This window comes from Pseudomonas sp. DC1.2 (genome assembly GCF_034351645.1).
GTDB lineage: Bacteria > Pseudomonadota > Gammaproteobacteria > Pseudomonadales > Pseudomonadaceae > Aquipseudomonas.
On the sequence record NZ_CP133782.1, the window covers coordinates 3,277,787 to 3,335,457 of the forward strand.

Consider the following 57,671-nt stretch of genomic DNA (forward strand, 5'->3'; position numbering starts at 1 on the left):
CTCCTGGTCCACGCCTCAGTCGTTAATCAACTTACCCACCCGAATCGGCTCGCTCCCCGCCACTTTCGCCTGCCATGTACCGGGTTGGGTGTACCGCCCACGGTCGATGGCGAACAACACCCCACTGGTCCCTGCCCGCACGGTGGTGACTCGGTCACTCAATGGATCAACCACTTCAAACAGCGCATCGCCCTGCTTTACCGACTCGCCAGCGTTGCGCAGAAAGCTGACCACGCCATGGTGCGGGGCAAACAGGTACTCGGTGCCTTCGAACGGCACGCCCTCGCAGCACTCGCTCGGCGCCGCGGGCCACGCGCCTTTAATGAATCCCTGTTCGGCAAGGAAGCCCAGAATAGCCTCGCAATTGGCCTGGGCCTGATCGACACGGGTGTCGCCCATGCTGCCCAGCTCCAGAGTCGTAGCGAGGTTAGCCGGTGGGATCGCCGCCTCGGGAAAGGCGCGCGCCAAGCGCAACCACGGTGAAGAGCAGGACTCGTCGAAAGAGCTGCCGCCGGAGTCTTCGCACAACAGTGCAACACCCGCTTTCAGACGCGCCGCCAGGGACTGCCACTGCGGCCAATGCTGCGGCAAGGCATACAGATGAATCGCCGCGTCGAAATCACAATGCAAGTCCAGTGTGATATCCGCATCACAGGCATGGCGCAGCAATAATCGGTGCATGGCTTCCAACTGCGACGCCGGTGCCGGCAGACCGTCGAGCACTTGGCCCATGGTTTGGCGAATCAGGGCGATGTTGGCCACGGCATCCTCGCCCAACTGATCGCCGATCAACGCGGCCACCGGCGCGCTCAGTTCAACGAACGAGCGGTTGAAGTTCTTGCCACTGCCCAGTTCAAAACGCCCCATGTGGCTGCCTTGCAAGTGCTGGTCGAGGCCGATCGGATTAGCCACCGGCACCAATTCGATAACGCCTTGCAGTTGGCCCTGGGTATCAAGTTCAGCCAAGCGCTTCTTCAGTTCCCACGCCGTGCGCATGCCCGGCAGCTCGTCAGCGTGCAGGCTGGCCTGGATGTAGACCTTACGAGTGCCCGCGCCGTAACGAAAGACGCTCAAGGTGCGCTCGGTTCCAAGATGACTCCAGGGCAATGAATGGTCGATGCGGTGCATGAGAACTCCTGATTACCTGAGCGACAAGCTCATAGGCGTCATTCCAATTACAAGCCCATAAAAAAAGTGGCGCCCGCGTCAACGGTGGCCACTTTTTTAAACGACTCGATTACTGGCTGTAAACGTCAAAGTTGAAGTATTTGTCCTGCACTTGCTTGTACTTGCCGTTGGCACGAATTTCAGTGATCGCGTTGCTGAACTTGTCCGCCAGCTCTTTATCACCCTTGCGCACCGCGATACCGGCACCGCCGCCGAAGTACTTGGCGTCTTCGTAGGTCGGGCCTACAAAAGCGAACCCTTTACCGGCGTCAGTTTTCAGGAAACCGTCGTCCAGGGTGACCGAGTCGGCCAGCATCGCGTCGAGGCGACCAGCGACCATGTCCAGGTTGGCTTCCTGCTGGGACCCATAACGCACCAGGTTGATGCCGGCGGGCACCAACACTTCGGTGGCGAAGCGGTCATGCGTACTGGCGCGCAGCACACCGACTTTTTTGCCCTTGAGTTCGGTTAGCGGGTCTTTGACGTCGGTGCCAGCCTTCATCACGAAACGCGCCGGCGTGTGGTAATACTTGATGGTGAAATCGACGTTTTTCTTACGATCATCAGTGATGGTCATGGACGACAAAATGGCGTCGATCTTCTTGACCTTCAGGGCGGGGATCAAGCCATCGAACTCTTGCTCGACCCATACACACTTCACTTTCATCTGATCACACAACGCGTCGCCGATGTCCACGTCAAAACCGGTGAGCTTGCCGTCAGGGGTTTTCATCGAAAACGGCGGGTAGCCCGCTTCAATACCGAGGCGGATCGGCTTAGCGTCTTCGGCTACGGCGGTCAGGGACAACATCGACAGTGCCAGGGCACCGAACATCACTAGCTTGTTCATTTATAACTCCTGCGTGCGGAGACTTTTATTGGCAGCGTTGGAATGACGACTTGCGGTCTGTGAAAACCGAAGTGGCCGGCAGTCTAGAGTGGCTTGGAGCCGGCCAATTATGTTTAAGCGACGAATACTTATAGAAACGTGATAGCCGTATCAGGCGATTGAACAGCGTGCGCCAACGCGGTGCAACGGCGGTGGGGCACGCCCCGTTTTCAGACGAAACCTACAGGGCTTGGGGCTGGATCCGACGGAATAATCGCGCTAGACAACGGACGCCGAGGGCGCTGGTGATCAACGTCGTTTTGCGGCACATTGGGCGCGGCCTCCTCCTCTGAGAATCGACATGCCCAACCCCGCCAACACCTTGAACCTGATTCAGCACCACCCTGCCGAGGGCCCAGGCGCCATTACCGACTGGGCCAGGCGTCGAGGCGTCGCGCTGAAGGTTTTTCGTGCCGATCTCGGGCAGTTGCCGACAGTGAGTTCAGAGCCGGCAATCGTGCTGGGTGGGCCTTACGAAGCCAACGCCGGGCCGGCGTGGCTGGAAACCGAACGCCAGTGGCTGGCGGCGAGTGTGCAGCAGGGTGCGCCGGTGTTTGCGATTTGCCTGGGCGCGCAGTTGTTGGCCTTGAGCCTGGGCGGCAAGGTGCGACGCATGGCCCATCCCGAAACCGGCTGGACCTCGGTCATCTTCGCTGATGGCACGCTGTTGAGCGTGCTGGAATGGCATGAAGACGCCATCGACTTACCGCCAGCGGCACAGTTACTGGCCAGCAGTGAGGGATGTGAACAGCAAATGTATCGAGTCAGCCCCCACCGCGTGGGCGTGCAGTTTCACCCGGAATGGAATGCCGAATCCGTCACCCTACTCAATCAACACTTCGCCGATGAATCACCGTTGCTGCGGGACCAGGACGACAGCGCCGCCCACGCCGCCGTGTTTGACTGGTTGCGCGGGACACTGGATGAGTGGTGGACCGTTTCAACAGAAACGGCCTGAAACCTAAGCAGAAGTACCTCGCCAATGTTGGCGATCAACAGTCACAGGCCATCGGCTGCGTTATGCCACGCGGCACCACCACGTTCAACTCGAACCCTTCATCCAGCCAGCCCGTCACCCCGCCGATCATCTCCTTGACGGGGCGCCCCAGCGCTGCCAGTTTCGCGGCGGCCTTGTTGGCGCCGTTACAGTGGGGGCCGGCGCAATACACCACCCAAAGCGTTGTTTGCGGATAGGCCGCCAGGCTTTCAGCCGTCATCAAACGCCCCGGAAGATTGACGGCTCCGGGCACATGGCCGCGCTGATAGGCCAAGGCGCCCCGCACATCGACCAATACAAAGTCCACCTCATCGGCCTGCAGGCTGTCGTGGACGTCGGAACAATCGGTTTCAAAGGTCAGGCGATTGCTGAAGTGCATCAGTGCAACGTCGGACGGGGCGGCAGGAATCTCGCTAACCAGGCTGGTCATGGGTCGTACTCCAAAGTCTCGATAGGTGTCGGCAGACTTTATCCAGCGCCGACTTACCGATACAGTGGCGCACAAGACACTTACCGGGAATTTTCCGCCAAATGCAGCCCTCCCCTGGTTTAGTCGCGATTCTGGCCTACGACGGTCTGTGTACATTCGAATTCGGCATTGCCGTAGAGATTTTTGGCCTAGCCCGACCGGAGTTCGATTTCCCGTGGTACGAACACCGCATCGTCGCCGTGGATGAGGGGCCAATGCGGGCCACGGGCGGGATTCAGGTATTGGCTAACGGCGGCATGGAGCTGCTCGAAAGTGCCCGCACCATTCTTGTCCCCGGTTGGCGTAGCCGCGACCAACCGGTTCCCGAAGCGTTACTCGTTGCACTGCGTCAGGCCCATGCACGGGGGGCGCGCCTGTTGTCGATCTGCTCGGGAGTGTTCGTGCTGGCGGCCAGCGGTCTGCTGGACGGTCACCGAGCCACCACCCATTGGCGCTACACCGCGGAGCTGGCCAAGCGTTTCCCGGCCATTGAGGTGGACCCGGACGTACTCTATGTCGATGCGGGCCAGTTGATCACCTCGGCCGGGAGCGCCGCCGGTATCGATGCGTGCCTGCACTTGGTGGCCAGGGATTTCGGCACGCAGGTGGCCAATGCGGTGGCACGGCGGCTGGTGATGTCGCCGCAACGCACGGGCGGGCAGGCGCAATTTATTCCTGCTCCCATCAGCCCGACGCCGCGCAGCGATTTATCCCGCGTCATGCAGTGGGCACGGGAGCGCCTGCACCAGCCGCTGGAAGTCCGCGACTTGGCCAGCGAGGCGGCCATGAGCGAACGCACTTTCCTGCGCCGCTTCACCGAAGCCAGCGGTTTGTCACCCAAGACCTGGTTGCAACATCAACGACTGGCCAGGGCTCGGGAGCTGCTGGAAGGTACTCGCCAGAACACCGAGCACATTGCCCAGCAGTGTGGTTATCGTTCGGTCGAAAGCTTCAGAGTGGCGTTTCGCAGCGTGGTCGGTGTACCGCCATCGGTCTACCGGGAGCGGTTCGGACGTGAGGTCAAAGCGATTTCTCTAGCGACCCATCAGGACACTGACCCTCAAGGCCGGCGCAATAAATAGGTGTCCATGATCCACCCATGCACCGCACGAGCGGCTTTGCGCGTGCGCTCAATCTCATCCGCCACCTCCTTGAGCTTGCCGCTGATCAGAATTTCATCCGGCGTCCCGAGGTAGGCCCCCCAGTAAATCTCTGTCTCTTTATCCGCGACGTGGTGGTAGGAGTCTTCGGCATCAAGCATCACCACCACGCTGTCAGCATCGCTCACCTGCCCCGCAGCCAATCGCCGGCCGGTGGTGATTTCAATCGAACGCCCAATGCGGTTCAGCGGGACTTTATGCTGCGCCGCCAACGCCTGCACACTGGTGATGCCAGGAATCACGTCGAATTCGAAGACGCAACGGCCCGCCGCCAGGATCGCCCGCAAAATACGCACCGTGCTGTCGTATAACGCCGGATCGCCCCACACCAGGAAACCGGCGCATTCGCCGTCAGCCATGTGCTCGTTGATCAAGCGTTCGAAGGTCTGCTGCTTAGCCAGGTTCAGATCTTCGACGCTGGCCTTGTAGTCCACTTCACCACGCTCACGTTCTGGGCTGTGGGCTTCGACAAAACGATAGGTGTGACCGCTGATGTAGCGCTCACAGATGTCCCGCCGCAGGTCGATCAGCTTGTTTTTGCTGTCGCCCTTGTCCATCAGGAAAAAAACATCGGCGCGGTTCAGCGCCTTCACCGCCTGCATCGTGATGTAGTCCGGATTCCCGGCACCGATACCAATGACCAGCAACGTTTTCATCAGGGCGCTCCTTCAGCGTTTATGCCCGACAAGCGCAGGCGCCAGCGACCGGAGAACCATACATCCGTGGCCGACAACGGTTCGACATCAATCAGGTTGAACGCGTCGCTGTTCAGCACATGAGTCAGCGCGGCACGTATGACAAACGGGTGAGTGATGGCGACGACATGTCCCGGCGTGGTCTCCAGCGTCTTCAACCACGCCACCACCCGCTGCCTGAGCTGCGCCACCGACTCGCCGCCGTGGGGCGCTGAATAGGGGTCTTGAAGCCAGGTTGCCAAGTGGTCGGGCTCAGATGTTTGCAGATCGTCAATCCGCAGGCCTTGCCAGCGACCCAAGTCGCAATCGGCCAATGCCGCGCACACCTCGCTGTCGTCACCGAACAATTGCGCGGTCTGCCAAGCTCGCCGCTCCGGAGCGCAGATCAGGCGCGGCGTGCCCTTGAACTGAGCGCAACGTGAACCCTTTGCCGATTGCCACTCCATTTCCAACGACTCATCGATAGGAAAACGCGCCATTTTCTGTGCGACGGTTCGAGCGTGGCAAATCAGGGTTAAACGCGTCGCCTTCATGAAGCAATACTCGATCAATGGGCATAAACAACAGGACAACATCATCAACAATCGGGCAATTGTGCCGTAAGAAGGGCGCTCGGGGGACTTTCGTTTTTAGCAGCGACTCAATCCGTAGAGCTATTTCTCGCGTTAAAAACGCCTATATCTGACACCGCCATGGGCGATGGCCTACAACATCAGTCGACATAGGTGTAGCCCCCGGCAGCCGGGGGTTTCGCCCTGCTTCAGGGCATTTTAATGGCCGCTAAAAATTCACTAGACATGTAGTAGGAATTACATAAATACTGTTTTAGCGAATTATGAAATAAAACCTACATATTCATCCAGCAGGGAGACCGGATGCCACCTCTACGAGACCTGATCACCGATCCCGGCCTGGACCTCACGCCGTCAGAGCGCAAAGTCATCCGCGCCTTGCTCGACCAGTACCCGCGTAATGGCCTCGGCCCGATGTCACGCTTGGCTGAACATGCCGGCGTCAGCGACCCGACCATTGTGCGCTTGGTCAAAAAACTCGGTTTTGGCGGTTATGCCGAATTTCAGGATGCCTTGCTCAGCGACATGGATCACCGCCTGCGCTCACCCAGCACACTCCTGCAACCGCGCGCCCACCTGCAAAAAGACGATCCCTGGAGCCATTATCTGGCGCAAAGCCATCGAACGCTGGTCGAGACGCAGGCCCTGACCCAACCGGAAGATGTGCGAATCCTGGTGGAATGGCTGCTCGACACCCGGCATCAGGTCCACTGCTACGGCGGGCGCTTCAGCAGTTTTCTCGCCCACTATCTGCTCAACCATTTACGCCTGCTGCGTCCCGGTTGTTTCGCCCTGGAAGGCAACGCGCAATTGCCGGACCGACTGTTTGACGTGCAGCGCCAGGACTTAGTGCTGCTCTTTGATTACCGCCGCTACCAGTCCCAGGCCTTGCGCGTCGCCCATGCCGCCAAAAGCCGTTATGCCCGGGTGGTGCTGTTCACCGACATTTACGCCTCGCCACTGCGGGAAATGGCGGACCTGATCATCAGTGCGCCAGTGGAATCGGTCTCGGCGTTCGACACCATGGTCCCGGCGCTGGCCCAGGTCGAGGCACTGATCGCTTGCCTGACCCTACGCAGCCCCGAGCTGGCTGATCGCCTGGAAGGCATCGATGCACTGCGCACTGACTTCGACACCCACCTGCTGGAGGAAAAATAAGGATGTTTGCGCTCCCCCATCGTTCACCCCGAGATCTGCCGTTCGTCACCGATCACACCGCGCTATTGCTGGTCGACATGCAGCGTGCCTGGCTCGAGCCGCAGTTCGACCCGCACCTCAATCACCCGCACGCCGAATACTTCCTGACCCGAACCCACAGGCAAGTGGTGCCCAATCAGCGCCGGCTCCTGAGTGCCTTTCGCACTGCCCGGCAAAACGTGTTGCACACGCTTATCGAAAGCCTCACCGCCGATGGCCGTGACCGCTCCCTGGACCACAAACTGTCGGACATGCACCTGCCCAAGGGTAGCCCGCAGGCGCAGATCATCGACGACCTGGCGCCCACGGAAAACGAAATCGTCTTGCCTAAGACATCTTCGGGGGTCTTCAACTCCACCAACATCGACTACGTCCTGCGCAACCTGGAAACGCGGCACCTGATCATTGCTGGCATCGTCACCGACCAGTGCGTGGACATGGCCGTGCGGGATGCCGCCGACCGGGGATATCTGGTGACCGTGGTAGAAGACGCCTGCGCCACCTACACCCCGGATCGGCATCAGGCCTGCCTCAATGCGATCAAAGGCTACTGCTGGATCAGCGATACCCAAACCGTGCTCGCCAGGTTGCAGGAGATGACGCCATGAGTGAACGCCTGTGGCCGCTGCCCATGACCACGATCGTCACCACCGACCTGATCGGTGTGACCCGTGGTCGCTCGTTCCCGACCGACGAACTGGACCACTATCAAACGGCAGGCTGCGGCTGGGTGCCGGCCAACAGCGCACTGACGCCGCAAGACGTCATCGCCACTGGCAACCCGTGGGGCGCCTACGGAGATTTGCGGCTGATTCCGGACCTGAGCAGCCGGGTTAAGGTCAACAATGGCCCGGACGCGAAGGCTCCCGCCCTGGACTTTATTCACGGCGACCTGTGCGAAACCGACGGCCTCCCGTGGGCCACGTGCCCACGCACCCTGCTGCGCAACGAGGTGAAACGCTATCGCTCGCAGTTGAACCTGCAAATCAACGCGGCCTTCGAACATGAGTTCAACCTGGGCTGCGGGGCCGCCGATCAGTTGGCGTTTACCCTCGAGGCACAGCGCCAAGGGGCCGAATTCGGCGGTTGGCTGCTCAGTGCTCTGCGCGCCGCAGGCGTGGAGCCCGAGATGTTTCTGCCGGAATACGGCAAGCATCAATACGAAATCACTTGCCGCCCGACCCTCGGGGTCGCGGCGGCGGACCGTGCGGTGAATGTGCGCGAGATCACCCGGGAAATCGCCCGGCAAATGGCATTGGACGTCAGTTTTTCGCCCAAGACCGCCGAGCACGCGGTGTGCAACGGTGTACACCTGCACCTCAGCCTGCTGGATCTGTTCGGTGAACCAGTGCTCTACGACGCAAGTATCACCAATGGCCTGTCTGCCCTCGGCCAACACTGGGCCGCTGGCGTTCTGCATTACTTGCCGGCGCTGTGTGCGTTTACCGCGCCGACACCGGTGTCCTATGAGCGGTTGCAACCCCATCACTGGAGTGCGTCCTACGCGTGCCTGGGGCAACGCAACCGCGAAGCAGCGCTGCGGATCTGTCCGACCGTGAGCCTGGGCGGTAAATCTGTGGCGGCGCAGTACAACCTGGAATTTCGCGCCATGGACGCCACCGCCTCGCCGCACCTGGCGCTGGCCGCGCTGCTGATCGCCGGCCGGTTAGGCATCGAACAGCGTCTGGCACTGAACGCGATCACCGATGAAATACCCGATGCCCTTAATGAAGAACAACGCCAGACCAGGGGCATCGTCGCCCTGCCCGCGTCGCTCGCTCAGGCGCTGGATTGCCTGCGCAACAGTGATGCGCTGCTCGACGCCTTGCCTCGTGCCTTGCTGGACACTTATTTCGCCCTGAAAACCGAGGAACTGACGCTGACGGAACAGCTCTCGCCCGCCGATCTTTGTGAGCACTATGCGCGCCTGTACTGAATCCGTTGAACTCGGCCTCTACACCGAGCCGCCTTATACATTGAGTCGGGAAGCCTCCGAGCACCCGCTGATCTTGGTGTGCGAGCACGCCAGCCGTTTTATCCCGCCCTCGCTCAATAATCTGGGCCTGAGCCCCGAGGCCGCTGGCGAACACATTGCCTGGGACATTGGCGCCCTGTCGTTGGCCGAGCAGCTGTCAGAGGCTCTCGGCGCAACGCTGCTGGCAGCCAATTATTCACGGCTGTTAATCGACCTCAACCGTCCACGCCACGCGCTGGACAGCATTCCGTTGCAAAGCGAGATTTATCAGGTGCCGGGCAACCGCGACCTCGACGAAGCGACTCGCGAGTATCGCCGCCAGTGTCTGTTCAAACCGTTTCACACCCGGCTGCAAAGCCTGATCGACGAACGCGTCGCACATGGGCGACCGGTGCGCGTGGTGGGAATTCACAGCTTCACGCCAGTGTTCTACGGTCAGCCACGGTTGCTGGAGGCCGGCGTGTTATACGGCCAGGCCAGTCATTATGCGCAACGGTTGATTGATGGCCTCAGCCAACACCCGCTGAAAGTGGCCGGCAATCAGCCCTACAAAATTGATCCTCTGGGGGACATGACCGTACCGGTGCATGGCGATGCCAGAGGGCTGGAAGCGTTGTTGATCGAGGTGCGCAACGATTTGCTGCGCACGCCCGAGGACGTCGCTCGCTGGAGCAATTACCTGGTACCGCTGCTGTAGGAAATCGCTGCCTCAAGGAACCGTTACCGCAGTGTGTTGCACCGAAAAAAACTAAAAATTCACCCAACAAGCTAGCAAGGAGAGTGGCTTCATGGACATTCAAGCGTTCGGCTACAAGCAGGAATTGAAACGGAGTCTGTCGCTGACGGATCTGGTGGTGTACGGGATGATCTTCATGATCCCCATCGCTCCGTTCGGGGTCTATGGCTATGTCAACGCCGAGGCACCGGGGATGGTGCCGCTGGCGTACATCATCGGCATGGTTGCAATGCTGTTCACCGCGCTGAGTTACGGCTGCATGGCACGAGCCTTTCCCATCGCAGGATCGGTGTATTCCTACGCCCAACGGGGTTTAAATCAACACGTCGGTTTTATCGCCGGCTGGCTGATGCTGCTCGACTACCTGCTGATCCCGCCGCTGCTCTACGTCTATGCGGCCATGGCGCTGAACCATTTGTACCCGGACATCCCAAAAGTCGGCTTCATCGTGGCCTTCCTGGTCAGCGCGACCTTCGTCAACCTGCGGGGCATCACCTTTACCGCGCGGATGAACATCATCTTTCTGCTGGCACAACTGGTGGTGTTGGGGATTTTCCTGTTTTACGCCTGGAACGCCCTGCACAGTGGCGGCGGTAACGGGCAACTGACCCTGGCGCCGTTGTACAACGCCGACACGTTCAACTTCGCCCTGCTGATGCAAGCAGTGTCGATTGCGGTACTGTCCTTCCTGGGTTTCGACGCCATTTCCACCCTTGCCGAAGAGGTCAAGGGCGACCCGGGTCGCAGCGTCGGCAAGGCAGCGCTGATTACGCTGGTGGTGATGGGCGTGATATTCGTGGTGCAGACCTGGATCGCCACTGACCTGGCGGCGGGCATGGGCTTCAAGTCCGCCGACACCGCGTTCTATGAAATTGCCGAAATCGCCGCCGGCAGTTGGCTGGCCACGCTGACCGGCGTGGCCACGGCCCTGGCCTGGGGCGTGGCGGTGGCGATCACGTCTCAAGCCGCCGTGTCGCGCCTGTTGTTCGGCATGGCGCGGGACGGAAAACTACCGAAAATACTGGCCAAGATACACCCGACACACAACACCCCTTACGTGAGCATTTACTTGGTTGCGGCGCTGTCGCTGGTGATTTGCTACCTGTTTATCAATTCGGTGGACACCCTCACCTCCCTGGTCAACTTCGGCGCCTTGAGCGGCTTCATGCTGCTGCACCTGACCGTGATCAATTACTACTGGCGCAGGCAAAAATCCGGCCAGGTAATCCGTCACCTTGTCTGTCCGGTGATCGGCTTCATTATCGTTGCCGCGATCATGTACAACATGGGCGTAGACGCACAAAAACTCGGCTTGATCTGGATTGCTCTAGGCCTGGTTTACCTGTTTTTCCTGAACAAACTGGGCGCCAGTACGGCGCTGCCTGACCCAAGCAACGTCTGACAAAAAAAAGGGCGGCGTCTGACAAACATTCAGGCGACCGCTGATTTCACGCGTGGAAACCGACAGTGATAGTCAGGTTCGGCAGCGAGCCGCCGAACCCTTTGATACAGGAGTGCATCCATGCTGGTCTTACGCCCAGTCGAGTTATCCGACCTGCCCCAGTTACAGCAACTGGCGCACGACAGTCTAGTGGGTGTGACATCCCTGCCGGACGACACCGAACGCCTGCGGGGGAAGATTCTCGACTCCTGCGCCTCGTTCGACAAAGACGCTAAGGGCGGTGGCCCGGAGAACTATTTCTTTGTCCTCGAAGACCTCGCCCGCCAAAAGCTGGCAGGGTGCTCGGAAATCCTCGCCACCGCAGGTTTCAGCGAACCTTTCTACAGCCTGCGCAACCGGCACTTCACCAGCGCCTCACGGGAACTGAACATCGAGCACGGCGTGCCAGCGCTTTCGTTGTGCCATGACCTCAGTGGCCATACGCTGCTGCGAGGGTTTCATATTGACGCTGCCTTGGTGCGAACGCCGTTTTCCGAATTGCTGTCACGCGCACGACTGTTGTTTATCGCCGCCCATCCAGGGCGTTTTGCTGAAGCCGTGATTACCGAAATCGTCGGCTACAGTGATGAACAGGGCCAATCGCCGTTCTGGAACGCGCTGGGCAAACACTTTTTCGACCTACCCTACGCCGAGGCCGAGCGCCTGTGCGGCCTGGAGAGCCGGAGCTTTCTCGCCGAACTGATGCCGCAATACCCCATCTACGTGCCGATGCTGGCGCAAGCGGCCCAAGACTGCATTGGGCGAATCCATCCGGATGGCCAAGAAGCCTTCGATATCCTGGCGCGCGAAGGTTTCGAAACCAATAGCTACATCGACCTGTTCGACGGCGGCCCGACCCTGTATGCCCGAACGGCCCAGGTTCGCTCCATCGCCCAAAGCCAGACCCTGACGGCGCAGCCGGTGGCGTCCGTCCACGACGCGCGAGGCAGCTATCTGGTGAGCAATGAAGCGCTAAAGGATTATCGGGCCATCGTCGCAGAACTGGAGGTCAACGCCGGACAACCGGTGGCCCTGAGCGCACAGATGTGCGCCGAGCTGAACGTGACGAATGGCAGCCCGATCAGGCTGATCGCCCTATGAGCCCCCTCAGGCACTGGGCCCAACGACAGCGCCCGAGCAGGCGCGCAGAAGGAGCTGCATCATGATTGTTCGTCCGGTTCACGTCACCGACCTGTCCGCCTTGCTGGCGCTGGTGCAGCAGGCCGGCCCCGGCTTTACCACCCTGCCGGCCAGCGAGGAGCATTTGGTACACCGTGTGCGCTGGGCCCAACGCACTTTCGCCGAGCAGGTTGAGCGAGCCGACGCCGACTACCTGTTCGTACTTGAAGACGACGATCAACGCGTGGTGGGTGTCAGCGCCCTGGCGGGAGCCGTCGGCCTGCGCGAGCCCTGGTACAACTACCGGGTGGGGCTCACGGTCAGTTCGGCGCCAGGCCTGGGTATCCAGCGGCAGATCCCGACCTTGTTCCTGAACAACGAAATGACCGGGCAATCAGAACTGTGCTCGCTGTTCCTGCGGCCCGATCAACGCAAGGGCAGCAATGGGCGACTGCTGTCGCTCGGGCGCTTGCTGTTCGTCGCCGAGTTCCCGCACTTGTTCGGCGACAAGCTCATCGCCGAACTGCGTGGTCACGCCGACGAACAAGGCTGTTCACCGTTCTGGGACAGCTTGGGCCGACATTTTTTCAAGATGGATTTCAGCCATGCCGATCACTTGTCAGGGCTGGGCAACAAATCGTTCATTGCCGAACTGATGCCACGGCAACCGCTCTATACCTGCCTGTTGACCGAACAGGCCCAGGCCGCCATAGGCAAGGCTCACCCGAACACGGAACCGGCGCTGAAGATCCTCAACGCCGAGGGTTTTGCCCATAAGAACTACATCGACATCTTCGACGGCGGCCCGGTGATCGAAGCCCAGGTTTCGAAAATCCGCACGGTGCGCGACAGCCAACCGCTGATGCTGGGCATCGGCACGCCCGATGAACATGCCCCGACCTGGATGATCCACAACCGGCGCCTGGAAAACTGCCGCATCACTACCGCCAAGGGCCGAAGGGTAGGCAACAGTTTGATCGTTGATCGTCTCACTGCCAAACGCCTGCAACTGCAACCGGGCAACTCCGTGCGCGCGGTGCTGCTGCCTTATCAAGAGCAGCATGCCGTAGCGGCATGATCCAGCTCTAAACTGTCCGATACGCTTGTGACGGGGGAGCGTGCTCCCGCCGAGCGGCGAAGCGGCCGCAAAACCAAGCAGTGCATTCTTCAGACTACCGAGCCTTATCGATTGGCGAAGGCTGCACATCAAGCTCGCGCGCGAAAAAGATCGGCGTCGTGCGCACCGCCTGCAAATTCGTCATCCTCCTTGCCCCGCCCGCGTGATAGCCTTTTGTTCCTTCGGCGTTGACACTTTTGCTCAAGCCTTTCCATTCCAATTGCAGTGGTGGAACTCATATGTCCAGGCTTTCCCATCAAGATTTGCGCCGTAACTTTCGCCAATTGCTCGCGTCAGACACCTGCTATCACACCGCGTCGGTCTTCGACCCCATGTCGGCACGCATTGCCGCGGACCTGGGTTTTGAAGTGGGGATCCTCGGCGGTTCGGTCGCTTCGCTGCAAGTGCTGGGCGCTCCTGACTTTGCCTTGATCACCCTCAGCGAGTTCGCAGAACAGGCCACGCGCATTGGCCGTGTGGCGCAACTGCCGGTGATCGCCGACGCCGACCACGGCTATGGCAACGCACTCAACGTCATGCGCACCATCGTCGAACTTGAGCGCGCTGGCGTGGCCGCCCTAACCATCGAAGACACCTTGCTGCCGGCTCAGTTCGGCCGCAAATCCACCGACTTGATCGGCGTTGCCGAAGGGGTCGGCAAGATTCGTGCGGCGCTGGAAGCCCGTGTTGATAAGGAAATGGCAATCATTGCCCGCACCAACGCGGGGATCGTGCCGATTCAGGAAATCATCAGCCGTACTCGGCAGTATCAAGCCGCCGGGGCGGATGGGATCTGTATGGTGGGCGTGCAGGATTTCGACCAGCTCGAACAAATCGCTGAACACTTGAGCGTGCCACTGATGCTGGTGACCTACGGCAACCCGGCGCTACGCGATGATAAACGCCTGGCAGAGTTGGGCGTGCGGGTCACCATCGACGGCCATGGTGCTTACTTTGCGGCGATCAAGGCCACCTACGACAGCTTGCGTGAGCAGCGGCAGATCTTTACACAGGCCTCGGATTTGAGCGCTACCGAGCTGACGCATACCTACACACAACCGGAGGATTACATTCTCTGGGCGAAAGAGTTTATGAGCGTTAAAGAGTGACGCTGATGCGTTTTCCGTCCCGCAAACTGTAAGCAGCGATGCCGAAATGCAGCAACGGGGCATGTTGTAGGAAAAGTCTTGGAAAGCCGTGCGCTACCCAATGATCGTGCCCACTCGCGTGGGAACGATCAATCACGGTGCGGCTTACTGCTTGGCCAACTCCATGATCATCCGCGATAGCAGATAAATCCGTGGCGCCACGCTCTCCACTTCTGCGTATTCCTGCGGCGTATGAATATTGCCGCCGACAATCCCGAACCCATCCAGAGTCGGCGTCCCAACGCTCGCCGACAAACTCGCGTCCGCCGCACCACCGCTGCCCTCCTCGGTCAGCGTGCGGCCAATTTCGCCGTAAATCCCCTGAGCCATGGCCATCAACCGGTCCGATTCCGCCGTCTGCGGCATCGGCGGCAAGCCGCGCTGAAGGGTGGTGGTGACCACGGTGTCCGCTATCAATTGGTTTTTTGATACCCGCGCCAAATCCTGTTCGATTCGGTCAAACTCCTCAGGCACCGCGGCCCGCACGTCGGCCTTGGCGCTGGCTTGATCAGGGATCACGTTGGTGCGGTCGCCAGCCTGGAGGACCGTGAAGTTAATGGTGGTTTTCTTCGCTTCGTCGCCCAGTTTTCCCAGTTGCAAAATCTGGTGTGCGACTTCCATCGCCGCATTGCGCCCCAGTTCCGGGGCTACGCCGGCATGGGCGGCCTTGCCTTTGACTTCGACCACCGCCGTGGCGCTGCCTTTGCGCCACACCACCAGACCATCCGCCGGGCGACCCGGTTCAAGGTTGAGGGTCACGTCGTGGGCCTTGGCGGTTTTCTTGATCAGGTCGGTGGCGACGTCTGAACCGGTTTCTTCGCTGGCGTCGAGCAAGAAGGTGATTTGCGCATAGTCCTTGAAGTCGAGATTTTTCAGGACTTTGAGTGCGTAGATGCCGGCAACAATGCCGCCCTTGTCATCCATCACGCCCGGACCATACGCACGGCCCTCCTTGATGTGGAACGGGCGCTCGGCAGCGGAGCCTTCCTTGAACACCGTGTCCATGTGCGCCATTAGCAATATTTTTGCCTTGCCGGTGCCTTTGAGCGTGGCGATTACATGAGTGCTTTTGTCCGGGGTATTGGGCACGAGTTCGACGCTGGCGCCGAGTTTTTTCAGTTCGTCGATGGCGATGTCGCGCACCTGCGTCAGGCCCGGTTCATAGCCGGACCCGGAGTCAATGTTCACTAGACGTTCGAGCAGCTTAAGGGCGTCAGCCTTGTACTGTTCGGCATCGGCGAGCACTTGTTTGTGGGGTTCGGCGAAGGCTGTGCAAGTGCCCAGGGCGAAGGTCAGCGCGAGGCTGGTCGCCAGAGCGGTACGTTTGAGCGTCATGAAGCGGTCCTTGTTTCGTGTCGGGGGACTCAAACCCTACCTGACTGCGCTGCAAGGCTCTATACCCGATGCGACACCTGTTTAACTGTCTGAGCGTCATGGCAACTGCGTTGGCAGGGCCTGCTCTGGATCAAGGTCCAGCGAGCGCTCAGACCGAGTCGAGCAACGGGTGATACGGTTTGTCGTCGACGCGACAAATAACGCGGTTACGGCCGGTGGCTTTGGCCTGATAGAGCGCCTGATCAGCGTCGTCGAGCCATACGGTCGCGTCGGTATGCGCCGGAGTGAACGCGGCAAGACCGATGCTCAGGCTTACTTTCAGCGTCGGGTTTTGTTCGTAGCCCAGTTTGGAGAAGCGGTCGCGCAACGCGTCCATCAGCGCAGCGGCGCTGGTCAGCGGCAAGTCCGGCAGGATCACACAGAATTCATCGCCGCCGTAGCGTCCGGCAACGTCGGTGGCGCGCAGGTTTTGCTTGAGCATTTTGCTCAGTTGGCGCAGGACGATGTCCCCGGCAACGTGACCGTAAGTGTCATTGATCGATTTGAAATGATCGATGTCGATCAATGCAATCGCCCCGCCATGATTCTGTCGCTGACAGCGCTGAAATTCGATCTCTAACTGATCTTTCCAGGCGCCGTGGTTCAACAAGCCGGTGAGGCTGTCGGTACGGCTCAGGGCCAGCAGCTCTCGCTTGTGCCGACCCAGGGTGTGGGCCTGACGAAAGCAAATCCAGCCCAACGCCAACGGGTACAGGGTTAACAACGGTAAACAGGCATACAGTTGCAACGGACTGGTTTGTGGGATGAACAGGGGGCTGAAGACCAGAAGCCCTGCGCCGATACCGAGGATCTGCGCCACGGTGCCGGCCAGCAGAAAACGTAAGCCACCAATGGCCACGTTGTTCATTGCCATCATCGAAATCGTGGTCGCGCTGGGCAGTGGATTGAACTGCATGGCCGCGACCCAGAAGCCGCCCAGAAAAGCGTCCATCAGCAGATTGCGGTGTTCGGCGTGATAAGGGATTTTCGCGCGGCGCGCCCATTGGTAGGCCACGTGCGGCCACACCACACCGTTGAGTAGCATCAACCACCAGACCCACGGCGCCGGGTTTAGCGGGTACATCGCCGCAATCACGCACAACAGCCCCAAGGTCAAACCCAGGGTTCGCGATGTATAGAGCCTCCTTGCCAGTGAAATCCCTTTCCCTCCCGTTTTTTCCATAAGAGGCCTCTACCGCTTAACGGAATCTGATCACACCGGGGTGCGGGCGTGCTGGAAGTCTATCAGGGCAACGTTAAATAGCCATCACCGGCGAGCAGCCTGAATACCCTGCTATCGCCATCAGACGAGTGCTGAATGTTTGGCTATACATGAAGGGAGGGTTTGATAAACCACCGTAAACAGAGGAGAGGCATGCAGACTTATCACGTATTGATCATCGGCAGCGGTTTTGGCGGTCAGTGTGCGGCGGTCAATTTACTCAAGGCTGGCATCAGCGACTTTCGCCTGCTTGAACGGCGAGATTTTTTCGGTGGTACCTGGTGCCAGAACACTTACCCCGGCGCGGCGGTCGATGTGCCCTCGCCGCTCTATTCGCTTTCTTTTGCGCCCTACCGCTGGACGCAGATGTTCGCCGAACAGGCAGAGCTGCAACGCTACACCGAGCATGTGGTGGAGCAATTTGGCCTGCGGGATAAGGTTGAGCTGCACACCAATGTCGAGCGTATCGAATGGGACGACACCCATAAACGTTGGGCCGTGCATACCGAGGCCCAAGGTACGTTTTACGCACAGTTTCTGATCAATGCCACGGGGCCGCTGAGCCAACCAGTCATCCCACACTTTGAAGGGCAGGAACGTTTTCAGGGCAAAACTTTTCATACAAACCACTGGGATCATTCCTACGACTACCGCAACAAAAGGGTCGCCATCGTTGGCAGCGGCGCCAGTGCCGCGCAAGTCATCCCGGCGATTGCCCCGCACGTCGAACACTTGCACGTATTTCAACGCACGCCGCACTGGGTTTTGCCTCGGGCCGACCGTACTTTCGGCCGCTTCCAGCGCTGGCTTCTGGGGCTCAAACCAGCCTACACGCTGCTGCGCTGGATGATCTACTGGCAGTTCGAAACCCGGGTGATCGCTTTTAAATACTCGAAACCGGCGATCCGCATGGTGCAGCGTCACGCCCTGCGCTTTCTGAAGCGCCAGGTGCCCGATCCCGAGCTGCGACGCAAACTGACACCGGACTTCACCATCGGCTGCAAACGGGTGATTGTCTCAAGCACGCTGTATCCGGCACTCGGGCGCAATAACGTGACCCTGCACAGCCGCGAGCACGGCATCGCGGCCCTCGACGAAAGCGGTATCACGACCCAGGACGGCCAGCATATCGACCTCGACCTGATTGTCTGGTCAACCGGATACGACGCCACCGACGGGGTGATTTCCTATTCGGTGACCGGCAAGCATGGCACGCAACTGCGCAATGTCTGGGCCCAGTATCCACGTGCCTACTTGGGCACCAGCGTGCCGGCATTCCCCAACCTGTTTATCGTCACAGGCCCCAACACGGGCATTGGCCATACATCGGCGCTGTTCATCATCGAATCGCAGATGAACTACATCCTTGACTGTATTCGGACGGTAAAAGAGCAAGGTTTGCGCAGCATCGAGGTACGCCCCGAAGCGGAACGTACCTACACTGAGATGATTCACCGGGAGATGGAACGCACCGTGTGGAAATCCGGTGGCTGCCACAGTTGGTATCAAAGCCGCAGCGGTCATGTGATTGCCATGTTTCCAGGGTTCAGCTTCAGCTACCACCGTTTGACCCGGGCGCTGAAAACCGGCGACCACATTTTGTCCTGAACACGTAAAAGGAGAACGCCTGATGCTTGTTTTGGTTGTCGCAATCGCGGTTTTCGTGGCCTGGAGCTGGTTAAGCTACCCGACCATCGGCCAATGGTTGTATGACGTGAGCATGGCCACCGAAGCCAAGCTTTACCGACTGCACAAGATCGTCGTACCGATCAGCGAGATGACGGTCTCGACTTGGCAAGGCGGGCCTTATGAGGCGGCCAGCAGCGTGCTGATGCTCCACGGTTACAGTGCCGACAAGAACATTTGGCTGCGTTTTGCCCGGCACTTTGTCAGCGATTATCGCGTGATCATTCCCGACCTCGCCGGTCATGGCGAAACCGGCTTCAAGGCCGGCGGCGGCTATGACATCGCGCTACAGTCGAAGCGGATGATCCAGTTGCTCGACGTCTGCGGCGTCGAGAAGGTCCATGTGATCGGTAACTCGATGGGAGGCTACATTGCGGCGTGGCTGGCGGCCACTTACCCGGACCGCGTAGCGTCGGTAACGCTGATCGATCCGGCGGGTGTGACAGCCCCGGAGCTCAGCGACTTGGCGCAGCAATTGAACAAGGGACATAACCCTTTCCTGATTCATTCAAAGGAGGAGTTCCGACACTTCTACGCCATGACCATGGCCAACCCGCCGTGGGTGCCCGGCGTGGTCCTGGATGCCGTCGCGCAACGCTATGAGCAGCGGCGCGAGGCCCTGGCGGAAATTTTCACGGACTTTCACGCCAGCCCGCCGATGGAGCCGAAACTCGCCGACATCCGCTGCCCGGCGCTGTTGCTCTGGGGGCGAAAGGATCGTTTGATCGATGTCAGCAGCGTGTCGGTATGGAGCAAGGGCATCGCCGATTTGCGAGTGGAGATCTGGGACCACATTGGGCACATGCCGATGGTCGAGCAACCGGTCAGGGCGGCGCGGCTGTGTCAGGCGTTTCTGGGCAAGAAGCACTGATGAGTGCGCTGAAAGGTCTCACCAGTCCTTCACAGAATGAAGTCCGTCAGAAACTTCGTTTGTCGGCGCCGCTGAAGGCTGCGATCTTTTGCTTTATCCGTATTAGCGCCAGGAATTTTTTCATGAGCCAGCCCCGCTTCGTCAGCCCCGACCTGATCCGCCAGCGCTTCTCCAAAGCGATGTCCGACATGTACCGCGAAGAAGTGCCGCTTTACGGCGCGCTGCTGGAACTGGTGGAGCACACCAACCGGCATGTGTTGGAAAACGATCCGCAGATCGCCCGACAGCTCAACAGCACGGGAGAAATTCAGCGCCTGGACCTGGAACGCCACGGTGCGATCCGCGTCGGCAGCGCTGCGGAACTGGCGACCCTGGCAAGGTTGTTCGCGGTAATGGGTATGCAGCCGGTGGGGTATTACGACCTGACACCGGCCGGAGTGCCGGTACATTCCACAGCATTTCGCGCGGTGCATGAAGCGGCGTTGCAGGTCAGCCCGTTTCGGGTATTCACCTCGCTGCTGCGCCTGGAACTGATTGAAGACCCCAAGCTGCGCGACTTCGCCCAGTCAGTACTCGACCAGCGCTCGATCTTCACGCCGTGGGTGCTGACGCTCATAGAGCACGCCGAAACACTGGGTGGCCTCAATGAACAGGAAGCCGAGGACTTCGTCGAACAGGCCCTGGAAACGTTCCGCTGGCACCACAGCGCCACCGTCACCGCTGCGCAATACCAGCAACTCAGCGCCGAGCATCGGTTGATCGCCGACGTAGTCGCCTTCAAAGGCCCGCACATCAACCACCTGACACCGCGCACGCTGGACATCGACATCGTCCAGGCACAGATGCCGGCCCATGGGATCACCCCGAAAGCCGTGATCGAAGGCCCTCCTCGTCGCCAATGCCCCATCCTGCTGCGCCAAACCAGCTTCAAGGCGCTGGACGAGCCGATTGCCTTCACCGATCAAGCCCAGGCGCTGGGCAGCCACAGCGCCCGTTTCGGCGAAATCGAGCAGCGCGGCGCGGCGCTCACGCCCAAAGGCCGGGCGCTGTACGACCGATTACTGAATGCCGCACGCGACGAACTTAACGCGTTCCCCAATGAAACCAACGCGGCGCGTTACAACGAGTTGATGGCGCAACACTTCCGCGAATTCCCTGACAGCGTGGAAGGCATGCGCCAACAGGAGCTGGCGTACTTTCGCTACGTGGTCACGGCAGAAGGCCTGGCGGCGGAAGAACTGAACACGCCATCGCTGGAAGAGTTGCTGAGTGCTGGGTATGTGCGGGCGGAGCCGCTGGTGTACGAGGATTTTTTGCCGGTCAGTGCCGCGGGGATATTCCAGTCGAACCTGGGGGACGCAGCGCAAAGCCATTACGGCGAGCATTCGAACCAGCAAGCATTCGAAAAAGCGCTGGGACGGCCGACGATTGACGAGCTGGGGCTGTATGCCGATACGCAGCAACGCTCGATTCAAGCCTGCGGCGAGGCAATGGGATTACCCTTGATTCGCAGTAAACGCTGAAGCAGACGCAGGTGGCGAGCGTACTCGCTCGCCACCTGAACGTTTTCAGACCCTGTAGTTTTCAGACCCTGTAGTTTTCAGACCCTGTATTAGCTGTCCTGCGCTTAGCGCAGTGCGGCCAACAATGCCTCAGCTGTTGCTTCGGAAGAACCTGGATTCTGCCCTGTCAGCAGCAACCCGTCGGTGATTACATAGCTCGCCCAATCATCGGCCTTGGAGTAAATACCGCCATGGGCCTTGAGCATGTCTTCCACCAAAAACGGCACAACATCCGTCAACTGCACCGCGGCTTCCTCAGTGTTACTAAAACCGGTCACTCGTTTGCCTTTGACCAACGGCTCTCCGTCCGCACCTTTGACATGACGCAACACGCCCGGTGCGTGGCAGACGCTGGCGACCGGTTTACCCGACGTGTAAAACGCCTCGATCAAAGCGATCGAATGCGTGTCTTCGGCCAAGTCCCAAAGTGGACCGTGACCGCCTGGGTAAAAAACCGCATCGAAATCTTCAGCTTTTACGCTGTCCAGCACGACCGTAGAGGCCAGTGCGGACTGGGCCGCCGAGTCTTTGCGAAAACGCTCGGTGGCAGCGGTTTGCGCGTCTGGCTCGTCGCTTTTCGGGTCCAGGGGTGGCTGGCCACCCTTAGGCGAGGCCAAGGTCAACTGCGAGCCAGCGTCCTTGAACGTGTAATACGGTGCGGCGAACTCTTCCAGCCAGAAGCCGGTTTTCTTGCCGGTGTCACCCAACTGATCGTGGGACGTTAGAACCATCAGGATTTTCATATCGTTCTCACTTGATTTCAGAAATGTTCAGACGCTCAACGGCGTGCGGGTACTGAGTCATGGACCACCCGACAGCGCGGTTCGTTTCACTCATCACCCAGCTGTTTCACCCGTGCTCTGATGCGGTGGGGTCGAATAATACGGAATCTTTTCAAATTTAGATATTGATATATCGCAATATCGTGATACTCCTATAAAGGCATTCATAGCGACCCTCCTCGGCTACTGGCTGACGGCGCACGACCGCACTCACGAATTCCGCTATACAGGACTTACCGATGACCGGCTCCACCCTCTTCACGCCCATCCGTCTAGGCCCGTTCACCCTGCAAAACCGCTTGGTTTTGCCGCCACTGACGCGTTCGCGCAGCACCCAGCCCGGCAACATCCCCAATGCGCTAATGGCCGAGTATTACCGCCAGCGCAGCACCGCAGGATTGCTCATAACCGAAGGTATCCAGATCGAACCGCGCGGCCAAGGTTACGCCTGGACGCCGGGCATTCACAGCCAGGAACAGATCGAAGGCTGGAAACAAGTGACCGCCGCCGTACACCTTGAGGGCAAGCCGATTTTTGCCCAGCTGTGGCATGTTGGTAGGGTTTCGCACACCTCGCTACAACCCCATGGCGCAGCACCCGTCGCGCCTTCGGCGATACCGGCAACCGCTGTGAGCGTGTTCATCGAGACAGGGCCGGGCACCGGGGCACTGGCTGAACCGTCAATGCCACAAGCGCTGAGTACCGAGCAGGTCAAAGAACTTGTCCAACTCTACGCCCAGGCGGCACGCAACGCCGTGGAAGCTGGTTTCGATGGGGTGGAGTTGCATTGTGCCAATGGCTATCTGGTCAACCAGTTCATCTCCGAACACAGCAACCAACGTACCGATGAGTATGGTGGCTCGCTGAGCAATCGCCTGCGCTTCTTACGCGAGATCACCGAAGCAGTCGTCGCCGTTGTGGGCAAAGACCGGGTTGGCGTGCGTTTTGCGCCGCTGTTCGCTAGCACCGACGAAGCGCGGGTTTACCTCGGTCTTGTGGAGGAGAACCCGCATGAAACCTACCTGCACGCCGTCAAATTGATGGAACAGATCGGCATTGCCTACGTATCGCTGGCCGAAGCCGATTGGGACAACGCCCCGCAATTGCCCGTCACCTTCCGTCAGGCCGTGCGTGAAGCCTTCAGCGGATTGCTGATGTATGCCGGTAAATACTCGTGCGAGCGCGCAGACAACGTGCTGAATGCCGATTGGGGTGACCTGATCGGTTTCGGGCGCTGGTTCATCGCCAACCCGGACCTGCCAGCTCGCCTGCAAAACCAGTGGCCGCTCAATGAACTGGATGCGTCCAGCCTGTATGGCGGAACCGCCGTTGGTTACAGCGATTACCCGCGCTACCAGCCGACGCTGTAAACTGCCCGGCAGATCCGGCCTATGACTAACAGCGCCGATCTGCCGGCCTTATGGTTCCGGCTTATTTCGACACCGCGAACAGGCCCTAAGGCTGTGCCATGACCCTTGATCTGAACGACATTATCAAAGCCCTTTCCAACCCGACACGCCTGCAAATCATGCTGTGGTTGAAAGATCCGCGTGTTCACTTCCCGACCCAGGAACGCGACCCGGAAGAAATCGGCGTGTGCGTCAGCATCATTCAGGACAAGGTCGGCCTGTCGCAGTCCACCGTGTCGCTGTACCTCAGCGCATTGCAACGAGCGAACCTGGTGACCTCGCAACGGATCGGGCCTTGGACCTACTACCGCCGTAACGACGCGATCATCACGCAGTTCGTCGAGCACATCGGCGCTCTTCTCTAGCAGTGGCTCATTGCCTTGATGCGCAACAAGTTGCGCACTGCTTCCTGCAAAAAAACTTTCATTTCCCGCTGAACGCCTGCCCTGCCAGGCTCTGCGGCCAAGTGCGCAAGAAGTTGCGCAGTAGTGCGCAACTTCTTGCGCACTTTTCTGGTAAATCACCGAACAGATTCGCCAACGGCAGTAAAAAATAATATTAACTATATGATTTATATAGTTTTTTAATTATATGGCACGGACCTTGATAACAGTCAGGCACCCACCGGGCGATACCGCCTCCCGGGCACCCTCACTTATTTAGCAAGGAGCACCTCCATGGCTACACCAGCGTACATGTCCGTCACCGGCGAAAAACAAGGCCTGATCACTGCCGGCGCGTTCACTGCTGACTCCGTTGGCAACACCTACCAGGAAGGTCATGAAGACCAAGTCATGGTTCAGGCGTTCGTCAGCAACATCATCATTCCGCGTGACCCACAATCCGGCCAGCCTACCGGTCAGCGTGTACACAAGCCTGTCATGATCACCAAGGTCTTCGACAAAGCTTCCCCACTGCTGCTGGCTGCTCTGACTTCGGGCGAGCGCATGACCACTATCGAAATCAAGTGGTATCGCACCTCGGCTCAAGGCACCCAAGAGCACTACTACACCACCAAACTTGAAGACGCTATCATCGTCGACATCAAGGATTACATGCACAACTGCCAGGACCCGGCGAACTCGCACTTCACCCACCTGGAAGACGTGTACTTCACCTACCGTAAAATCACCTGGACCCACGAAGTATCTGGTACTTCGGGTTCCGATGACTGGCGTTCCCCGGTCGCTGGCTAAGTCTGGCCGACCGTTTCAAGCATCGGCCAGCTCTGCTGGTCGATGTTGTTTGCGCCCTTCAAGAATTTTAGCGTCCGCAAGCCCCCTGCACGGGTGCCGCGAGCGCCGCAGCACTGCACGAGGAACAAGGGATGTTCGCGCCGGCCAATCAGACTCACTTTGCCCTGACTATCGAAGGCCTGGATAACGATTTCCAGGTGCTTGCCCTGCACGGTCGGGAAGCCATCAGCCAGCCTTTTGTCTTTGAGGTCGATCTGGTCAGTGAGCAGCCGTCCCTGGACCTCGAAACGCTGTTGCACAAACCGGCTTTTTTGCAGCTCTCGCCTGACGGCAGCGGCATTCATGGCCAGATCTATCGCGCCGCCCAGGGTGATTCCGGCAAACGCCTGACCCGCTACGCGGTGACCCTGCGCCCGCAACTATCCTACCTGGCGCACCGCATCAACCAACGCATCTTCCAGAACCTTAGTGTGCCGAAAATCGTCGGCACGGTCCTCGAAGAGCACGGCATTCAAAGCAACGCCTATGAATTTAAAGTCGGCTCGATTTATCCCGAGCGCATTTACTGCGTTCAGTACGATGAATCCGACCTGCAATTCGTCCAGCGCCTGTGCGAAGAAGAAGGTATTCATTACCACTTCGAACACAGCGCCACGGCCCACAGGCTGGTGTTCGGCGATGATCAGACGGTGTTCCCGAAACTCGCGCCCGTTGCCTACCAGCAGGATTCCGGCATGGTTGCCAGCGACCCGGTGATCAAGCGCTTCGACCTGCGTGTGGAAACCCGCACCAGCCGTACCACCCGCCGCGACTACGACTTCGAAAAACCGCGCATCACCCTTGAAAGCGAAAACCGTGGCGACGCCCTGCCCGACCTCGAAGACTACGATTATCCCGGTCGCTTCATCGACCGCGAGCGTGGTAAACACCTGGCCAAACGCGCCCTTGAACGTCACCGCAGCGACTTCCAATTGGCCGAAGGCAAAAGCGATCAGCCACGGCTGATCAGCGGCCATTTCCTGGCCCTGACGCAACACCCGAAAGCCAAATGGAACGACTTGTGGCTGCTGACCGAAATCCTCCACGAAGGCAAGCAGCCACAAGTGCTTGAGGAGTCGGTCACCAGCGACACCACGGCATTGAAGGACGACTTCCATCAAGGCTATCGCAACCGTTTCCAGGCAACACCGTGGGACGTGCCGAACCGCCCGCCCCTGACGCAAAAGAAGCCGCGCATTCTCGGCAGCCAAAGCGCCGTGGTCAGCGGCCCCAAAGGTGAAGAAATCCACTGCGATCAATACGGTCGCGTCAAAGTGCAATTTCACTGGGACCGTGAAGGCCAGGCCGACGACAAGACCAGCTGCTGGCTGCGCGTTTCCTCCGCCTGGGCCGGCGCCCACTACGGTGGCATCGCCATCCCGCGCATCGGCATGGAAGTGCTGGTGTCGTTCCTTGAAGGCGACCCCGACCAACCGCTGATCAGCGGCTGTCTGTACCACAAGGAAAACGTCGTCCCTTACGAGCTGCCGGCGAACAAAACACGCAGCACCTTCAAAAGCCTCAGTTCACCGGGTGGCGGCGGTTACAACGAACTGCGCATCGAAGACAAAAAGGGTCAGGAACAAATTTTCCTGCACGCCCAGCGCGACTGGGACGAGAACGTCGAGCACGACCAGAAAATCCGCGTCGGTAACGAACGCTACGACACCGTCGAGCAAAACAGCTACAGCGAATTCAAAGCAGAGGAACACCACACCGTCTACGCCGACCGCAAAGTCGAAACCCGCGCCAACGACCACCTCACCGTGGGTGTGAACCAGCACATCAAAATCGGCACCGGCCAATTCATCGAAGCCGGGCAGGAAATCCATCTCAGCAGCGGCCTGAAAGTCGTACTCGAAGCCGGCAGCGAACTGACCCTGAAGGGCGGCGGCAGCTTCATCAAGATCGACAGCAGCGGTGTCACGCTGAGCGGGCCGGTGATCAACATGAACTCCGGCGGCAGTCCGGGGAGTGGCACAGGCGCAGCACCTTTGTTGCCGGGGGCGTTGAAGCAGGCGGATGCGGACAAGGCTGGCGCCGTACTGACCCCGGCGCAGATCAATACGCTGAAACGCAATGCGCCGTTCTGTGAAGAGTGCGAGAAATGCAAGGCAGGTGCTTGTGCGATCTGATCTTTTGACTCCGCAGGCGTGGTTGGCTGAGCGACCGTTGCAGGTGGGTGAACGGCTTTATTTGATTGTTAGTGCTGCCAGTGATGCCGAGCCACTCAAAGCTTTCTACCAGCAAGACATGGCTCCAGAGCTGATCCCCATCTGGACCGGCACGCCTTACGCCGATTGGCAGCCCGTCATGCCCTACCTCGCTGAGCTGAAACCCACCGCCGGTTTTCTTCAGTGGATTGCCGAAACCGATGCCCAGGATTGGGGCTGGTTGGCGGTCTCCACCAGCACCCCGGACGTGGTGTTTGAGCACCTTCGCAGTTTGACTCAGGTGTTCATGCCCGACCGGACCGAGGTGTTTTTTCGGTTTTGGGATGGGCGGCATATCTTTCCGATACTTGAAGGACTTGGTAACGGGGCTGGCGAGGTTTTGCCAGTGTTCGATCGCTATCTGATCAATGGCCAAAAACTGGATGTTGGACCGAGGGGCGTGCCACCGGTGAAGTCTTGGCCGTGGTGGGAGGTGCCGAAGGGGTTAGTCGACACGCTGGCAGAGAAAGACCACACCACCGTCGTCGACAACTTGATGCAGTGGTTAGGAGAGGATTGCCCAGAACTCTTCTTTGCCTTCCCCGAAAGTAACCTGCGTCACAAGGTCGAGCGCTTCGTGCGCCAACAATCCAATACAGAAGATATGGCAGAGCGTCTTGCTGCTGAGCTGACAAAGGAAGTCACGTCATGATTGATCCCATCGGCAATTTGGTTATTCGAGTTCTCGACGCCAAGACCCCAGACGTGAACGTCATTCTCAAGGACTTCAATAACTGCCTCAGCGACTACAAAGCTTGGGCCGATAGTTTCTGGACCGGCTGGGCATTGGATGTAAACCAGACGTTCAAGGTGGGCAACGAAGTCAGCGTCAGTGAGCGCAAGACCAAGACCGGCGCGGTTGAAACATTCGCCACCTGCCCTTTGCTGGGTGATTTCACGCTGATCCATATGTTTGAGGCCGCGCGGTTCGTGCCCATTGGCAACACCCCGGTCAAACTCGAACCGGTCAAGAAAGCGATGATCGGGTACGACGTGGTCGGTCCTGTAGTCACTGCAACGATCGGCGCCAGTGGTATTGAAATCATCAAGGGCTGCAAACGGGGTCAGCTGTACCGTATAACTTTTTTCCCAAACGTCTCCAAAAGCAACGTCAAAGCACTGTATGCCTCCTACCAGGGCGTCATCGGCAATCTGGATGGCTGGCTTAAAAGTGAATGGTCGGGCAAGTTCCAGACGCAATGGGCCAGCTATTCGGCAACTGACCGAATGGGCCGGTCTGCAATTCTTGTAAAGTCAGCGCTCGACAGCCTGGAAAAAGCACTGCTGGGCCTCTGGGATGACGTCAAAAATCTGTTTGAACTGTTGGCGAACCCTATCAAGTCTGCGAAAAAACTCGCCCAGTACCTGACTAAGGAGGAGTTGGACAAACTCTACTCCGCCTCCAAGGAAGCCATTGCCACCGGCCTGCTGATTCTCAGCGATGAACCGCTGATGTTCATCTACGTGTCGGCGATCATCGCTTGGGTCGGCATGCTGTCGCCACAGCTCTGTGTCGAAGTGATCACCGCTATCAGCAGCTCATTTTTGATCAACGTTTTACTGGGCATATGCCTCACTGGTGGCGTCGGCCTGGCAGTACGCGTCGGCACACAAACCCTGGCCAAGGTCAAATCCGGTACAGCGGTCAAAATGCTGGAGGAACTCGCCGAAAAATTGCTTAACGTCAGTAAGGCTCATGCTCTCAAAGCGCACGGCGAGACGGTGAAACCGCTCGTTGCCAGCGCGCAAGGCGTGCCGATGAGCGCGTCCAAAACCGCTGCGTTAAAGATCGAAGAAGCGACGGCGAAAACTGCTAAAGGCCCAGTGCCAAAGACCAGCGATACCCCTACACAACTGGAGAAAAACGCCTCCGCTTTTTCCCGAAACAAAACAGAAAAGAAAACCACCCTGGAGAAGAAGGAAAAAGTCGACGACGCGTCCACACAGTCGAAAAACCCCGACGAGAAAAGCGCCACCTGCGCCAAGAAAACCTGCACCAACAACTGCCCCGTCTCCATGGTCACCGGTGAAGAACTGCTGACACTGACCGATGGCGAACTCGGTGGTCTGCTGCCCTTCAACTGGACACGCCTGTACCGCACCAGCGCCGCAGAAATCGATTGCGGACTCGGCTACGGCTGGAGTCACGCGCTGGCGCAACGGGTCGATATCGCGGGCGACGAGGTGGTCTGGACCGACCACGAAAACCGCATCACCACGTTCCCATTGCCGAGCGTACAACGACCGGCGATCACCAACAGCCTGTCGGAAGCAGCGATTTTCCTCGGCGACGCTCCCTCAGAACTGATCCTCACTCAGGCCGGCGAACGTACCCAGTTCTACCACTTCCGCTACAACAGCAAGGGCGCGACACTGATCGCCATCAGCGATGATTACGACAATCGCCTGCACATCGCCCGCGACATTCACGGGCGCATCAAACGCGTCGATAACGGCGCCGGTCGTGCCCTTCTCCTGCGTTACGACCGTAAGCACATCATCGCCGTCGACTATCAGCAGTTTAGCCCGGCGGACAACCTGGAAGATGCCTGGAGCACGGTCCAGACACTGGTCACTTATGGCTACGACGCCCAGCGCCGCCTGATCGAGGCGAAGAACGCAGCCGGCGAAGCCGAGCGCTACGCCTATAACGATCAGAACGTGATTCTTGAGCGACAACTGGCCGGTGGCGCGAGTTTTTTTTGGGAATGGGAAAAGGAAGGCAAGTCAGCGCGCTGTATCCATCACTGGGCGAGCTTCTCGCAGATGGATGCGCACTACGTCTGGAATGACAAGGGCAGCGTCACCGTTACCAACGCTGACGGCAGTGAAGAGGTCTACACCCACGACGATCAAGCGCGACTGATCGCCCAGGTTGATCCGGATGGCGCCGAACACCTCAAAGCCTACGACGAAAAAGGTCGTTTGATTGCAGAGAAAGATCCACTCGGCGCGGTGACCGAATACCAGTACAACCAAGCTGGCCGACTGGTCGCGGTAATCCCGCCGGAAGACGCACCGACCACTTACGAGTACTACAACGGTTTCGTGCGCGTGGTAAACCGGGGTCAGGCGACCTGGAAATACTGGCGCAACGACCAAGGCGACATCACCGAACAGATCGACCCGGACGGCAACTCCACCCACTACAGCTACGACCGTCAGGGCCGTTTGCTGGAAATCCGCCACCCGGACGGCAGTCGCCACCAACTGGGCTGGAACAACCTCGGCCAACTGCTCGAAGAACGCCTACCCGACGGCGGCCAGCGCAAATACCGCTACGACGCACTGGGTCGGCAGATCACCCGTCAGGAAGAAAGCGGCGCCATCACCCAATACCAATGGGACAACGCCAACCGCCTCGCGCAGATCACCCTGCCCGGCGGCGCCACCCGTGCTTTCAGCTACAACCCTTATGGCCGCGTCACCGCCGAACGCGATGAACTGGGCCGCTTCACCCGCTACGAATACGCCGATGGCCTGCATCTGGTCAGCCGCCGCATCAACCCGGACGGCAGCCAACTGCGTTATCGCTACGACAACTCGCGCCTACTGCTCAGTGAGATCGAAAACGAACGTGGCGAGCACTACCACCTCGATTACTACCCGAACGGACTCATCAAACAGGAAACCGGCTTCGACGGGCGTCGTACCGCGTATGAATACGACCTCAACGGCCAGTTGCTGAAAAAAACTGAATTCGGCGATGACGGCAACGAACTGGTAACCGAGTACCAACGCGACGCCGCTGGCCGCTTGATAGTGAAAACCCTGGCTGATGGCGAGGAAATTCACTACAGCTACGATGCCCTTGGTCGCCTGGTAAACGTGGACGACGGTCACTGGCCGCTCGCCTACGAATACGACCTGCAAGACCGCTTGATCACCGAGCACCAAGGTTGGGGAACCCTGCGTTACGAGTACGACCAACTCGGCCAACTGAGCCACTGTCGCTTGCCCGACGGCAGCAAACTCGACTATCGCCACCAATCCGGCGGTCGCCTGAGCAGCATCGACCTCAATGGCTCGCGCTTGACCACACACCAGTTCAGCGCCGGTCGTGAACAGCAGCGCCAGCAAGGCTTGTTGCTCAGTCAATATCAGTACGATGAACAAGGCCGCTTGCAAGCTCATAGCGTCAGCCAGCAGGACCGCAACCTGTTCCAGCGCCGCTACGCCTACGACGCCAACGGCAACCTCGCCGGCATCGATGACAGCCGCAAGGGCAATCGTAGTTATCACTACGACCCGCTCGACCGTTTGATCAACGTTCGAGGCGCCACCCCGGAAAGTTTTGCCCACGACCCTGCGGGCAATCTTCTAGGTCAAGGTGACCAACCCACCGCGAACGTGGCCAACGTCAAAGGCAACCGCCTGCTGATGCAGGGCGATCGCCATTACGACTACGACGCCTTTGGCAATTTGAGCCGTGAGCGCCGCGGAACAGGACAAAAGCTCGTCACCGAATACAGTTACGACTGCCAGCATCGATTGGTCGGCGTTAGCCTTCCTGACGGCAGCGTTGCAAGCTACAAATACGATGCCTTCGGCCGCCGTATCGCTAAAACCGTCGATGGCCATACCACCGAGTTCCTGTGGCAAGGAGAACGGCTGATCGCCGAAAGCGCCAACAACCGCTACCGCAGCTACATCTACGAGCCCGGCACCTTCCGCCCATTGGCCATGCTCAACGGAGAAGGCCCGCTCAAGGCCGAACCGTTCTACTACCAACTCGACCACCTCGGCACCCCGCAAGAACTCACCGACTACAGCGGCGAGATCATGTGGTCCGCCAAGTATCGCGCCTACGGCAACCTCGCCACGCTGGACGTCGCCGAAATCGACAACCCGCTGCGCTTTCAGGGTCAGTACTTCGACGCCGAGACGGGCTTACATTACAACCGCCATCGCTACTACAATCCGGGCACTGGACGGTTTTTGACCCCGGATCCGATCAAGCTCGCGGGTGGGTTGAACAACTACCAGTACGTGCCTAACCCTACGGGTTGGGTGGATCCGTTGGGGTTGGACAACTGCCCTGGAGGCCCCAACTGCAAGCCCACAAGTGTGGTGGAGGATCCGGCTACTACAGCCAAAGTAGATGAAGGGAAGCCAGAGGTACCAGGTAAATATACGGTAGGTCCTTATAACGAAATTAAGGGTACCGTACCGGGACTTGATGCTCACCACGTCGGGCAGAAAGCGCTGATGAAAGATATGATTTCTGGATATGATCCAGCAACGGCACCGTCAATTCTTGTTCCTAAGGTTGGCCATACAATCAAAGGGCCAAATGGTATCGTCTCCCGAAGCACAGCAGGACTATCGAATCCACGACAGGTTCTTGCACGTGACATTTTTGAACTTCGGCGAGTTTATAAAGATGTACCAAACGAACAACTAAAAAAACTAATAAAAATGAACAAAGATTCTTATCCTGAAGCTTTTTCCAAGGGAGCAACTACCAAATGAATCCGAAAGATTTTGTGACTGGACTCAAAACCACTGTCATAGACGAAAACATTTCCATTTACAAAGATCTATTTTTCAACACACCCATTGAGAGTGCAACCGATGAGTACTGGAAGCGAGCATTAGCCCTATTCAATTCGTTGCCTAGCGAACAGCAAAAAGTTTTTTTTGAAATAGTTAAGCAGGCAATGGTTGACACCACATCGAACATCCTGGGAATTATCGACGGGGTTAGTACAATTGATGGCGCAAATGATGAATTCTCACTTACTTACGGCGAGGACCACAAGACACTAGCTGGTGACTTGCAGAGTTTATTTTTGGCCGAAGAAGAGAAAACAGCGTAAAAGTTCTCCATGACTACTACGGCAACCCCGCATTTACTGCTAGCAACTTTTATGATTTTGTTAGCTTGTGGGGAGAGCAAGGATAGACGGCTAATTTTTTGTATTTTTCAACTACCCCAACGATTCAGCACAGATCCTGGAGAGTGGTTGATGTCCTCCATACAGGCCAAAAAAGGCGGGATTGAAATTTGGGGTGACTGTCGAAATAAATGATGAACCAAATGAAAAATAGAAAATTTTCCGATGTTCTTTCTGATGCTGAAAACCTAGATTGGGAATATGCACTCTATTTACCCAAAGACACAAAAAAATGGGGATTGAACTGCGAAGCAATTATCGAAACCCCAGACAATTTCGAAGATTACGATACTGACGACAACCCTGTAGAAATGTCGAAAATCAACTACAAATATGTATTACTTTGCGACGACCTGTCATCCATTATAAAAAATCTACAAGAGCAGGACCGCTCCTTCGATTTAGACATGGCATACAAAGCCTTTATTCATTACTTTGAAAATGACGACTTTTTTAAATTGAAGCCTTAGAAGGCACATGAAACTAGGTAGGTTTACTTTCTAGTAAAAATATGAGGGGCATCTAACCGACCGCCTTTTGGCACGTGAAAGACCAACAAAAAAGCATGGAAGCAGCTGAGTCTAGTAAAATCCCAAAAAAAACCAACTCAAGGCTTCCATGAAACTCCTCAATACCTACGACGATCGAGACGACGCCTAGGAAGCAGCCGAGAAGCTGACCGGCAACAAGCGCCTGGCCAGTGAACGTGACGCTACCATAGTGATTTACAATCTGTTTGGCATCGCCAGCTGGGGCAACTTCCATCGACTGGGAATGCACAACCTGGGAGAGTTGAAAACCTTGCTGGATCGCCGTCCTACCTGGCAACCCGCTGATACAGCTCGACACGCCGAGATATTAGCTACCCTCAAAAGGGTAGCCAAAAACTACGCTCTGGAGCTTCCGAGACACTGGCTATAGCTAGGCTAGATGAACGTTTGCGACGGGGACACCTAACCGCTTCATCGCCTCCAGAACTGGAGCTGGTCGCCTTGGGTCTGTAGTAAAGTAGACTTAAGCACGCTAAGCATATTCGCAATCAAGGCTCCGTCGTGTGCTATCACGCCTCTCCGCCGAAGTCGTGGAGCTCTGTTGGCGTAAGAGACGCTGCCGATGGAATAGAGGTAAGAGAGATAATTCGACGCTTAAAATCCTCATACTCGTCACCCTGCCTAAGCACCAATGCATGGAGAGAATAGAATATATTTGTCGTTGGCGATTCGTATTTTGCTTTTTTCAGATCAAACTTACTGACATTGAGTACAGTCCAGCACTCATTGAAACCTCGCCTCTTAGCTTTCTGATGACTTTTCTCTGCTTCACCTATGCGGTTATGAATATTTGATATATCCGTGCCACTTTTAACTTCAATGGCGACGATATTTCTATCATGCTGAGCCGTCATTTCTTCTCGAACAATGATGTCTGGATCTGCTGCAAACTCAATAGAACACGGTCGACCTGTCGCGTTATTAATTTTTATAGCCGTATCACTAACCTCAGCAGCATGAGCCACGATTTCACGAATGATCTCAAACACCAAAATGATGCCTGCTATACCGCGTTGATTATTGGCCCCTCCACGTAACTGAGGTCCGACGGTCAGTAAAGCGAGGTCATCTAGCAGCTCCCGGCTAATCTTTAGAGGCCCAACTCCAGCCAACAGGAAAGAAGCGGAGCTACAGAAGGCTGAACATAATGCAGTTAGATCGGGCCCACAAGGCAACTATTATTCTCTGAACCCTGCTACAAGCCCATCAAAGCTCGGCATTGGTCCGCTCGGAGATAATCGCGCAGCAGGCACGGTGGAACTAAAGCTGCAAGGCATTTATCGAACGACCGAAAAAACGCCTGTATTGAAATCGACAGCCAAACCGATTGATGATACGTGGTCTGTAAAAGGGATGACGCAACCGTCATCAGGTGGGGGCACTCAAGTCTTTAGCAGCGCTAAAGGCAACTTTGAAAAAACCCAATAATTTATCAAAATCTAAGAGGCCACGAATGAAGCAAACTGATTTATATAACATGGCAAGTCGTTGCGGCTTTACGGTAACGGTGTTTTCGGACCATCCAGACTTCTTTTCATCTTGGTCATTAAACATCAGAAAAGAGGATAAAAAATACATGATAGAGCACGACGGTAGAGACGGCTGGCTAATGTTCTACCAAGAAAACGAACCAAATAAGTTCAAAGAAATTGATAAGAAAATATCTCATGCCATGGACGACAATGAAAAAATAAACCAGTGCGAGTCTTGGCTGTTAAGCGTTTAAAAAGTAAAGTCCAGCGAGAGACCAACAAAAAGGGGACAGATTTATTTTCTGTTTGTTCGAAAATAAATCTGTCCCCTTTTCTCTATGCAAAGCCTTGATCAGAAACACTGACGAGCACTTCAAGTGCTATTGATGTTAAACCGGAGACTTCGACTCGCATACCAGGGAATAGACGAAAATGAAGATTGATAAGAGCCTCGAACTAGAAATAATTGACCTTGTTGGCGCACTAGTTAATGGCGATTTTGATAAAATTTCCGCAGAAAGCTGGTATGGCAGACTCAACAAACATGATATTGAGGGCAGACTCTCCGAGTACGGCAATACATTGGTATTACCTCCAGTTTCTTTCGTATGAGTATAATGATGGCTCCGGCTTAGCTCTTGATGTACCTCTGTGGACAGAGGAAGAAGGAATGAGCGACCTGACTCTTACCCTTGAGTTGATATATGACGAAACAAAAGCGAAGCTTCAAATGACTGACCTACGTGTTCTATGAAAAACTGTATGGGGTGAACAACAGCTTCAATTACACCACTCAAGGCAAAATAGAAAATGGACTGCTTTTTGAGCTAAGGAAGGTCTGAAGTAGGCAGGCGTTTTTAACGGCCCTTTTGCTTGAGGCTCAAAAAATGTCGACTCAAGCGAAAATCAGTCCTTTCTCTTTCTCAGCTTCTCTTTTTTCTGCGAACAAGCGCTTTTCAGAGCTAATTCTCCGCATTACAGACGCACCTCTCCTGCATTCAGCAATCGTTTTCGCATCATCCACAGGTTCGACAGAGCAAACAGCGTGGTCTGTTGCGCAGTGTTTTTCAGCTGGCCCCGGAAGCGTACTTTCGTATAACCAAACTGGCGCTTGATTACTCGAAACGGATGCTCAACCTTGGCCCGCACCTGCGCTTTCGCGTATTCGATTTTGCGACGCATGCGCCCAATCAGGCTCTTCTTTGCATGCTGTTTATAACGGCTGGGCCGAGCGGCAATCGACCAGATCATCTTGCGATCCTGATGCTCGGGACGCTTTTCGACGCCGGTGTAACCGGCATCGCCACAGACGTAAGTTTCTTCTCCGTGCAGTAACTTATCGACTTGGGTTACGTCCGCCACATTCGCTGCCGTGCCCACCACGCTATTTACCAAACCGGATTCGGCATCGACACCGATGTGCGCTTTCATCCCGAAAAAATATTGATTTCCCTTCTTCGTCTGGTGCATCTCAGGGTCACGTTTTCCGTCTTTGTTCTTGGTCGAACTCGGCGCATGAATGATCGTCGCATCGACCACGGTGCCGTGGCGCAGCAACAAACCACGGTCGCCCAAATAGCCATTGATCACCTGCAAAATCCCACCGGCCAGCTCATGCTTCTCCAGCAGTCGGCGGAAGTTGAGGATCGTGGTTTCATCGGGGATCCGATCCAGATTCAAGCCCGAGAACTGGCGCAGAATCGTCGTTTCATATAGTGATTCTTCCATCGCCGGATCGCTGTAGCCGAACCAGTTCTGCATCAAATGAACGCGCAACATGGCCATCAACGAATACGCCGCACGGCCCCCTTCGCCCTTTGGATAATGCGGCTCGGTCAAAGTAACCAAGCCCTTCTAGGGCACGACCTGATCCATCTCGATCAGGAAGCGCTCGCGGCGGGTCTGCTTACGTTTGCCAGCGTACTCGGCATCGGCGAAGGACATCTGTTCCATCGGGACTCAACCGTCGTGTTCGTGTCAGGCGGGTATTTCACCAGATTTGGAAGTCTTCTTCAGAGTTTCCCTAAAGAGTGACAAGGTACAATTCAACAGAGCTAACAAGGACTTAATAAACAAGCTCAATGGCGATCCAGCATTTAGAAAAAATATGTATAGTCGAAACCCTGATCTAAAAACTTGGGTGGATGATCCCAAACGGAACATGGGCTCTAGCCCGACAGGCTACACTTGGCACCACAACGAGAAGCCCGGCGTGCTGCAGCTTGTTCATCGGGCGGACCATGGCGGCGAACACTCCGTATATCACCCAACTGGCAAAGGCGGACGAGATATATGGGGTGGGGGCCGAGAGGGGCGCGAAGGGAAAATCAAAACGGAATAATTGGAGCACTGATATGAAGCACAATCAATCTATCAAGATAAATGACCTGATCGACTCCTTAAAGGCTCAGAAAAAAGAGCTTACCTATTGTGTTTATGGGAAAGGATCATCGGACCAAGCGACGCTGGAAACCGACTGCGTGATTGATGAATACTCGGAGATCACCGATGACGACGAAGAAATTTCCCCAAAGTACATCACTCAAAACAATCTTGAGTTTTGGTTTACCGACGAACTCTTGGAGGATGTTACATTCAACGCACTGAAGCAAAAAACATCTGCTACAAATGAGGAAATACTAAAAGCCATTAAACATTATAATGAGCGCGACAGCTTCATGAAACTATGAAAAAACAGCACACGAAAATAACCCCGTTATTTTTTTGCTTGCTGAATGGGAATGCATCTAGACAAGTTTCGGAAACTGCCCTACCGGGGCGATAGGTTCCCATAAACTTGCACGCCCCCACCCTCTCCAAAAAAAGGGGGACTAGTTGACCACTACACTCAGCAAAGAAACGGGAGGCAATTTTTTCACAGTAATATTTTCATTTCGCAGGTAGCGAAGTGAAGTTTCGCCAAACTAATTAAGATTCAACTAAAAATAGTTTCACCTAAAAAAACGATTACATTACAAAAAACCAACAACGCGTACAAAGAAGAACTCACCGTTCAAAATAAATTGCAAAGCGCGCTTCGTCAGCAGCGCCAGGATTTTAAGAGCTAACAAGCGCACTTTTATGCATGGCACCTCACGCAATCACATCTGTCCGTTTCATTGACGATTCCAACTGCACGACGAAAAAAACCTAGTCAATATTCCACAAAAAACATAAGTCAAATAAATCCCAAGAAACAGACAAAAAAATATCTCACTACATAGACGACAATTAAAAACCAAAACAGTGAGAGTTCTGGCTAGCCAGTGTTAAACAATAAATTCAAAAAAACACAACAAGCAGAAACACCAGGCCAATATTTATCACAATCAACTCAGCTCGCGCCCTGCCCCCTCACATGGCTCAACGTGAGTCGCTCGGACCCGGCCTGCGAACACCTCGATTTATGCCGTAACGTTTCACGTCTGACACGGCATTTCAAAAAAGTGCTCGCCCAGTGTAATGGCCTGGCAATCCTTGCACTGGTAAAGAGCCATGGCACTGGGCGAACGGTAAGCATTTTAGTAGAAGTTTGGGAATATGTCCGTATGCATAAAACCGGAATTTGCGAACAACTATTTCGTGGAGATTTATCGAGAGACGGTAGCTACAAGCGCCTAAAACCCACTCATTTGACCGTTAAAACTGATTAATCCTCTACAAAAAGCTGTACACGATTAATCAGTCTATATAGAGCAAATACTCAACCCTTGTGCTGACTGGTTACTTTAAGGATGTCGGTGTAGGTCACGACGACGCTCTGCCCTACTTTCAAATCCTTCAACTTAGCCTGCACTTCAGGCTTTTCGACGTTGAGGGTTTTCGATTGGCCAGCCGGGTTTTCGAAGGTGACTTGGTTTTTCTTGAGGTCGATGTGGGTGATTTTCAGCTGCACCTGTACCTGGCGTAAGGCTTCGCCGCCGGGATTTGGGTTGTTTTTAGTGGCGCGGATGTCGCCGATACTCTCGGTCGCGCCTGGCAAACCTTTGTCGATATCGGTGTCGAGGTAAGCGGCGACGGCGTGAGTGACATCGAACTGGACCTTGTCGCCAACTTTAAGATGGCTCAGGTCTTTGGCTTGGTTGCTAAGTTAAATGTGAACCTGACGGCCGTCGGCGTTTTCCAGCACGACTTGGTGTTTCGCGGCGTCGACTGACAGGACTTTGGCTACGACCTGATCGGCCTCCACTGTGGCGGACAGCGGGATGTCGGCAGCAAAAGTGCTAAGGCTCGTGGCGCACAAGAGGGTTGCGAGGGTGATGGCCTGAGCCAGTACGTGGAGCTTCATAAGCGATACATTCCCTGTGATTGTTGCCAGCGGGCAGCGCTGAACGAAGTCCGGCGCCGGGCCTGCCGCTGAGCATAGACGGTGAACAGGGACGCCCCGCCGTTAGTTGAGTGGTGGATTGATCTTAATAACCGGTCATTTCCAGATACCCCTGCCCGCCCTGGCTGCCACTCAATTGCACCGGTCCCTCCCAATACGGAATGCGCAGATCCATCCACGCATTCGGGTTAAGCGCAGTGGCGGTGAGTTCAAGGTGTTTGCCGGGGATTTTGATCGTCCAGCGCACGGGCATCGCACGACCGGCAACATGTGCGGTGTCTTCTGGGGTGAGGCTGATGTCGTCACCTTGCAGTTGCTGCGTCTGGCCTTGGGCATCGATCCAGGTTCCCGTGACGTATGGCGCGCCATCCTTTTGCCGCATGCGATAGAGCATCACTTGCTCGCCGCTGTCCAGGTGCAGGGAGAACCAATCCCAGCCGGTCTGGTTGGCGGTCAGGGGTTGGCTGCTCCACTCGCGGTCGAGCCACGCGGGACCGCTGACCTGATAGGTTTTGCCGTCGATCTCAAGCGCACCGCTGGCGTGGAAAAAAGGTTGGCTGTAGTAGTACGACGCCTGACCCTGTTCGGATTTCTGGCTGAAACCGTTGTCGCCCTGAAGCACCGGCGCACGTGTGGAAGTCAGTCGCAGTTGATAGCTGAACTCCTTACTGCGAGCGCTGAGTCGAAGATCAGCCAGCGACTCAGTGCCCTCACTGCTGAAACGCCAGTCATCGATCCAGGCAGTGAACGGCTCAGCGTTCACACCGGCCTGCCCCACGCCACCACGTGCATAGCGCTCGGCAGCGTGGTGCGCGGTAGCCGAGGTCACGGCGGCGTGCCCAAGCCAAATCGTCTGACTTGCCCAGCCCTGCACCTCGGGCGTCGCTTTCAAGGCGCTGCGAAATAACGTCCACTGCACGCCGAACTCACGCCCTTGATCGTCCTTGAGATTGGCGGTGACGTACCACCACTCGATGCGAAAACCGTCATGCGGGCCATGGTCCGCCGGAAAGTTGAATGCCCGACCCGGCACCACCGGCGTAAACGCGGCGGCTTGATTGCCCAGCCCTGCAAACCCCTTCTCAACTGGCGCCGATTGATCGCAGCCACTTAACAACGCTAACAGCAGCAGACCGACCCTAATCTTCATTCGCAAACGTCCTCAGCAAATCCGCCGGCTGGGTGCGGTATAACGTGTACAGCGGCCACGCCGAGGCCAGTAACGTTGCCAGTAACGCCAGCCCCATCAACTGCAATAATTGCAGCGCAAAAACCTGCAACGGCAGCCGCCAGCCAAAGGCCTGGACGTTGATCACCGTGTCGAGGCACCAAGCGAGTGCGATGCCCAGTGGCAAAGCGACAACCAACGTCAGCACCGCCAACAGCCACGTCTGCCCCAGGTTCAACAGCATCAACTGGCGTCGCGTCACGCCCAGCGCCCACAACGGCGCGAGTTGCCCGATACCGCTTTGGCTCTGGGTCAGCAGGCTGATGAACAGCGCCACGCCGGCCACGCCGAGGGTCAGGGTGTTGAGCGCGGCGGTGGCGGCGAAGGTACGTTCGAAGACTTGGGTGGACCAGCCCTTGAGTCGGGCCTGATCGACAATATGGCTATCGTCCAGGCTGAAACGTACTTGGAGCGTCTTCAGAAACGAGGGGATCTGTGCCGGGTCGATCCGTAGATTGAAACGGTTCGGCGTGAGCTGCTGCCAGCCACGCAGCAAGTGGTTGATGTTGACCAGAACATGGCCCTTGGGATTGCCGTAATCAGCGTAGATGCCAACGATCTGCGGTGACCACAAGCCGTTGGCCGTGGGCAGATTCAGGTGATCGCCCAGACGCACTTTCAGGCGCCGGGCCAGTTGTTCACTGAGCATCAAGGTGTCCTCCTTGGCCAGACGATCCCAAGGGTTGTCACCCAAGGCCTCCAGCAGTGGCCAGTGTTGGCGATAAGTCGGATGATCGATCACGCCGTAGACATCCGCCGGCCAGCCTTGCAACTGGACCGACACCTGCCAGTTAGGCAAGACCGTCGACACTTGAGGCTGCTGTTTGAGCCAGCTATACATTTCTGTGGCCTGAGCCGGGTTTTGCGGGCTGACGTAAAGTTCAGCACTCAGGCGCTGTTCGAGCCAGTCGTTAAAGGTCTGGCGGAAACCGGACGTCATGCTGCCGGCACCGATGTTCGCCGCCAGCGCCAACAGCAGCGCCATCAAGGCCAGGCTCAGGGTTGGCAATTGTTGACGGCTGTCGGCGAGAAACCATTGCCCTAGCACCGACCGACTGCGGCGCAGCAGCAGGTTGAGCACGCTATTGAGCACCACCGGCAAGGCCAGTGCGGCGCCGAGCAGCAGTGCCGCCAGGAGCGCAAAACCGCTGGCGAGGCTATCGCCCAAGCTCCACGCCAGTAAGGCAATGACCGCTGCCAGCGCAGCAACCCATCCCTGACGTCGCAACCAGCGCGCATGGGCCTGATGCCAGGCTTGCGGATTGGCCAGCCCCAGCAATGGCAGGCGCGCTGCCCGCAACAGGCTATTGGCACCGGCCAACAATGCGCCTAGCAGGCTCAGCCCGATCCCGCTGAGCCACCACTGCGGGCTGAGATTCAACTGCCCCGCCACGTCGGCGCCGTACAACCCGCGCAGACTGGCGGCGACATCCGGCAGCAGTACGCTGGCCAGCAGGTAACCACTGGCAACACCGGCGAGGCCTCCGATCAGCGCCAGAACCCCGAGTTCAACCGAAAGACAGGTCAGCAACAGGCGCGCACTGACGCCGCACGCGCGCAGGGTTCTGAGCAAGCTGCGTCGTTGCTCCAGCGCCAGACCGATCGCGGCATGAACGATAAATAAGCCCACCACGAACGACAGAAAACCCAACGCATCAAGGTTCATGTGAAAGCTTTCGGTCAGGCGCGCAAGGTTGTTCTCTTCGCCGCTGGTCTTGAGCTGGAGCTGGTCTTTGAATTGATCCGGCACCGGCGCGCTGAACGTCTTCGGCACTAGCAAACGCGACAACTGGTCCGGCAGCCCGAGGACTTGTTGAGCGAAGCCGATATCCACCAGCAACACGCCAGGGGCCATGTCGGGCTGGGCATGCAAGGGCGGCAAACGCTGCCCGTTATCGGCCGCGGGCCTATCGCCCTCGAGCAAATTCAGGGCCTGCAGGGTCTGCGGCGAAATCCAGGTACTGCCCGGAGGGCTGAAAAATTCGACGATCCGATCCATCGCCAACGCCTGTCCCGCCACCGCCGAACCTGACGGCAACGAAACCGGCTCAATGCCCATCAACTGCAAGTGCTGATCGTCATGCCCCTTGAGGGTCAGCCGACCTTGCAGCACCGGGGACACCGGCCAGCCTTGCCGCCGCAGGTCGATGAATAACCGCTGCGCGAACACGCCGCCATCCGGCGCGCTAAGGCTGGCTTGCGGCTCGCCGCCGATCAATTGACTGGCCCGGGCGTAGCTTTCCCGGGCGTGACTGTTCAATGCCTGCACCCCGGTCAGCAGACTGGTCGCCAGCCACAACCCGGTCAGCACACTGAAAAACTGCACCGGGTGCTGGCGCCAATGGCTGAGCAGCGCGCGCAAGGTTTCGCCAAAGACCCGCACCTCAGCGCGCTTGCGCGCCAGCGAGGCGGCCACGGTGCAAGACCACTTTTTCTGCCAGCCGTGCGGCAACCCGTGGGCTGTGTGTGACCATCAACAACGTCGTAGGGCTGTCCTCCAGCAATTCCAGCAGCAACTTCAACACCTCGTCGCTGGTCGCCTCGTCGAGGCTGCCGGTAGGCTCATCCGCGAGTAACAGTTTCGGTTTGGAGGCCAGCGCCCGACCCAACGCGACCCGCTGTTGTTGCCCTCCAGACAACTGCTCCGGGTACCGCCGCAGCAAGTCGTTCAAGCCCAGCCGTTGCACCAAATGCGCCTGCCAGCGCGGATCGTGACGTCCGGCCAAGCGGGCCTGGAACGCAAGATTGTCCTCAACCCGCAAACTGCCGATCAGGTTGAACTGCTGGAACACTAAACCGATTTCCGTGCGCCGCCAGTGTGCCAGTTGACCTTCGTTCATCTGATCCAGTCGATAGTCACCGCTGGTGATACTGCCACGATCGACCTTGTCCAGCCCGGCGATCAAGTGCAGCAACGTACTTTTGCCACTGCCCGACTCGCCCATCAACGCCAGGCTGGTGCCGGGTTTCAACTCAAGATCAACGCCTTGTAGAACCGGTAAAGGGCCTTGGGGGGTGGCGTAGCTTTTGAAGACGCCTTGGACCGAAAGCATGAGCAAACCCGTTTGATGGCCCTCAGGCCAGAAGAGCGAAGAGTACACCTGAACATCTCACTGCCCCACCACACTCGCCCCGGCCTGCCCCGGCGTGACGATGGTATTGAGGTCTATGTGCCTCCACGCCGGTTTGGCGCCGAGCCGCGCGTTAAAACGGTAGTTGAACGTGAAGTCATCGGCCGTCGGCACGGTCAGTGGTTTGCCGTAAACCGCTTCGACACCCGCCACGTCGTAGCCCATCAACTGCAGCAAGGTTGGGAAGATGTTGTAATGACTGGAACGGTCCTTGTTACCGGCCCATTGCGCCTGCCAATCCAGAGTCTTCAAACCAGCCCCTTCGATGACCACCAACGGCACCAGCCCCTCTTCTTCCACCGGATCGCCACCGCAATGGGTATTGAGCCCGGGATTACCCCGCTCATGCAGGTCTTGCCCATGGTCGGAGGTGTAGATCAACACGGCATTGCTGAGATCGGCCTGGGCAAACACCCGCGAGAAAAACTCCCCGACGTTCCACAGCACGGTGTTTTTATAAGCATTGCGGTACAGCATCCAGTCGTCGGGCTGACCATTGAAGCCATCGCGCTTGCCGGTGTCGGCCACTTCGACGAACTGTCCCCGGGGTAGCGTCGGCCGATAGGCCATGAACGCATCGGGGTACTTGTCGTGCACTGGAAAGTGCGCGCCAACCTTATTGATGACCACCAGCTCAGGTTTGCCGTCGTTAAGCAGTTCGATCAGCTTTGCAGCGGCGGCCATGTCACGGTCGCGCACGCTGACCGGATCAAACTGAACAAACTCGTCGATGTCTTTTTTCTCGGTGTCGGTCATCAGGTTTTGCAGGTGGCTACCGGTGCGCTGGGCATCGATGTAAACCGTGCGCATCCCGGCCTTTTTCGCGTACTGCCAAATCGAAGGCAGGGTGCTGTTGATGCGTATGTAGTCGGTACGAGTGCCGCCGTAGCGCAGGGTGACGTTGGTATCGGCGCTGCAATTGGCGATGGAGGCGGCGTAGCCGTAGTTAAAGACAGTCACACCAGGGTGTGACTCCTTTAGGTTGCTATGCACACCGAACGGCGCGTTGATGTCCAGGTAGTTGCCCGAGATGCTCTCGTCGATGATCAATACGATGTCGTGGCTCACCGGTTGCGCGATGCGCGCCAGCGTCACCGGCTCGCGTGGACCGACGGTGTTATGCAGCGACTCATAGGCAAACAGGTTCAGGTAGGCCAACGGCGTGTACATGATTGGCAGGCCTCTGGCACCTTCGCCAGCCCGCACGAACAGCACCGCGCTCAGCAACAGCACGCCGAGCACGGGGGCTGCCACCAGCAATGCGCTCGGCACCGGCAGCGGCAAACGCCGGCGGGGCTTGAGCCCGATGCCCAACAGCAACAGCAAGCCGCTGGCCAGACCGCTGATGAGCGGACCACGATATTGGTAGGCCGCTTCCTGAATAAAACCACCGGAATACATCAGTGACACAAAGCTGCTGTAGGTCAGGTAATCCGCCGTAACCCGCGTATAGACATCGAAAAACACTGCGGAGATGAACATCGTCAACGCAAACAGGTGCCGAATCAGGGTCTGACGGATGCATGCGGTCATGAACAGCGCCACCGTCAGCGCCACAAACATTGCGGCGAACAACAGCGTCGCAAAACCGATGCCCATAGCGCTCAATCGCTCAACGTAATCGCCGTAACTCTTGAGCAAGTACAGAACCAGCAGCAGTTCTTTCAGGTATCGAATCATGGTGATTCCGCTAAAGACCCTAGAGTCTTTAGCCAATAGTTTGTCGGTCGTTTTCTGACACTAGCAGTGGGCCATCAAAGCGCAAGAAATGTCGGACTTTCTTCAAAAGCGTCAAAAAAACGTTGACTCAAATCTGACACACTCCGGAGGCTCAAAGTCTCTTAAAACAGGCCGTGCGACCGTTTATCGTTTTCTTTTAACACGTCTGAACCCCCTGAAAACCGTGGCAAATCCAACATTAGCAAGCACTTGATGGCGAATAGCGATCTAAAGCGTGCAGTGATCTACCAGAGCAACATGTCATTTTGCTGACACGCTTTGCCAAGGCTGGGCTATACCCCTTTTGACAGTCTCATTTCAGTTATCTCCACCGACTTACGAGGCACGCCACTATGGACGTGAGCGTATTTGGTACGGGCTACTGTGGCCCGATACACGCTGCGCCAATGACCGATGTCGGACATCGGATGCGGCGTGACGATTTCGGTCTACAGCACTGCGGCTCACCGTTAACTGTTGGCATCGGACCTCTGTACATCTCGGGCGAGGTAAGTACGCCATGAAGATTTTGGTGACCGGAGCGGCAGGATTCATTGGTGCCCATTGTGTGTTGCGGTTGTTGCGCGAAGGGCATCGGGTCTGTGGGCTGGATAACTTCAACGATTACTACGACCCACAACTCAAACGCGACCGTGTGAGTTGGGTCCAGGGACAAGTCGGCAGGTTTCCGCTGGCCAGGATTGACCTGGCCGACGGCCCCGCCATCGAGGCACTGTTTACTCGCGAGCAACCGGATGTAGTGATTCATCTCGCAGCCCAGGCCGGGGTTCGTTACTCCCTGGAGAACCCCAAGGCCTATCTGGACAGCAACCTCGGCGGTTTCCTGAATATTCTCGAAAGCTGTCGCCACCATCCGGTGAAGCATCTGATCTACGCGTCCTCCAGCTCGGTGTACGGCGCCAATCAGCACACGCCCTACTCGACCCACGACGGGGTCAATCACCCGCTGTCGTTGTACGCCGCCACCAAGAAAGCCAATGAGCTGATGGCTCACAGTTACAGCCACCTGTTTGGCATTCCCAGCACCGGCCTGCGTTTCTTTACCGTTTACGGCCCTTGGGGCCGGCCAGACATGTCACCGATTCGTTTCGCCAAGGCCATTGTCGAAGGTAGCCCGTTGAAGCTGTTCAATTACGGCGCACATCAACGCGACTTCACTTACATCGACGACATCATCGAAAGCATCAACAGGCTGATCGAACACCCGCCACACCTCTCGCCGAACTGGGACCGCGAACAACCGGACGCCTCCAGCAGCATGGCGCCGTGGCGGATCTACAACATCGGTGGCGAACACCCGGTGGAACTCAAGGACTACCTGGCGCTGATGGAGAAGCACCTGGGGCTCAAAGCCAATGTCGAGTTGCTGCCCCTGCAACCGGGCGATGTGCTCAACACCTGTGCCGATGTCCACGAACTGGAAGACGACACCGGTTTCCATCCGCGTATCGAGCTCGATGAAGGCCTGCGCCGTTTCACCGCCTGGTTTCGCGATTACTACCCACTGCCTATCGCCCATACGCCGCATGCGGCTGAACACCAGCGGAGGTGTCTATGACTGGCCATGAAAAAGGAGTCCCACTCAAACACATGCGACGCGACAAGCGTCTGGACCCCGAACAGCGAATGCGCCTCGACAGCGCAATCCACATTCAAGGCCTGGGCTGGATATCAGGCCGAGAAGGCGGTCGGCCATGGACCCTGTCGCGCACCAATCGTGTAGTGGCATTCATCGGTGCCGTGATCATTCTGGTGCTGATCTCGCCCTTGCTGTTGGGCCTGGCACTGGCGATCAAATTCAGTAGCCCTGGGCCAGTGATGTTCGTGCAGCAACGCACCGGTTATCGCGGGCGCTCGTTTGGCATGTACAAGTTCCGCACCATGGTGGTCAACGCCGAGGCGCTCAAGGAGTCCCTGCGGCACCTGAACAAGCACGGTGCCGACGCCATCGATTTCAAGATCGACAAAGATCCGCGCGTCACTCGTATCGGTCGTTTCCTGCGGCGCAGCAGCCTCGACGAGTTACCCAACCTGATCAATGTCGTGACGGGTGATATGCGTCTGGTGGGCCCCCGGCCGACCTCGTTCAATGCCTATCGCTATAAAGATAACCACCTTGCACGCCTGAGCATCTACCCCGGTATGACCGGTCTGTGGCAGATCTCCGGACGCAGCAATATCGACTTCGACCAGCGCGTGGAGTTGGACCTCAGCTATATCGCCGAGCAGAGCCTCTTGCTTGATCTGAAGATCCTGTTGAAAACCCCCTTCAAAGTATTCAGCGGCCACGGAGCGAGTTAAATGGACGGTTCATCCACCAAAAGCCTGACCATCGCCAGCCCGAGCGAGTCCAATTTGACTTCGACCGTGCTCGACCAGGATCTACGGATCCTCTTCCTGACCGCTGCCAACCCCGGCGCCGGCACGACCACTAGCGCCCTGGCGCTGGCCAGCCAACTGTCGCAGATGAGCAGCGGCCTGGTGCTGCTGGTCGATGCCAGCCAGTCAGCGACCAACCTCACGACGCAGCTCAACTTGCAAAAGGAACGTGGCTTTTGCGACCTGCTGTTCAATCTTGAGAACCCACCGCTGCTGCAAGATTGCGTGGTGCAGGTCTCCAGCCTGCCCTTCCACATTCTGCCCAACGGCCGACACATCCGCGGCAACGAACACCTGACGCCTGAAAGCCTGAGCCCGTTGCTCGAGCAACTGGGCAGCCGCTATCGCTTTGTAGTGATCGATGGCGATGCGGTGTATTCGGCCGCCGACACGCTGGTGATCAGCACCCAGGTGGACGGCGTGATCATGGTGGTCGGGGCCGAAGACACTCGCTGGGAAGTGGCACAGGCCGCGGTTCAGCGCTTGACCCAGGCCGGCGCGAAATTGGTCGGCAGCGTGCTCAATCGCCGCAAATACTACATGCCCAAATGGCTCTACAAAAACCTGTAAGCAATCATTAAGGATGACGACATGAACGCCAAAATGCTTGTCCTGCTGTTGCTACCGCTTGCAGGTTGCTCCAGCCATTCCGAAACCCAGAGCATGCCGGTGCAAATCCTCACGGCCTCACCGGCCAACGCCCAGGCCACCGACATGCCCAAGGTTGAGCAAACCTTGCGACCGCAGGATGTGCTGGACGTGATCTTCCATATCAGCACCAGCGGCTCGGACGCTTACCGCGTGCAGTCCGGTGACCAGATTGGTCTGAATTTCACCGCCGCCAGCCAACTCAACGGCAATCAGTTGGTGTTGCCCGACGGCAGCATCAACCTGCCAGGGGCCAACACCTCGGTAAAAATTGTCGGCCTGACCAGCGATGAAGCCCGCGAGGCGATCCAGCGCGCCTATCAGCAAAAAGCACTGTTCCAACCCAACCGTAATCAGTTGACGTTGCAAATCATCAGCCCGCTGACCAACGAGCAGAACCTCAAGAGCGCCCTCAACCACCCCGCCACCGGCATGAGCCGGGAGATCACCGTGGGCAATGATGGCTATGCGAGTTTCCCGGAAATCGGCGCCGTGCCATTGCAAGGCATGACCGTCAATCAACTCGAAACTTTCCTCAACAAACGCTACGCCAGTCTGTCCGGACGGATGACGGTCGATGTGCTGCTGAAGTCTACCGCCGGCAACGAAATCTATGTTCTGGGAGAAGTGGGTCAACCGGGCTCGTATCCGATTCGCCGTCCCGTCTCGGTGCTTGAAGCGCTGACCCTGGCCCGTGGCGCCAACGTCAAGGCACGACTCGACTCCGTGGTGATCATGCGCCGTACCGGCAATCAGGTGCAGGCGGTTCACTATGACGTCGAAAAAGCCCTGGCCGGCGATGCATCGCAAATTGCCTACCTGCAACCGGACGACATGCTCTATGTGCCCAAGACCAAACTCGCCAGCGCCGGCGAACTGGCGCGGCAACTGGCTGACGTGGTGTTGTTTCAAGGCGTGGGCATGAGCTTCAGCTACCGCCTCGACAACAAAGGCAGCACGACCAACTAACTGCGCAGGTGATTATCATGAATCCAAAAGAAAACTACCTGCACGAGTTCTTCAGGATCTTCTTCGCCAACAAGCAATGGGTGAAGCGTGTTTTCCTGATCTTTGCAGTGATCGTTCTGGTGTTGCCGCTGGTGCTCAAGCAGAGCTTCGACATCACCGCGCAAGTGATCGTGCAATCGAAGAAACTGTCGCAGGGCGACGCGACCACGTCGCTGACCGTGGACAACGCCACCTTCATTCCGCCCTCGCTGGCAGACATGGAAACCGAGAGCAATATCCTGCGCTCGCCTGCGCTGATCCGGCAGACCATCAGCGAGCTGCGGGACAAGGGTGAATACACCCCTAATCCCGGCGTGTTCTACACATGGGTGGCGCAGCCGTTCAGACGTTTCGTGACCACGCCACTGCGCGAATACGTGATTAATCCGCTACGCAAGGCGCTGGGGCTCGAAACCGATCCGGTACGCGACACCGCTCTGGACACACTGACGCAACAGGCCATGGACAGTTTGAAAATCGAGACCCTGCCTGGTTCCAATGTGATCTCCATCATCTACAGTTTTGGCAACCCCGCCCAAGGCACCAAATTTGTCTCGAAACTGCTGCAAAACTACCTGGCCAGCCGCCAAGAATTGCAGTCCATCGAACTGCCGCAATCGTTCTACGAAACCAAAAAGCACCAATATGAAGTACGACTGGATGGCCTGGAAGGTAACCGGCTGGCCTTGCTGGAAAGCATTAGCTCGTCTGATCCAAAGGAAGAAATCACCTTTCGACTCAACGCCATCAACACCGAAGAGCAAGCGCTGAACCTGTACCAGGACCGCCTATTGCAAAGCCAACGCTGGCTTGAGTACCTGAAAACTGCCCTGGCCAATGCCACCAACAACAAGCTGAGCGACTACACCTTCCCCTACACCTTCACCACCACCGTGGACAACGTGGCCTTCGAAGACCGGGAGATCAAACAGCTTGGCGAACAGCTGACGACTCAAGTGACTCGCTACAACAACGATTTGGCGGTATTCCAGCCCGGCAGTGAACCGATGTTGCTGACGCGCGAGCAAATTTCCCGCACCCGCCAGCAGTTTTTAAAAATCGTCAGCAACCGGATTCAGGAACGCACCAACGACTTGGCGATTGTCAGTTCGGTGATCGATCAGAAAACTGCGCGCATCGCCACCTTCAAAAACCGCATCCACCAGTTGCAGGAAACCCAGAGCAAGTTGCGGCAGATGGACACCGAGATCGACGCCTTGCACGCGGCGTTCTCCACCTACGCCCAACGCTTTGCCGAAAGCAGCGCCACCCGATCGCTGGACAACGATTTGTCCAACGCGCGGGTCCTCAGCCCGCCTTACGAGCCGACCGATCCCGCGTTTCCGAAGCCCTTGTTGATCATTCCGTTCGGCCTGTTCACGGGGCTACTGCTGGCAATTGCGCTGGTCTACGTGCGTGAGTTCTTCGATCACCGCTTCAAACACCCGGCGCAACTCACTCACGAACTGGGCCTGCCGGTGCTGTTGGTGATCAACGACCAAAACGCCCTGCCGACCAACCCACACCCCAATTGGTCGGTGCCCAGCTTCGTGCATTGGGTGCGCAATTGAACACTCCGCTCAGCCCTACCCTGCCGATCATTCATTTGCTCAGCAGTGGCGGCTTCTATGGGGCTGAGCGGATGCTGCTGGACCATTGCCTGGCGACGCCGGGGCAGCACCAAGTGCTGTTTCTCGATGCGCCGCCCGCGTTGATCGCACGCTTTCAAGAAGCCGGGGTGAACTGCCAGGGCTGCGCGGGGCTGGGGCCGCTGCTGGGCTATTTGCGTCAGCGTCGGGCTGAACGGCCGCTGATCAATACACACAATTTCAAAGGCCTGTTGTTTGGCTGGGTCGGCGCGACATTCCTGCGCCTGCCCTTGGTGATTACTCAACACGGCTTCACACCGCGCAGTCGCAAACAGCGCTTCTATACGTGGCTGAGCTTGCAATTGTGCCGCACGGCATCGGTGGATCGCGTGGTCTGTGTCGCCGAAAGCATCGCCCTGCTGCACCGTCAGGCCAGTGTCCGCGCAGAAAAACTGCAAGTGATCCCCAACGGTTTACCGGCCACCACGGCTCGGCAGCCACACAACGCACGCCGGCAACGTTGGCTAGCCGGTTATGTCGGGCGGCTGAGCAGCGAGAAAGGCCCGGACCTGTTTCTGGATGCATTGATTACGTTGTGCCGGCAACACCCGCAACTGGACGGCGTGATGCTCGGCGACGGGCCGGAACGCGACAACCTGCTGGCACGAATCAATGCCGCAGGGCTGCAAGATCGCATCACCCTGCCGGGTTATCAGACCGACATGGGGCTTTGGTGGCGGCAACTCGATGCGCTGGTGATCAGCTCGCGCACCGAAGGCACACCGATGATTTTGCTCGAAGCCATGCAGGCCGGCGTGCCGGTGGTGGCGTTTGCTGTCGGCGGGATTCCCGATGTGCTGGAAGACCACCACAACGGCCTGCTGGCCGCGCCCACCGACAGCGCCGCCCTCGCCCGACACATCGCCACCTTACTCAGCGAGCCGGCACTGGCCCGCACATTGAGCGACAACGCAAGGCGTACACAACTGGATCGCTACGACCTCAAGGCCTTGGCCGAACGCTGGTCGCAGCTGTATATCCGCACTGCACGGGAGGCACGCGCATGATCTTTCCGCTGTCGATTGTCAGTCTCCTCGCGCTGACGTGTCTCAGTTTGCTGGCCAGTCCTTATCCATTCCTGGCACCGGGTGCCGTGCTGGGGCTGGCGGGCGTCGCGCTGCTCTATAAAAAGCCAACCTGGGGTTTGTTAGGGATCATCGCGCTGGTGCCCTTCGAGGGGTTTTTCAAGGACAGTGCATTGTCCGCGACGAAGTTTTTCGGTGCATCGCTGGCGCTGATCCTGATGTTGCAACTGGCCTTGCGGCAGATCCCCTCGGAGCGCCTGCGCAGCAATATCTGGCGCTACCTCGTCTGGTTTATGGTGCTGTACCTGCTCAGCTTTATAAACAGCGATGACTTGGGCATGTCCGCCGGTCACTTGCGAGAACTCAGCGTCGGCCTGATTTTATTTGTGATCACCTTGTTGATTGGGCGTGAGCTTAACCTCGAGCTGTTTGCCCGGCTGGTAACCCTGAGCGTGACGATGACCTGCGTGATGGCGATGTTTTCCAGCAAGTATCAGGATCAGGGACGTGCCGCCGGCCTGCTGGAAGACCCGAACGCTTTTGCCCTGTTGATCGCCTTCGCCGTGCCCATGGGCCTGCTGCTGCTAATCCGCAGTCCGAACCTAATACACCGTTTGTTCTGGGGCGGGTGCTGTCTGCTGCTGCTGGGCGGCATGACCAAGACCGAATCGCGTTCTGGGCTCGTGGTGCTGTTTTTGAGCCTGCTGATCGGGGCCTGGCACTACCGCGCGCAATTGCCGCGAATTCGCCCGCGGCACCTGGGGTTTGCCATGCTCGGCCTGGCCATTGTGATTCCGCTGGCGATCTATGCCATGCCGGCGGGTTACATCGCGCGCATCCAGTCATTGAGTGTGCTCAGTGCCGGCGCCAAGGGGCACGACGATGAATCCCTGGGCCGTCGCGCTTCGTACATTGTGGTTGGCACCCAAATGATCCGCGAGAACCCGCTTCTGGGCTCCGGCCCCGGCACCTTCCCGTTGCATTACGCCACCACCGGTTACGCCAAGGCCTTTTCCGCCAACCGCAAAGTCGGTGACTTGTACCGCCGCGCCCACAACACTTACCTGGAGATTTTCAGCGAACTGGGGATCCCGGCCGGTCTGCTGTTTGTGGGCATGCTCGCGCTGGGGTTGTACAACCTGATGTGCGCCCGCCGTGCCTGGCTGCTACGACGCAACGGCGAGCAGGCTGACCTGATGACCCACCTGGGCATGAGCTTCCTGGCGCTGACACTGTTTTTGATGTTCCTCAGCGCCCCGAACCAGAAGTACGTGTGGATCATGCTCGCCCTCTCCAGCATCCTGCGCCTTAAGGCGCAAGAAGCGCCGCTGCCAGAGGTCAAGGCATGAGTCGAATCAGCATCGTGATACCGATGTTCAATGAGTCCCGGCACATTGCTCGCACCTTACGGTCGTTAGAACGCGCGGCCGACGCGGCAGGTCTGGAATGTGAGTTGATCGTGGTCGATAACGGTTCCAACGATGAGGGTCCGCAGATCGCTCGTCAGTTCGGCGCTCAGGTGTTGATCCTGCCCGGTTTGTCGATTGGCGCCTTGCGCAATCGCGGTGCATCACTGGCAAGGGGTGATTGGCTAGCGTTTATCGATGCCGACATCGAAATGCCAGAGAACTGGTTGACGCTGCTGCTGGAGCTGGAAAGCACGGCCCATGCCGATATTTTCGCACTCGACCTGCACACCCCGGCCGAAGCACCGTGGTTCGCCAAAGCCTGGCAACTGCGCACCTTGCGTCCGACCAGCCATACCCTGCACCCAACACAGTGGCTACCCAGTGCCAACCTGTTGATGCGCCGCGAGTGGTTCCTTCGGGTCGACGGTTTCGACGACAGCCTGCGTACCGGCGAAGATAAAGAATTCACCATGCGCTTGAGCGACGCCGGCGCACGGCTGCTCGCCGTCAACGAAAGCGTCGCCCTGCACTGGGGCTATGAAAACAGTTGGCGTGAGTGGATGGGCAAGGAAATGTGGCGCCAGGGCAGTCACCTGCAATTGCTGCGCACCCACGGCGTGAACCTGCGCCTGTTGCGCTTCCCGATGCTGTCGATTGGCGCCTGGGTCCTGGATTTCATGGCGATTTGCGCCCTCGCTGACGGTCTGCTCCACTGCGCTGTATTGCTGTTGCTGCTCACCAGCCTACCGCCGCTGGTTCTGAGCCTGCGCCAGAGTTTGAAGCACCACGACATCCGCCTGACGCTGCAATTGTGGAGCCTGCATGCATTGCGTCTGCATCTGGCGGGCGTTGCGCTGATGCTCAGCCTGTGTCATTGGAATGCCAGGAGGCCTGCCCGTGGCTGAATACATTTTCTGGTTGTGCCTGCTGTTACCGGCGTATGCCTACCTCGGCTATCCGTTGCTGTTAACACTGCTGACGCCGTTGTTTGCTAAACGACAATACGGCCCGGCAGCGCCGCTGAACATCAGCATCGTGATCGCCGCGCACAACGAAGCGCGCCACATCGAACATAAACTGCGCAGCCTGCTTGCCCAGGATTACCAGTGCGCCTCGCTGCAAATCATTCTGGCCAGCGATGGCTCGACCGATGACACCGTGGCCTGCGCGTACAAAGTCATCGACCCGCGTATCAGCGTGATCGACCTGCCGCGCCAGGGTAAAGCCGCGACCTTGAACACCGGCGTGGCGTTAAGCACGGGCGACATTCTGGTATTCACCGACGCCGACAATCAGTGGTCGCGCGAGACCCTCGGTCACTTGCTCGCGCCCCTGAACGATCCGCAGGTGGGAGCCTGTGCCGGGCACATGCTGATTCCGGTGACCGGCAAGGGCCTGAGCATCGGCGACAGCCTCTATCGGCATTACGAAGGCTGGTTGCGGCGAGTGGAAAACCGCACCGGCTGCATGGTCTCCGCCGACGGCGCCCTGCTGGCCCTGCGGCGCGAGTTGTTCCAGAACGTGCCGGCACAGGTCAACGATGACTTTTTCATCAGTACCTGCGCGCCGGTGGCGTTCAAACGCATCATCTACGTGCCCGAGGCACAAGTGATTGATCACGGTGTGGACGACGCCGACAAACAATTTCGCCGGCGCCTACGTGTCACCGTCGGCGGGCTGCAAAGCCTGGCCCAGCGCCGCGAGTTGCTTAACCCGCGGCGCCATGGGCTGTATGCCATCGCACTAATCAGTCACAAGCTGATCCGCCGCCTCGCGCCGATCCTGTTGTTGCCGTTGTTGCTGAGTAATTTCTGGCTGTGGGGAGCGCACGGTTTCTATCGGCTGAGCCTGGTGGCACAACTGCTCGGCTACGCGGTAGCGATCGCCGGCCTGCTGGATTCACAACACCGTTTACCGAAACCCTTTCGCCTGGCCGCGTTTGTGCTGGTGACCCTGGCGGGGATGAGCATTGGCCTGTGGCAGTTTCTGCGAGGGCGTCGCTACAGCCAATGGAACCCTGAACAAAACCGTTGAGAGGACAGTGCGATGCCGATCAAGCAATTGTTAAAGCGAACCAGTGGTTGGTTGTACCTGAACTCGCCAGTGGGACGTCATCAACTGCAGGGCGCCGGAGTCATCCTGATGTTGCATCGGGTGCTGGCCAATGATCGCGCCGCCGACCTCCCGCACCGTAATGAGTTATGTGTCGGACCTGAGGCGTTCGAAAACCTGTTGTTGTGGCTTAAAAAACACTTCGAGTGCGTGCCGCTGATGGACATCTTGCAGCCTGCGGCACTGCGCTCCGAGCGACCCAAAGTAGCCCTGACGTTCGATGACGGCTGGCGCGACAACGCCTCGAACGCCTTTCCTCTGCTACACAAACATCAGGTGCCGGCGAGCATTTTCCTCTCCACCGACTTCATCGGCAGCCGCCAGCGCTTCTGGTGGGAAAGCCTGGGCGAAACCCTCTGGGAAAGCCATGGTAAAAAAGCCCGGACGCACCTGATCGAATGCCTGCATCAAGCCGGCCGCCCCCTGCCGGTACTGCTCGATGACCTGGACCTGAACCGGCGCAGCCTGGCGCTGCTGTGTTACCTGCAAAGCCTGAAAACCCTGGCGCCTGAGGTACTTGACCAACTGAGCAGTGAATGCCCTAAAGAGTCGCAGCCTCAGGCCCTGGACTGGCAGCAAGTCCGTGCGCTGGAGGCCTCCGGCCTGGTGCGCTTCGGCGCCCACGGTGCGAGCCATGCGATCCTCACCGGACTTGACGACCAACGCCTGGACGAAGAACTGAGCCGCAGCAGCGATGCTTTGCTCAACGGCTGCAACCAGCCGCTGCCGGTTTACTGCTACCCCAATGGCGATCATGACGCACGGGTTCGACAACACGTGGCCGCCCACAACTTTCCGTTCGCACTGGGGACCGGCACCGGGATTTACCGGGGCAACGATGACCCGCTGGCGTTGCCCCGCTTCGGTGTCAGCCAGCGCACCGCGCGAAATCCGCAGCTGCTGTCCTGGCGCATCTATCGCGGAAGCAGGCCATGAGTCGCAGTCACTACCTAAAACACCTGGCCCTGAGCATGGGCACCAAGCTGGCGATGATCGGCCTGCGTTTACTGCGCAACGTGTTACTGGCGCGGATCCTTGGGCCGAGCGAACGTGGTTTGTTTGCCTTACTCAGCACCCTGCCGGATTTGATCAGTGCCGCCACCAGTGGCGGCTTGAATTCGGCGGTGGGCTACCAAGCGGCCAAACAACGCCCGATGGGGGTGTTGTTGAGTCAGGTGCTGGTGTTCGGGTGTGTGCTGGCGGCGCTGTTGACCTTATTAGTGGTCGCGCTGGTACGCGATTTCGGCAGCGAACTGGACATCACCGTGCAACTGGGTTTGTTGGCTTGGCTGTTGTTGTTGGCAGTGCCGCTCACCGTGCTCAAAAGCGGCTTGCTGACCTTGCATAATGCCTCCGGTGGTGTGGTGGCGTTCAATGCCTTGCGCCTGGTGGAATCCCTGGCGCCGCTCCTGTTGTTCCTGGCGTTGTTCTGGATGTGGAAAAGCGCTGCCCTGGAAGCGGCGTTGATCAGTTGGCTGGCGGGCATCAGCTTGGTGGTGCTGGCGGGCTGGGTGTGGCTCAAGCGCAATCAGCCGCTGACCCTGCAATGGGACCGCGCCAGACAGAACGAACTGCTGCGCTACAGCGCGCGCAGCCATCCGGACCTGCTCTTCCAGCAAGTGATTCTGCGTTCCGATTACCTGTTTATCGGCGCCCTGCTCGGCAGCACCGCGCTGGGTCACTACGCCATGGCCAGTGCCGCCGCCGAGTTGCTGCTGATCGTTCCCGAGGCGGTGACCACACCGCTGATGAAACGCCTGCTGCAGCAGGAAGAAGGTATCGATAAAATTACGCCGCTGGCCCTGCGCCTGACCGCGACGGTGATGCTCGGTGCTTGTTTGACCATGGCGGTGATCGGTCAATGGCTGATCGTCACGCTATTTGGCACGGCTTACCAACCGGCCTATCCGGCCCTGCTGGCGCTACTGCCAGGCCTGCTGGGCCTGTGCTATGCGAGCATCCTGCGGCTGGACCTGCTGGGCAAGAATCGTCCCGGTACCCTCTCGTTATTGATGGGCCTCGCCGCGTTACTTAACCTGGCCCTGAACCTGGCGCTGAT

Annotated in this window: 51 protein-coding genes and 2 pseudogenes (1 of these 53 cut by a window edge); 38 read left to right on the plus strand and 15 right to left on the minus strand. The window is 57.7% G+C overall.

The window, feature by feature from the left end; all coding sequences use genetic code 11:
- Positions 1–15: 15 nt before the first annotated feature.
- Both RHM68_RS14695 and RHM68_RS14700 read right to left on the minus strand, forming a co-directional pair.
- Positions 16–1,128 carry a succinylglutamate desuccinylase/aspartoacylase family protein gene (locus RHM68_RS14695; protein ID WP_322215907.1) on the minus strand — a complete coding sequence of 371 codons (1,113 nt, stop codon included), beginning with the start codon at positions 1,126–1,128 and terminating at the stop codon, positions 16–18.
- A gap of 109 nt (positions 1,129–1,237) precedes the next feature.
- Positions 1,238–2,017, minus strand: coding sequence for an ABC transporter substrate-binding protein (locus RHM68_RS14700; RefSeq protein ID WP_322215909.1), 780 nt, complete (start codon positions 2,015–2,017; stop codon positions 1,238–1,240).
- A gap of 340 nt (positions 2,018–2,357) precedes the next feature.
- On the opposite strand from RHM68_RS14700, the gene RHM68_RS14705 reads away from it, so the two are divergent.
- A complete protein-coding gene (locus RHM68_RS14705; RefSeq protein WP_322215911.1) occupies positions 2,358–3,014 on the plus strand; it encodes a type 1 glutamine amidotransferase in 657 nt (218 codons plus the stop codon).
- A gap of 34 nt (positions 3,015–3,048) precedes the next feature.
- Here the strand turns inward: RHM68_RS14705 and RHM68_RS14710 are convergent, their stop codons facing one another.
- Positions 3,049–3,483: a rhodanese-like domain-containing protein gene (locus RHM68_RS14710; RefSeq protein ID WP_322215913.1), complete on the minus strand. Its 435-nt coding sequence runs from the start codon at positions 3,481–3,483 to the stop codon at positions 3,049–3,051.
- Positions 3,484–3,584: 101 nt separating this feature from the next.
- Here RHM68_RS14710 and ftrA point away from each other — a divergent pair, with 101 nt between their 5' ends.
- Positions 3,585–4,604: a transcriptional regulator FtrA gene (gene ftrA, locus RHM68_RS14715; protein WP_322215915.1), complete on the plus strand. Its 1,020-nt coding sequence runs from the start codon at positions 3,585–3,587 to the stop codon at positions 4,602–4,604.
- Here the strand turns inward: ftrA and cobF are convergent.
- On the minus strand, positions 4,583–5,338 hold the full coding sequence (gene cobF, locus RHM68_RS14720) for a precorrin-6A synthase (deacetylating) (RefSeq protein ID WP_322215918.1): 756 nt from the start codon (positions 5,336–5,338) through the stop codon (positions 4,583–4,585). The two genes, ftrA and cobF, sit on opposite strands and share 22 nt — an antisense overlap.
- On the minus strand, positions 5,338–5,910 hold the full coding sequence (locus RHM68_RS14725) for a histidine phosphatase family protein (RefSeq protein WP_322215920.1): 573 nt from the start codon (positions 5,908–5,910) through the stop codon (positions 5,338–5,340). Before RHM68_RS14725 ends, cobF begins: the two co-directional genes overlap by 1 nt.
- A gap of 342 nt (positions 5,911–6,252) precedes the next feature.
- Between RHM68_RS14725 and RHM68_RS14730 the strand changes: the two genes are divergently transcribed.
- The 8 genes from RHM68_RS14730 to RHM68_RS14765 all read left to right on the plus strand — a co-directional run bounded on the left by RHM68_RS14730 (position 6,253) and on the right by RHM68_RS14765 (position 14,643).
- On the plus strand, positions 6,253–7,107 hold the full coding sequence (locus tag RHM68_RS14730) for a MurR/RpiR family transcriptional regulator (protein ID WP_322215921.1): 855 nt from the start codon (positions 6,253–6,255) through the stop codon (positions 7,105–7,107).
- A gap of 2 nt (positions 7,108–7,109) precedes the next feature.
- Positions 7,110–7,754, plus strand: a complete 645-nt coding sequence (locus RHM68_RS14735; RefSeq protein ID WP_322215922.1) for an isochorismatase family cysteine hydrolase — start codon at positions 7,110–7,112, stop codon at positions 7,752–7,754.
- Positions 7,751–9,082, plus strand: coding sequence for a glutamine synthetase family protein (locus tag RHM68_RS14740; RefSeq protein ID WP_322215923.1), 1,332 nt, complete (start codon positions 7,751–7,753; stop codon positions 9,080–9,082). Before RHM68_RS14735 ends, RHM68_RS14740 begins: the two co-directional genes overlap by 4 nt.
- Positions 9,066–9,818: an N-formylglutamate amidohydrolase gene (locus RHM68_RS14745; protein ID WP_322215924.1), complete on the plus strand. Its 753-nt coding sequence runs from the start codon at positions 9,066–9,068 to the stop codon at positions 9,816–9,818. Before RHM68_RS14740 ends, RHM68_RS14745 begins: the two co-directional genes overlap by 17 nt.
- A gap of 91 nt (positions 9,819–9,909) precedes the next feature.
- Entirely contained in the window at positions 9,910–11,259 is a 1,350-nt protein-coding gene (locus tag RHM68_RS14750) for an APC family permease (protein WP_322215926.1), read from the plus strand.
- 120 nt (positions 11,260–11,379) lie between these two features.
- Complete coding sequence (locus RHM68_RS14755; protein ID WP_322215928.1) at positions 11,380–12,399, plus strand: arginine N-succinyltransferase; 1,020 nt, start codon at positions 11,380–11,382, stop codon at positions 12,397–12,399.
- Positions 12,400–12,460: 61 nt separating this feature from the next.
- Positions 12,461–13,495, plus strand: a complete 1,035-nt coding sequence (astA, locus tag RHM68_RS14760; protein ID WP_322215930.1) for an arginine N-succinyltransferase — start codon at positions 12,461–12,463, stop codon at positions 13,493–13,495.
- Between the two features lie 278 nt (positions 13,496–13,773).
- Complete coding sequence (locus RHM68_RS14765; RefSeq protein WP_322215932.1) at positions 13,774–14,643, plus strand: oxaloacetate decarboxylase; 870 nt, start codon at positions 13,774–13,776, stop codon at positions 14,641–14,643.
- A gap of 144 nt (positions 14,644–14,787) precedes the next feature.
- Here the strand turns inward: RHM68_RS14765 and RHM68_RS14770 are convergent, their stop codons facing one another.
- Both RHM68_RS14770 and RHM68_RS14775 read right to left on the minus strand, forming a co-directional pair.
- Entirely contained in the window at positions 14,788–16,017 is a 1,230-nt protein-coding gene (locus RHM68_RS14770) for a M20/M25/M40 family metallo-hydrolase (protein WP_322215934.1), read from the minus strand.
- Between the two features lie 148 nt (positions 16,018–16,165).
- Positions 16,166–17,239, minus strand: a complete 1,074-nt coding sequence (locus RHM68_RS14775) for a diguanylate cyclase (protein ID WP_322215936.1) — start codon at positions 17,237–17,239, stop codon at positions 16,166–16,168.
- Between the two features lie 192 nt (positions 17,240–17,431).
- Between RHM68_RS14775 and RHM68_RS14780 the strand changes: the two genes are divergently transcribed.
- The 3 genes from RHM68_RS14780 (at position 17,432) to RHM68_RS14790 (ending at position 21,358) form a co-directional block, all read left to right on the plus strand.
- Positions 17,432–18,886: an NAD(P)/FAD-dependent oxidoreductase gene (locus RHM68_RS14780; protein WP_322215938.1), complete on the plus strand. Its 1,455-nt coding sequence runs from the start codon at positions 17,432–17,434 to the stop codon at positions 18,884–18,886.
- 22 nt (positions 18,887–18,908) lie between these two features.
- Positions 18,909–19,835, plus strand: a complete 927-nt coding sequence (locus RHM68_RS14785) for an alpha/beta fold hydrolase (protein ID WP_322215941.1) — start codon at positions 18,909–18,911, stop codon at positions 19,833–19,835.
- A gap of 122 nt (positions 19,836–19,957) precedes the next feature.
- Positions 19,958–21,358 carry a VOC family protein gene (locus tag RHM68_RS14790; protein ID WP_322215942.1) on the plus strand — a complete coding sequence of 467 codons (1,401 nt, stop codon included), beginning with the start codon at positions 19,958–19,960 and terminating at the stop codon, positions 21,356–21,358.
- Between the two features lie 104 nt (positions 21,359–21,462).
- Here the strand turns inward: RHM68_RS14790 and RHM68_RS14795 are convergent, their stop codons facing one another.
- Positions 21,463–22,140 (minus strand): type 1 glutamine amidotransferase domain-containing protein, encoded by a 678-nt coding sequence (locus RHM68_RS14795; RefSeq protein WP_322215944.1) that lies wholly within the window; start codon positions 22,138–22,140, stop codon positions 21,463–21,465.
- A gap of 278 nt (positions 22,141–22,418) precedes the next feature.
- Between RHM68_RS14795 and RHM68_RS14800 the strand changes: the two genes are divergently transcribed.
- From RHM68_RS14800 to RHM68_RS14840, 9 genes are all read left to right on the plus strand, one after another.
- Positions 22,419–23,549, plus strand: coding sequence for an alkene reductase (locus tag RHM68_RS14800; RefSeq protein WP_322215946.1), 1,131 nt, complete (start codon positions 22,419–22,421; stop codon positions 23,547–23,549).
- A gap of 98 nt (positions 23,550–23,647) precedes the next feature.
- A complete protein-coding gene (locus tag RHM68_RS14805; RefSeq protein WP_322215948.1) occupies positions 23,648–23,953 on the plus strand; it encodes a metalloregulator ArsR/SmtB family transcription factor in 306 nt (101 codons plus the stop codon).
- A 312-nt stretch (positions 23,954–24,265) separates the two neighbouring features.
- Positions 24,266–24,784, plus strand: a complete 519-nt coding sequence (locus tag RHM68_RS14810; RefSeq protein WP_322215950.1) for an Hcp family type VI secretion system effector — start codon at positions 24,266–24,268, stop codon at positions 24,782–24,784.
- Positions 24,785–24,915: 131 nt separating this feature from the next.
- Entirely contained in the window at positions 24,916–26,958 is a 2,043-nt protein-coding gene (tssI, locus tag RHM68_RS14815; RefSeq protein ID WP_322215953.1) for a type VI secretion system tip protein TssI/VgrG, read from the plus strand.
- Positions 26,903–27,688, plus strand: a complete 786-nt coding sequence (locus tag RHM68_RS14820) for a DUF4123 domain-containing protein (protein WP_416195198.1) — start codon at positions 26,903–26,905, stop codon at positions 27,686–27,688. Before tssI ends, RHM68_RS14820 begins: the two co-directional genes overlap by 56 nt.
- Complete coding sequence (locus RHM68_RS14825) at positions 27,685–32,508, plus strand: RHS repeat-associated core domain-containing protein (protein WP_322215956.1); 4,824 nt, start codon at positions 27,685–27,687, stop codon at positions 32,506–32,508. Before RHM68_RS14820 ends, RHM68_RS14825 begins: the two co-directional genes overlap by 4 nt.
- On the plus strand, positions 32,505–32,855 hold the full coding sequence (locus tag RHM68_RS14830; protein WP_322215959.1) for a hypothetical protein: 351 nt from the start codon (positions 32,505–32,507) through the stop codon (positions 32,853–32,855). The genes RHM68_RS14825 and RHM68_RS14830 overlap by 4 nt, the downstream gene beginning before the upstream one ends.
- A 221-nt stretch (positions 32,856–33,076) precedes the next feature.
- Positions 33,077–33,403, plus strand: a complete 327-nt coding sequence (locus tag RHM68_RS14835) for a hypothetical protein (protein ID WP_322215962.1) — start codon at positions 33,077–33,079, stop codon at positions 33,401–33,403.
- 205 nt (positions 33,404–33,608) lie between these two features.
- On the plus strand, positions 33,609–33,854 hold the full coding sequence (locus tag RHM68_RS14840; RefSeq protein WP_322223805.1) for a hypothetical protein: 246 nt from the start codon (positions 33,609–33,611) through the stop codon (positions 33,852–33,854).
- 139 nt (positions 33,855–33,993) lie between these two features.
- Here the strand turns inward: RHM68_RS14840 and RHM68_RS14845 are convergent, their stop codons facing one another.
- Positions 33,994–34,659, minus strand: coding sequence for an XcyI family restriction endonuclease (locus tag RHM68_RS14845; RefSeq protein ID WP_322215965.1), 666 nt, complete (start codon positions 34,657–34,659; stop codon positions 33,994–33,996).
- Between RHM68_RS14845 and RHM68_RS26745 the strand changes: the two genes are divergently transcribed.
- The 3 genes from RHM68_RS26745 to RHM68_RS14855 all read left to right on the plus strand — a co-directional run bounded on the left by RHM68_RS26745 (position 34,571) and on the right by RHM68_RS14855 (position 35,568).
- Positions 34,571–34,912, plus strand: a complete 342-nt coding sequence (locus RHM68_RS26745; protein WP_369124959.1) for a polymorphic toxin type 46 domain-containing protein — start codon at positions 34,571–34,573, stop codon at positions 34,910–34,912. The two genes, RHM68_RS14845 and RHM68_RS26745, sit on opposite strands and share 89 nt — an antisense overlap.
- Positions 34,913–34,937: 25 nt before the next feature.
- Complete coding sequence (locus tag RHM68_RS14850) at positions 34,938–35,210, plus strand: hypothetical protein (protein WP_322215968.1); 273 nt, start codon at positions 34,938–34,940, stop codon at positions 35,208–35,210.
- 178 nt (positions 35,211–35,388) lie between these two features.
- On the plus strand, positions 35,389–35,568 hold the full coding sequence (locus RHM68_RS14855) for a hypothetical protein (RefSeq protein WP_322215971.1): 180 nt from the start codon (positions 35,389–35,391) through the stop codon (positions 35,566–35,568).
- Between the two features lie 363 nt (positions 35,569–35,931).
- On the opposite strand, the pseudogene RHM68_RS14860 reads toward RHM68_RS14855, so the two are convergent.
- Positions 35,932–36,909, minus strand: a pseudogene (locus RHM68_RS14860) (IS5 family transposase).
- A gap of 46 nt (positions 36,910–36,955) precedes the next feature.
- Here RHM68_RS14860 and RHM68_RS14865 point away from each other — a divergent pair.
- Positions 36,956–37,297: an HNH endonuclease gene (locus RHM68_RS14865; protein ID WP_322215974.1), complete on the plus strand. Its 342-nt coding sequence runs from the start codon at positions 36,956–36,958 to the stop codon at positions 37,295–37,297.
- Positions 37,197–37,646, plus strand: a complete 450-nt coding sequence (locus RHM68_RS14870) for a hypothetical protein (RefSeq protein ID WP_322215977.1) — start codon at positions 37,197–37,199, stop codon at positions 37,644–37,646. Before RHM68_RS14865 ends, RHM68_RS14870 begins: the two co-directional genes overlap by 101 nt.
- Before the next feature lie 1,013 nt (positions 37,647–38,659).
- Here the strand turns inward: RHM68_RS14870 and RHM68_RS14875 are convergent.
- From RHM68_RS14875 to RHM68_RS14895, 5 genes and pseudogenes are all read right to left on the minus strand, one after another.
- Positions 38,660–39,244, minus strand: a pseudogene (locus RHM68_RS14875) (hypothetical protein).
- Positions 39,245–39,368: 124 nt separating this feature from the next.
- A complete protein-coding gene (locus RHM68_RS14880) occupies positions 39,369–40,433 on the minus strand; it encodes a lipocalin-like domain-containing protein (RefSeq protein WP_322215980.1) in 1,065 nt (354 codons plus the stop codon).
- On the minus strand, positions 40,423–42,894 hold the full coding sequence (locus RHM68_RS14885) for an ABC transporter permease (protein WP_322223807.1): 2,472 nt from the start codon (positions 42,892–42,894) through the stop codon (positions 40,423–40,425). Before RHM68_RS14885 ends, RHM68_RS14880 begins: the two co-directional genes overlap by 11 nt.
- A 1-nt stretch (position 42,895) precedes the next feature.
- Positions 42,896–43,564 carry an ABC transporter ATP-binding protein gene (locus RHM68_RS14890; protein ID WP_322215983.1) on the minus strand — a complete coding sequence of 223 codons (669 nt, stop codon included), beginning with the start codon at positions 43,562–43,564 and terminating at the stop codon, positions 42,896–42,898.
- 57 nt (positions 43,565–43,621) lie between these two features.
- Positions 43,622–45,322 carry a sulfatase-like hydrolase/transferase gene (locus RHM68_RS14895; protein WP_322215986.1) on the minus strand — a complete coding sequence of 567 codons (1,701 nt, stop codon included), beginning with the start codon at positions 45,320–45,322 and terminating at the stop codon, positions 43,622–43,624.
- Positions 45,323–45,881: 559 nt separating this feature from the next.
- Between RHM68_RS14895 and RHM68_RS14900 the strand changes: the two genes are divergently transcribed.
- The 11 genes in view from RHM68_RS14900 to RHM68_RS14950 are tightly spaced (at most 21 nt apart) and all read left to right on the plus strand, a layout consistent with a single transcriptional unit that may run on beyond the window.
- Positions 45,882–46,940 carry an NAD-dependent epimerase gene (locus RHM68_RS14900; protein WP_322215989.1) on the plus strand — a complete coding sequence of 353 codons (1,059 nt, stop codon included), beginning with the start codon at positions 45,882–45,884 and terminating at the stop codon, positions 46,938–46,940.
- Positions 46,937–47,683 carry a sugar transferase gene (locus RHM68_RS14905; RefSeq protein WP_322215992.1) on the plus strand — a complete coding sequence of 249 codons (747 nt, stop codon included), beginning with the start codon at positions 46,937–46,939 and terminating at the stop codon, positions 47,681–47,683. The genes RHM68_RS14900 and RHM68_RS14905 overlap by 4 nt, the downstream gene beginning before the upstream one ends.
- Complete coding sequence (locus tag RHM68_RS14910) at positions 47,684–48,331, plus strand: CpsD/CapB family tyrosine-protein kinase (RefSeq protein WP_322215995.1); 648 nt, start codon at positions 47,684–47,686, stop codon at positions 48,329–48,331.
- Between the two features lie 21 nt (positions 48,332–48,352).
- Complete coding sequence (locus tag RHM68_RS14915) at positions 48,353–49,378, plus strand: polysaccharide biosynthesis/export family protein (protein ID WP_322215998.1); 1,026 nt, start codon at positions 48,353–48,355, stop codon at positions 49,376–49,378.
- A 17-nt stretch (positions 49,379–49,395) separates the two neighbouring features.
- Positions 49,396–50,988 carry a GumC family protein gene (locus tag RHM68_RS14920; protein ID WP_322216001.1) on the plus strand — a complete coding sequence of 531 codons (1,593 nt, stop codon included), beginning with the start codon at positions 49,396–49,398 and terminating at the stop codon, positions 50,986–50,988.
- Entirely contained in the window at positions 50,985–52,073 is a 1,089-nt protein-coding gene (locus tag RHM68_RS14925) for a glycosyltransferase family 4 protein (protein ID WP_322216004.1), read from the plus strand. The genes RHM68_RS14920 and RHM68_RS14925 overlap by 4 nt, the downstream gene beginning before the upstream one ends.
- The gene (locus RHM68_RS14930) at positions 52,070–53,440 is read left to right on the plus strand and encodes an O-antigen ligase family protein (protein WP_322216007.1); all 1,371 of its coding nucleotides are present in this window, start codon (positions 52,070–52,072) and stop codon (positions 53,438–53,440) included. Before RHM68_RS14925 ends, RHM68_RS14930 begins: the two co-directional genes overlap by 4 nt.
- Positions 53,437–54,405 (plus strand): glycosyltransferase family 2 protein, encoded by a 969-nt coding sequence (locus tag RHM68_RS14935; protein WP_322216009.1) that lies wholly within the window; start codon positions 53,437–53,439, stop codon positions 54,403–54,405. Before RHM68_RS14930 ends, RHM68_RS14935 begins: the two co-directional genes overlap by 4 nt.
- Positions 54,398–55,534, plus strand: coding sequence for a glycosyltransferase (locus RHM68_RS14940; RefSeq protein WP_322216011.1), 1,137 nt, complete (start codon positions 54,398–54,400; stop codon positions 55,532–55,534). Before RHM68_RS14935 ends, RHM68_RS14940 begins: the two co-directional genes overlap by 8 nt.
- Before the next feature lie 12 nt (positions 55,535–55,546).
- Entirely contained in the window at positions 55,547–56,548 is a 1,002-nt protein-coding gene (locus tag RHM68_RS14945) for a polysaccharide deacetylase family protein (RefSeq protein WP_322216013.1), read from the plus strand.
- Positions 56,545–57,671, plus strand: the 5' portion of a protein-coding gene (locus RHM68_RS14950) for a lipopolysaccharide biosynthesis protein (RefSeq protein ID WP_322216016.1). 178 nt of this gene lie beyond the right edge of the window; the window shows 1,127 of its 1,305 coding nt (coding positions 1–1,127); its start codon is at positions 56,545–56,547; the stop codon falls past the right edge of the window. The genes RHM68_RS14945 and RHM68_RS14950 overlap by 4 nt, the downstream gene beginning before the upstream one ends.

Coding starts and splice junctions, on each gene's coding strand:
- cobF (WP_322215918.1), bottom strand. CDS start 5,338: ATGAAAACGTTGCTGGTCATTGGTATCGGTGCCGGGAATCCGGACTAC.
- RHM68_RS14765 (WP_322215932.1), top strand. CDS start 13,774: ATGTCCAGGCTTTCCCATCAAGATTTGCGCCGTAACTTTCGCCAATTG.
- RHM68_RS14920 (WP_322216001.1), top strand. CDS start 49,396: ATGAATCCAAAAGAAAACTACCTGCACGAGTTCTTCAGGATCTTCTTC.
- RHM68_RS14725 (WP_322215920.1), bottom strand. CDS start 5,910: ATGAAGGCGACGCGTTTAACCCTGATTTGCCACGCTCGAACCGTCGCA.
- RHM68_RS14910 (WP_322215995.1), top strand. CDS start 47,684: ATGGACGGTTCATCCACCAAAAGCCTGACCATCGCCAGCCCGAGCGAG.
- RHM68_RS14820 (WP_416195198.1), top strand. CDS start 26,903: ATGCGCCGTTCTGTGAAGAGTGCGAGAAATGCAAGGCAGGTGCTTGTG.
- RHM68_RS14905 (WP_322215992.1), top strand. CDS start 46,937: ATGACTGGCCATGAAAAAGGAGTCCCACTCAAACACATGCGACGCGAC.
- RHM68_RS14810 (WP_322215950.1), top strand. CDS start 24,266: ATGGCTACACCAGCGTACATGTCCGTCACCGGCGAAAAACAAGGCCTG.
- RHM68_RS14880 (WP_322215980.1), bottom strand. CDS start 40,433: ATGAAGATTAGGGTCGGTCTGCTGCTGTTAGCGTTGTTAAGTGGCTGC.
- astA (WP_322215930.1), top strand. CDS start 12,461: ATGATTGTTCGTCCGGTTCACGTCACCGACCTGTCCGCCTTGCTGGCG.
- ftrA (WP_322215915.1), top strand. CDS start 3,585: ATGCAGCCCTCCCCTGGTTTAGTCGCGATTCTGGCCTACGACGGTCTG.
- RHM68_RS14915 (WP_322215998.1), top strand. CDS start 48,353: ATGAACGCCAAAATGCTTGTCCTGCTGTTGCTACCGCTTGCAGGTTGC.
- RHM68_RS14830 (WP_322215959.1), top strand. CDS start 32,505: ATGAATCCGAAAGATTTTGTGACTGGACTCAAAACCACTGTCATAGAC.
- RHM68_RS14795 (WP_322215944.1), bottom strand. CDS start 22,140: ATGAAAATCCTGATGGTTCTAACGTCCCACGATCAGTTGGGTGACACC.
- RHM68_RS14740 (WP_322215923.1), top strand. CDS start 7,751: ATGAGTGAACGCCTGTGGCCGCTGCCCATGACCACGATCGTCACCACC.
- RHM68_RS14890 (WP_322215983.1), bottom strand. CDS start 43,564: ATGCTTTCGGTCCAAGGCGTCTTCAAAAGCTACGCCACCCCCCAAGGC.
- RHM68_RS14700 (WP_322215909.1), bottom strand. CDS start 2,017: ATGAACAAGCTAGTGATGTTCGGTGCCCTGGCACTGTCGATGTTGTCC.
- RHM68_RS14780 (WP_322215938.1), top strand. CDS start 17,432: ATGCAGACTTATCACGTATTGATCATCGGCAGCGGTTTTGGCGGTCAG.
- RHM68_RS14855 (WP_322215971.1), top strand. CDS start 35,389: ATGAAGATTGATAAGAGCCTCGAACTAGAAATAATTGACCTTGTTGGC.
- RHM68_RS14805 (WP_322215948.1), top strand. CDS start 23,648: ATGACCCTTGATCTGAACGACATTATCAAAGCCCTTTCCAACCCGACA.
- RHM68_RS14825 (WP_322215956.1), top strand. CDS start 27,685: ATGATTGATCCCATCGGCAATTTGGTTATTCGAGTTCTCGACGCCAAG.
- RHM68_RS14945 (WP_322216013.1), top strand. CDS start 55,547: ATGCCGATCAAGCAATTGTTAAAGCGAACCAGTGGTTGGTTGTACCTG.
- RHM68_RS14745 (WP_322215924.1), top strand. CDS start 9,066: ATGCGCGCCTGTACTGAATCCGTTGAACTCGGCCTCTACACCGAGCCG.
- RHM68_RS14735 (WP_322215922.1), top strand. CDS start 7,110: ATGTTTGCGCTCCCCCATCGTTCACCCCGAGATCTGCCGTTCGTCACC.
- RHM68_RS14730 (WP_322215921.1), top strand. CDS start 6,253: ATGCCACCTCTACGAGACCTGATCACCGATCCCGGCCTGGACCTCACG.
- RHM68_RS14800 (WP_322215946.1), top strand. CDS start 22,419: ATGACCGGCTCCACCCTCTTCACGCCCATCCGTCTAGGCCCGTTCACC.
- tssI (WP_322215953.1), top strand. CDS start 24,916: ATGTTCGCGCCGGCCAATCAGACTCACTTTGCCCTGACTATCGAAGGC.
- RHM68_RS14770 (WP_322215934.1), bottom strand. CDS start 16,017: ATGACGCTCAAACGTACCGCTCTGGCGACCAGCCTCGCGCTGACCTTC.
- RHM68_RS14695 (WP_322215907.1), bottom strand. CDS start 1,128: ATGCACCGCATCGACCATTCATTGCCCTGGAGTCATCTTGGAACCGAG.
- RHM68_RS14775 (WP_322215936.1), bottom strand. CDS start 17,239: ATGGAAAAAACGGGAGGGAAAGGGATTTCACTGGCAAGGAGGCTCTAT.
- RHM68_RS14750 (WP_322215926.1), top strand. CDS start 9,910: ATGGACATTCAAGCGTTCGGCTACAAGCAGGAATTGAAACGGAGTCTG.
- RHM68_RS14900 (WP_322215989.1), top strand. CDS start 45,882: ATGAAGATTTTGGTGACCGGAGCGGCAGGATTCATTGGTGCCCATTGT.
- RHM68_RS14850 (WP_322215968.1), top strand. CDS start 34,938: ATGAAGCAAACTGATTTATATAACATGGCAAGTCGTTGCGGCTTTACG.
- RHM68_RS14790 (WP_322215942.1), top strand. CDS start 19,958: ATGAGCCAGCCCCGCTTCGTCAGCCCCGACCTGATCCGCCAGCGCTTC.
- RHM68_RS14785 (WP_322215941.1), top strand. CDS start 18,909: ATGCTTGTTTTGGTTGTCGCAATCGCGGTTTTCGTGGCCTGGAGCTGG.
- RHM68_RS14895 (WP_322215986.1), bottom strand. CDS start 45,322: ATGATTCGATACCTGAAAGAACTGCTGCTGGTTCTGTACTTGCTCAAG.
- RHM68_RS14705 (WP_322215911.1), top strand. CDS start 2,358: ATGCCCAACCCCGCCAACACCTTGAACCTGATTCAGCACCACCCTGCC.
- RHM68_RS14870 (WP_322215977.1), top strand. CDS start 37,197: ATGGCGGCGAACACTCCGTATATCACCCAACTGGCAAAGGCGGACGAG.
- RHM68_RS14710 (WP_322215913.1), bottom strand. CDS start 3,483: ATGACCAGCCTGGTTAGCGAGATTCCTGCCGCCCCGTCCGACGTTGCA.
- RHM68_RS14935 (WP_322216009.1), top strand. CDS start 53,437: ATGAGTCGAATCAGCATCGTGATACCGATGTTCAATGAGTCCCGGCAC.
- RHM68_RS14835 (WP_322215962.1), top strand. CDS start 33,077: ATGAAAAATAGAAAATTTTCCGATGTTCTTTCTGATGCTGAAAACCTA.
- RHM68_RS14930 (WP_322216007.1), top strand. CDS start 52,070: ATGATCTTTCCGCTGTCGATTGTCAGTCTCCTCGCGCTGACGTGTCTC.
- RHM68_RS14755 (WP_322215928.1), top strand. CDS start 11,380: ATGCTGGTCTTACGCCCAGTCGAGTTATCCGACCTGCCCCAGTTACAG.